The organism is Streptomyces sp. NPDC043854 (genome assembly GCF_056436005.1).
This window is the reverse complement of record NZ_JBWKDK010000022.1, coordinates 38,015-95,274: the sequence shown is the minus strand read 5'-3', so window position 1 is coordinate 95,274 and position 57,260 is coordinate 38,015. Positions and strand designations below refer to the sequence as shown.

General features: G+C 70.5%; 53 protein-coding genes, 1 tRNA gene and 2 pseudogenes (1 of these 56 cut by a window edge). 33 read left to right on the top strand and 23 right to left on the bottom strand.

From position 1 onward, the window contains the following. The 5 genes from topA to AC068A_RS21100 all read left to right on the top strand — a co-directional run. A protein-coding gene (gene topA / locus AC068A_RS21120) for a type I DNA topoisomerase (protein ID WP_478587006.1) crosses the window boundary here: on the top strand, nt 1-156 show its final stretch. Its footprint begins 2,694 nt before the window's first position; the window shows 156 of its 2,850 coding nt (coding positions 2,695-2,850); the start codon falls outside the window, past its left edge; it ends in the stop codon at nt 154-156. 143 nt (nt 157-299) lie between these two features. Further along, on the top strand, nt 300-3,611 hold the full coding sequence (gene tmk / locus AC068A_RS21115; RefSeq protein ID WP_478587004.1) for a dTMP kinase: 3,312 nt from the start codon (nt 300-302) through the stop codon (nt 3,609-3,611). A gap of 93 nt (nt 3,612-3,704) precedes the next feature. Continuing rightward, a complete protein-coding gene (locus AC068A_RS21110; RefSeq protein ID WP_478587002.1) occupies nt 3,705-4,916 on the top strand; it encodes a DNA polymerase III subunit delta' in 1,212 nt (403 codons plus the stop codon). 226 nt (nt 4,917-5,142) lie between these two features. Beyond that, nucleotides 5,143-6,711 carry an alpha/beta hydrolase gene (locus AC068A_RS21105; protein WP_478587000.1) on the top strand — a complete coding sequence of 523 codons (1,569 nt, stop codon included), beginning with the start codon at nt 5,143-5,145 and terminating at the stop codon, nt 6,709-6,711. A gap of 95 nt (nt 6,712-6,806) precedes the next feature. After that, nucleotides 6,807-6,883, top strand: a tRNA-Thr gene (locus AC068A_RS21100). 81 nt (nt 6,884-6,964) lie between these two features. Here AC068A_RS21100 and AC068A_RS21095 read toward each other — a convergent pair. Further along, on the bottom strand, nt 6,965-8,278 hold the full coding sequence (locus AC068A_RS21095) for a tyrosine-type recombinase/integrase (RefSeq protein ID WP_478586998.1): 1,314 nt from the start codon (nt 8,276-8,278) through the stop codon (nt 6,965-6,967). Then, nucleotides 8,275-8,958, bottom strand: coding sequence for a hypothetical protein (locus AC068A_RS21090; protein ID WP_478586997.1), 684 nt, complete (start codon nt 8,956-8,958; stop codon nt 8,275-8,277). Before AC068A_RS21090 ends, AC068A_RS21095 begins: the two co-directional genes overlap by 4 nt. Nucleotides 8,959-9,062: 104 nt before the next feature. On the opposite strand from AC068A_RS21090, the gene AC068A_RS21085 reads away from it, so the two are divergent. The 8 genes from AC068A_RS21085 (at nt 9,063) to AC068A_RS21050 (ending at nt 13,882) form a co-directional block, all read left to right on the top strand. Continuing rightward, nucleotides 9,063-9,299, top strand: a complete 237-nt coding sequence (locus tag AC068A_RS21085; RefSeq protein WP_478586995.1) for a helix-turn-helix domain-containing protein — start codon at nt 9,063-9,065, stop codon at nt 9,297-9,299. 47 nt (nt 9,300-9,346) lie between these two features. Next, complete coding sequence (locus AC068A_RS21080; RefSeq protein WP_478586993.1) at nt 9,347-9,706, top strand: hypothetical protein; 360 nt, start codon at nt 9,347-9,349, stop codon at nt 9,704-9,706. Further along, nucleotides 9,703-9,984 (top strand): hypothetical protein, encoded by a 282-nt coding sequence (locus AC068A_RS21075; RefSeq protein ID WP_478586991.1) that lies wholly within the window; start codon nt 9,703-9,705, stop codon nt 9,982-9,984. Before AC068A_RS21080 ends, AC068A_RS21075 begins: the two co-directional genes overlap by 4 nt. Next, nucleotides 9,981-12,020: an AAA family ATPase gene (locus AC068A_RS21070; RefSeq protein WP_478586989.1), complete on the top strand. Its 2,040-nt coding sequence runs from the start codon at nt 9,981-9,983 to the stop codon at nt 12,018-12,020. Before AC068A_RS21075 ends, AC068A_RS21070 begins: the two co-directional genes overlap by 4 nt. Before the next feature lie 72 nt (nt 12,021-12,092). Continuing rightward, nucleotides 12,093-12,329, top strand: coding sequence for a hypothetical protein (locus AC068A_RS21065; protein ID WP_478586988.1), 237 nt, complete (start codon nt 12,093-12,095; stop codon nt 12,327-12,329). A gap of 65 nt (nt 12,330-12,394) precedes the next feature. Beyond that, complete coding sequence (locus AC068A_RS21060; RefSeq protein WP_478586987.1) at nt 12,395-12,775, top strand: hypothetical protein; 381 nt, start codon at nt 12,395-12,397, stop codon at nt 12,773-12,775. After that, nucleotides 12,759-13,163: a hypothetical protein gene (locus AC068A_RS21055; protein WP_478586985.1), complete on the top strand. Its 405-nt coding sequence runs from the start codon at nt 12,759-12,761 to the stop codon at nt 13,161-13,163. The genes AC068A_RS21060 and AC068A_RS21055 overlap by 17 nt, the downstream gene beginning before the upstream one ends. Beyond that, nucleotides 13,163-13,882 carry a hypothetical protein gene (locus AC068A_RS21050; protein ID WP_478586983.1) on the top strand — a complete coding sequence of 240 codons (720 nt, stop codon included), beginning with the start codon at nt 13,163-13,165 and terminating at the stop codon, nt 13,880-13,882. The genes AC068A_RS21055 and AC068A_RS21050 overlap by 1 nt, the downstream gene beginning before the upstream one ends. Nucleotides 13,883-13,944: 62 nt before the next feature. Here AC068A_RS21050 and AC068A_RS21045 read toward each other — a convergent pair whose 3' ends face one another. After that, nucleotides 13,945-14,235 carry a hypothetical protein gene (locus AC068A_RS21045; protein WP_478586981.1) on the bottom strand — a complete coding sequence of 97 codons (291 nt, stop codon included), beginning with the start codon at nt 14,233-14,235 and terminating at the stop codon, nt 13,945-13,947. A gap of 167 nt (nt 14,236-14,402) precedes the next feature. On the opposite strand from AC068A_RS21045, the gene AC068A_RS21040 reads away from it, so the two are divergent. Both AC068A_RS21040 and AC068A_RS21035 read left to right on the top strand, forming a co-directional pair. Continuing rightward, entirely contained in the window at nt 14,403-15,143 is a 741-nt protein-coding gene (locus tag AC068A_RS21040; protein WP_478586979.1) for a DUF6879 family protein, read from the top strand. Next, nucleotides 15,140-15,982, top strand: a complete 843-nt coding sequence (locus AC068A_RS21035; protein WP_478586977.1) for a helix-turn-helix domain-containing protein — start codon at nt 15,140-15,142, stop codon at nt 15,980-15,982. The genes AC068A_RS21040 and AC068A_RS21035 overlap by 4 nt, the downstream gene beginning before the upstream one ends. A gap of 635 nt (nt 15,983-16,617) precedes the next feature. On the opposite strand, the gene AC068A_RS21030 is transcribed toward AC068A_RS21035, so the two are convergent. From AC068A_RS21030 to AC068A_RS20995, 8 genes are all read right to left on the bottom strand, one after another. Continuing rightward, nucleotides 16,618-17,046, bottom strand: a complete 429-nt coding sequence (locus AC068A_RS21030; protein ID WP_478586976.1) for a hypothetical protein — start codon at nt 17,044-17,046, stop codon at nt 16,618-16,620. Then, nucleotides 17,043-17,570 (bottom strand): hypothetical protein, encoded by a 528-nt coding sequence (locus tag AC068A_RS21025; RefSeq protein WP_478586974.1) that lies wholly within the window; start codon nt 17,568-17,570, stop codon nt 17,043-17,045. The genes AC068A_RS21030 and AC068A_RS21025 overlap by 4 nt, the downstream gene beginning before the upstream one ends. Then, nucleotides 17,567-17,740, bottom strand: a complete 174-nt coding sequence (locus AC068A_RS21020; protein ID WP_478586972.1) for a hypothetical protein — start codon at nt 17,738-17,740, stop codon at nt 17,567-17,569. The genes AC068A_RS21025 and AC068A_RS21020 overlap by 4 nt, the downstream gene beginning before the upstream one ends. Next, nucleotides 17,725-18,093 (bottom strand): helix-turn-helix domain-containing protein, encoded by a 369-nt coding sequence (locus AC068A_RS21015; protein ID WP_478586970.1) that lies wholly within the window; start codon nt 18,091-18,093, stop codon nt 17,725-17,727. The genes AC068A_RS21020 and AC068A_RS21015 overlap by 16 nt, the downstream gene beginning before the upstream one ends. Continuing rightward, nucleotides 18,090-18,452, bottom strand: a complete 363-nt coding sequence (locus AC068A_RS21010; RefSeq protein ID WP_478586968.1) for a DUF6907 domain-containing protein — start codon at nt 18,450-18,452, stop codon at nt 18,090-18,092. The genes AC068A_RS21015 and AC068A_RS21010 overlap by 4 nt, the downstream gene beginning before the upstream one ends. After that, nucleotides 18,449-18,721, bottom strand: a complete 273-nt coding sequence (locus tag AC068A_RS21005) for a hypothetical protein (protein WP_478586966.1) — start codon at nt 18,719-18,721, stop codon at nt 18,449-18,451. Before AC068A_RS21005 ends, AC068A_RS21010 begins: the two co-directional genes overlap by 4 nt. A 406-nt stretch (nt 18,722-19,127) precedes the next feature. After that, a complete protein-coding gene (locus AC068A_RS21000; RefSeq protein WP_478586964.1) occupies nt 19,128-20,738 on the bottom strand; it encodes a tyrosine-type recombinase/integrase in 1,611 nt (536 codons plus the stop codon). Then, nucleotides 20,735-21,415 carry a helix-turn-helix domain-containing protein gene (locus AC068A_RS20995; RefSeq protein WP_478586962.1) on the bottom strand — a complete coding sequence of 227 codons (681 nt, stop codon included), beginning with the start codon at nt 21,413-21,415 and terminating at the stop codon, nt 20,735-20,737. The genes AC068A_RS21000 and AC068A_RS20995 overlap by 4 nt, the downstream gene beginning before the upstream one ends. Nucleotides 21,416-21,544: 129 nt before the next feature. Between AC068A_RS20995 and AC068A_RS20990 the strand changes: the two are divergent. From AC068A_RS20990 to AC068A_RS20965, 6 genes and pseudogenes are all read left to right on the top strand, one after another. Beyond that, nucleotides 21,545-21,740 (top strand): annotated as a pseudogene (locus tag AC068A_RS20990) (hypothetical protein). Between the two features lie 230 nt (nt 21,741-21,970). Then, nucleotides 21,971-23,256: pseudogene (locus tag AC068A_RS20985) on the top strand (DUF3631 domain-containing protein). Between the two features lie 194 nt (nt 23,257-23,450). Then, the gene (locus tag AC068A_RS20980; protein ID WP_478586960.1) at nt 23,451-24,323 is read left to right on the top strand and encodes a DUF2637 domain-containing protein; all 873 of its coding nucleotides are present in this window, start codon (nt 23,451-23,453) and stop codon (nt 24,321-24,323) included. Further along, complete coding sequence (locus AC068A_RS20975) at nt 24,308-24,694, top strand: hypothetical protein (protein WP_478586958.1); 387 nt, start codon at nt 24,308-24,310, stop codon at nt 24,692-24,694. Before AC068A_RS20980 ends, AC068A_RS20975 begins: the two co-directional genes overlap by 16 nt. A 601-nt stretch (nt 24,695-25,295) precedes the next feature. Next, a complete protein-coding gene (locus tag AC068A_RS20970; RefSeq protein ID WP_478586956.1) occupies nt 25,296-25,952 on the top strand; it encodes a class I SAM-dependent methyltransferase in 657 nt (218 codons plus the stop codon). Nucleotides 25,953-26,138: 186 nt separating this feature from the next. Next, nucleotides 26,139-26,369, top strand: coding sequence for a hypothetical protein (locus AC068A_RS20965; RefSeq protein WP_478586954.1), 231 nt, complete (start codon nt 26,139-26,141; stop codon nt 26,367-26,369). Nucleotides 26,370-26,618: 249 nt separating this feature from the next. Here AC068A_RS20965 and AC068A_RS20960 read toward each other — a convergent pair whose 3' ends face one another. The 6 genes from AC068A_RS20960 to AC068A_RS20935 form a co-directional block, all read right to left on the bottom strand. After that, nucleotides 26,619-27,911, bottom strand: a complete 1,293-nt coding sequence (locus AC068A_RS20960; protein ID WP_478586952.1) for a DNA sulfur modification protein DndB — start codon at nt 27,909-27,911, stop codon at nt 26,619-26,621. A gap of 32 nt (nt 27,912-27,943) precedes the next feature. Then, nucleotides 27,944-28,546, bottom strand: a complete 603-nt coding sequence (locus AC068A_RS20955) for a hypothetical protein (RefSeq protein ID WP_478586950.1) — start codon at nt 28,544-28,546, stop codon at nt 27,944-27,946. A 141-nt stretch (nt 28,547-28,687) separates the two neighbouring features. Then, nucleotides 28,688-29,521 carry a phosphoadenosine phosphosulfate reductase domain-containing protein gene (locus AC068A_RS20950; RefSeq protein ID WP_478586948.1) on the bottom strand — a complete coding sequence of 278 codons (834 nt, stop codon included), beginning with the start codon at nt 29,519-29,521 and terminating at the stop codon, nt 28,688-28,690. Nucleotides 29,522-29,523: 2 nt separating this feature from the next. Further along, nucleotides 29,524-33,081 carry an ATP-binding protein gene (locus AC068A_RS20945; RefSeq protein WP_478586946.1) on the bottom strand — a complete coding sequence of 1,186 codons (3,558 nt, stop codon included), beginning with the start codon at nt 33,079-33,081 and terminating at the stop codon, nt 29,524-29,526. Further along, nucleotides 33,078-34,181 (bottom strand): DUF4007 family protein, encoded by a 1,104-nt coding sequence (locus tag AC068A_RS20940; protein ID WP_478586944.1) that lies wholly within the window; start codon nt 34,179-34,181, stop codon nt 33,078-33,080. Before AC068A_RS20940 ends, AC068A_RS20945 begins: the two co-directional genes overlap by 4 nt. A 52-nt stretch (nt 34,182-34,233) precedes the next feature. Next, a complete protein-coding gene (locus AC068A_RS20935) occupies nt 34,234-35,403 on the bottom strand; it encodes a cysteine desulfurase family protein (RefSeq protein WP_478586942.1) in 1,170 nt (389 codons plus the stop codon). Between the two features lie 436 nt (nt 35,404-35,839). Here AC068A_RS20935 and AC068A_RS20930 point away from each other — a divergent pair, with 436 nt between their 5' ends. From AC068A_RS20930 to AC068A_RS20910, 5 genes are all read left to right on the top strand, one after another. Next, nucleotides 35,840-37,453, top strand: coding sequence for a DEAD/DEAH box helicase (locus AC068A_RS20930; RefSeq protein ID WP_478586940.1), 1,614 nt, complete (start codon nt 35,840-35,842; stop codon nt 37,451-37,453). Further along, nucleotides 37,450-39,318, top strand: coding sequence for an ATP-binding protein (locus tag AC068A_RS20925; RefSeq protein WP_478586938.1), 1,869 nt, complete (start codon nt 37,450-37,452; stop codon nt 39,316-39,318). Before AC068A_RS20930 ends, AC068A_RS20925 begins: the two co-directional genes overlap by 4 nt. Beyond that, the gene (locus AC068A_RS20920; protein WP_478586936.1) at nt 39,315-40,226 is read left to right on the top strand and encodes a phospholipase D family protein; all 912 of its coding nucleotides are present in this window, start codon (nt 39,315-39,317) and stop codon (nt 40,224-40,226) included. The genes AC068A_RS20925 and AC068A_RS20920 overlap by 4 nt, the downstream gene beginning before the upstream one ends. A gap of 172 nt (nt 40,227-40,398) precedes the next feature. Next, nucleotides 40,399-41,034 (top strand): hypothetical protein, encoded by a 636-nt coding sequence (locus AC068A_RS20915; protein WP_478586934.1) that lies wholly within the window; start codon nt 40,399-40,401, stop codon nt 41,032-41,034. Nucleotides 41,035-41,251: 217 nt separating this feature from the next. After that, nucleotides 41,252-42,049 carry a phosphoadenosine phosphosulfate reductase gene (locus tag AC068A_RS20910; protein ID WP_478586932.1) on the top strand — a complete coding sequence of 266 codons (798 nt, stop codon included), beginning with the start codon at nt 41,252-41,254 and terminating at the stop codon, nt 42,047-42,049. A 301-nt stretch (nt 42,050-42,350) separates the two neighbouring features. Here the strand turns inward: AC068A_RS20910 and AC068A_RS20905 are convergent, their stop codons facing one another. The 6 genes from AC068A_RS20905 to AC068A_RS20880 all read right to left on the bottom strand — a co-directional run bounded on the left by AC068A_RS20905 (nt 42,351) and on the right by AC068A_RS20880 (nt 48,078). After that, complete coding sequence (locus AC068A_RS20905; RefSeq protein WP_478586930.1) at nt 42,351-42,869, bottom strand: hypothetical protein; 519 nt, start codon at nt 42,867-42,869, stop codon at nt 42,351-42,353. A gap of 429 nt (nt 42,870-43,298) precedes the next feature. After that, nucleotides 43,299-45,068, bottom strand: coding sequence for a carbamoyltransferase family protein (locus tag AC068A_RS20900; RefSeq protein WP_478586928.1), 1,770 nt, complete (start codon nt 45,066-45,068; stop codon nt 43,299-43,301). Between the two features lie 9 nt (nt 45,069-45,077). Then, nucleotides 45,078-45,869 (bottom strand): 4'-phosphopantetheinyl transferase family protein, encoded by a 792-nt coding sequence (locus AC068A_RS20895; RefSeq protein WP_478586926.1) that lies wholly within the window; start codon nt 45,867-45,869, stop codon nt 45,078-45,080. Beyond that, the gene (locus AC068A_RS20890) at nt 45,866-47,092 is read right to left on the bottom strand and encodes an acyl-CoA dehydrogenase family protein (RefSeq protein ID WP_478586924.1); all 1,227 of its coding nucleotides are present in this window, start codon (nt 47,090-47,092) and stop codon (nt 45,866-45,868) included. Before AC068A_RS20890 ends, AC068A_RS20895 begins: the two co-directional genes overlap by 4 nt. Beyond that, on the bottom strand, nt 47,089-47,796 hold the full coding sequence (locus AC068A_RS20885) for a hypothetical protein (RefSeq protein ID WP_478586922.1): 708 nt from the start codon (nt 47,794-47,796) through the stop codon (nt 47,089-47,091). The genes AC068A_RS20890 and AC068A_RS20885 overlap by 4 nt, the downstream gene beginning before the upstream one ends. Nucleotides 47,797-47,805: 9 nt before the next feature. Then, a complete protein-coding gene (locus AC068A_RS20880; RefSeq protein ID WP_478586920.1) occupies nt 47,806-48,078 on the bottom strand; it encodes an acyl carrier protein in 273 nt (90 codons plus the stop codon). A 285-nt stretch (nt 48,079-48,363) separates the two neighbouring features. Between AC068A_RS20880 and AC068A_RS20875 the strand changes: the two genes are divergently transcribed. The 7 genes from AC068A_RS20875 (at nt 48,364) to AC068A_RS20845 (ending at nt 57,184) form a co-directional block, all read left to right on the top strand. Next, nucleotides 48,364-49,683, top strand: a complete 1,320-nt coding sequence (locus tag AC068A_RS20875; protein WP_478586918.1) for a lysine N(6)-hydroxylase/L-ornithine N(5)-oxygenase family protein — start codon at nt 48,364-48,366, stop codon at nt 49,681-49,683. Then, nucleotides 49,683-50,831, top strand: coding sequence for an NAD(P)/FAD-dependent oxidoreductase (locus AC068A_RS20870; protein WP_478586916.1), 1,149 nt, complete (start codon nt 49,683-49,685; stop codon nt 50,829-50,831). Before AC068A_RS20875 ends, AC068A_RS20870 begins: the two co-directional genes overlap by 1 nt. Next, nucleotides 50,828-52,843, top strand: coding sequence for a class I tRNA ligase family protein (locus tag AC068A_RS20865; RefSeq protein ID WP_478586914.1), 2,016 nt, complete (start codon nt 50,828-50,830; stop codon nt 52,841-52,843). The genes AC068A_RS20870 and AC068A_RS20865 overlap by 4 nt, the downstream gene beginning before the upstream one ends. Next, complete coding sequence (locus AC068A_RS20860) at nt 52,840-54,552, top strand: AMP-binding protein (RefSeq protein WP_478586912.1); 1,713 nt, start codon at nt 52,840-52,842, stop codon at nt 54,550-54,552. Before AC068A_RS20865 ends, AC068A_RS20860 begins: the two co-directional genes overlap by 4 nt. Nucleotides 54,553-54,561: 9 nt before the next feature. Next, entirely contained in the window at nt 54,562-55,206 is a 645-nt protein-coding gene (locus tag AC068A_RS20855; protein WP_478586910.1) for a GNAT family N-acetyltransferase, read from the top strand. After that, a complete protein-coding gene (locus tag AC068A_RS20850) occupies nt 55,203-56,270 on the top strand; it encodes a C45 family autoproteolytic acyltransferase/hydolase (RefSeq protein ID WP_478586909.1) in 1,068 nt (355 codons plus the stop codon). The genes AC068A_RS20855 and AC068A_RS20850 overlap by 4 nt, the downstream gene beginning before the upstream one ends. Before the next feature lie 272 nt (nt 56,271-56,542). After that, nucleotides 56,543-57,184: a helix-turn-helix transcriptional regulator gene (locus tag AC068A_RS20845; RefSeq protein ID WP_478586907.1), complete on the top strand. Its 642-nt coding sequence runs from the start codon at nt 56,543-56,545 to the stop codon at nt 57,182-57,184. Nucleotides 57,185-57,260: the final 76 nt, after the last annotated feature.

The window sequence follows — 57,260 nt, the reverse complement described above, 5'->3', positions numbered from 1 at the left end:
AAGACGACGACGGCGGCGGCAGCGAAGAAGACGGCCGCCAAGAAGACGGCGGCCAAGACGACGGCGGCGGCCAAGACGACGGCGGCGAAGAAGACGGCGGCGGCGAAGAAGACGGCGGCGAAGAAGACGGCCGCCACCCCGCCCACGGAGTCCTGACCCAGCTCCCGCGCCCCGGCAGGGGCGCGGGAGCTGCCCGAGCAACCCGGGCGGCCCGCATCCGGCCCACAACGGTGCGGCCCCCGCCCCGGGGTTGTCCACAGCCTTCCGCACCCGCCGAGCGCAGCGGATAGGCTGGGCGGATGACGCGAGCCGAGCAGCCGACTGGCGTGACCGCCCCCCCGAACCCCTCCTACGACGAAGCCCTCGCCGCGGATTCCCGCGAGCGGGCGCTGCGTGCCCTGCTGCGCACCCCCAGGCTGCGCCGTCTGTGGAGCGCCCAGCTCGTCAGCGGCATCGGCGATGCCCTCGCCCTGCTGGTCCTGGTCGTGCTCGCCTTCCAGGCGGCCGTCTCCCAGGGCACCTTCGGCACCGGTACCGGCTACCGGGGCTGGGCCCTGGCCGTCGCCGCCGTCTTCGGGGTCCGGATCCTCGCCACCCTGCTGTTCGGCGCGGTCCTGCTCGGCCCGCTCGCCAAGCTCACCGCCGCCGGCGGCAGGCTGGACCGCCGCTGGACGATGGCCGCGGCGGACGGGATCCGGATCGCCCTGTTCGTCGTCGCCCCGCTCTGGCTCGACTGGATCCCGGCGCACGCGCTGACCGCGCTGCTGGCCACCGTCTTCGTGGCCGGCGCCGCCGAGCGGCTGTGGACCCTGGCCAAGGAGAGTGCCGCTCCCGCCCTGCTGCCCGAGCCGCCGCCGGAGGGGGCGACCGTACGGCCGCTGCCCGACCACCTCGACGCCCTGCGCCGGCTGACGCTGCGCACGACGTTCGCCGTGATGCCCGCCGCCGCGGGCGCGCTGCTCGCCGCGACGCTGATCGGCAAGGTCCTCGGCCTCGGCGTGGACTGGTTCGCCGCCAACCAGGCCGCGCTCGGTTCGTACGTGGCCGCCGGCCTGTTCGCCGCGTCGCTGTCGCTGCTGCTGCCCCTGGTCCTGCCCGCCGAGAAGACGCCGCGCCCGCGGTCCCCGCTGGAGGGCCTGCGGGCCCCGAAGGCGGGGGACCGGCCCGACAAGGGCCGCACCGGGGCGATCCCGCTGCTCGTCCTGGCCTGCGCCGCGGTCGCCGGGGCGGTGGCCTGCGCCGCCGCCGTGGCCGTGCTGCACGCCTTCGACCTGGGCGGCGGCCCGGCCACCTTCGCCCTGCTCGTGCTGGCCCTGCTCGGCGGCACCGGCGCCGGCATCCGCGCCACCCAGGCCGGCAAGGTGCTGCCCACCCTGTCCCGCCGCCGGCTGCTGGCCCTCGCGATCGCCGTGGCCGGCACCGCGCTCCTGCTGACCGGCCTGGTCACGGACATGGCGACCGTGGTGTTCCTGTCGCTGCTCGCCGGCCTCGCCGCGGGCGTGGCCGCCAACACCGGGCACACCCTGCTCGACCAGGAGAGCGAGGAGTTCCGCCGGGCCCGGGTCGCCGAGCACCTTCAGGCCGTCGTCCGGGTGGCGGTGGCGCTCGGCGCCGTCCTCGGCCCCGTCGTGGCCGCCGGGATCGGCCCGCACCGACTGGCCTTCGCGGGCCTCGTCTTCGCGTACGGCGGCGCCGCGTACACCCTGATGATCGTCGGCGCCCTGCTGCTGCCGGCCGCCGTCGTGGTGCTCGCCAAGGCCGACGACCGCGCCGGCGTACCGCTGCGCCGCGACCTGCGCGAGGCGCTGCGCGGCGGGGAGCCCGACCAGGCGCCGGCCGGCACCGGCTTCTTCATCGCCCTGGAGGGCGGCGACGGCGCCGGCAAGTCCACGCAGGTCCAGGCCCTGGCCGAGTGGATCCGCGGCAAGGGCCACGAGGTCGTCGTGACGCGCGAGCCGGGCGCCACCCCGATCGGCAAGCGGCTGCGCGCGATCCTCCTCGACGTCTCCTCGGCCGGGCTGTCCCACCGCGCCGAGGCCCTGCTGTACGCCGCGGACCGGGCCGAGCACGTGGACTCGGTGGTCCGCCCCGCCCTGGCGCGCGGCGCGGTCGTCATCTCCGACCGCTACATCGACTCCTCGGTCGCCTACCAGGGCGCCGGCCGCGACCTGTCGCCGACCGAGATCGCCCGGATCTCGCGCTGGGCGACCGACGGGCTCGTACCGAACCTGACCGTGCTGCTCGACGTGTCGCCGGAGACCGCGCGGGAGCGGTTCACGGAGGCGCCCGACCGGCTGGAGTCGGAGCCCGCGGAGTTCCACCAGCGGGTCCGCTCCGGCTTCCTGACCCTCGCCGCCGCCGACCCCGGTCGCTACCTGGTGGTCGACGCCGGGCAGGATCCGGAGTCGGTCGCCACCGTCGTCCGGCACCGGCTGGACCGCATGCTGCCGCTGTCGGAGGCCGAGCGGGCCGCCCGGGCCGAGGCCCGGCGCCGGGCCGAGGAGGAGGCCCGCCGCAAGGCCGAGGAAGAGGCGGCGCGCAAGGCGGAGGAGGAGCGGCTGCGGGCCGAGGAGGAGGCCCGCAGGGCCCGGGAGGCCGAGGAGGCCCGGCGCAAGGCCGAGGCCGAGGCCGCAGAGGCCCGCCGGATCGCCGAGGAGGAGGCCGCCCGCCGGGCGGAGGAGGAGCGGCTGCGCGCCGAGGAGGAGGCCCGTGCCCGGGCCGAGGCCGAGCGGCGCCGCGCGGAGGCCGAGGAGAAGGCCCGCGCGGCGGAGCAGGAGCGGCTGCGCCGGGAGGCGGAGGAGGAGGCCCGGCTGCGCGCCGAGGCCGAGGAACGGCGCCGGGAGAAGCAGCGGCGGGCCGAGGAGGCCCTGCTGAAGGCCGAGGAGGCGCGCCGGCAGGCGGAGGCCCAGGCGGCGGCAGCCGCCGCGGCCGCAGCCGCCCGGGCTCCGCAGTCCCCGGCCGCGCCCGGCCCCAAGGTGTCCATGAGCAAGGAGCCGCACCCGGACGACGCGGTGACGGTCGAGACCCCGATGGTCGGGACCCCGCCGGTCGGGACCCCGCCGGTCGGGACCCCGCACGTCAGGCCCCCGGTGGACAAGCGGGTGGTCCGGCCGGACGACGTGACCCAGACCGTGCCGGTGCCGAAGGCCGACCCGGCGGCGGAGACCTCCGTGCTGCCCGCCGTCGACGCGTCCGGAGCCGCGGACCAGACGGCCGTACTGCCGCCCGTACGCCCGTCCGGTACATCCGGCACGTCCGGCTCGGACTCCCGCAAGGGCGGGCAGGGCGGGTCGGACGACCAGGCGTCCGCGTCCTCCGGGCAGCAGGCGTACTCCGCCGTGCGGCCCACGGCCCGGCGCCCCCAGGAGGACCCGGCCGACCGGGTGCCGCCGGGCATCTTCCGGGACTCCGGCGACGACGTGACCCGCGAGCTCCCGCTCCTCGACGACGGGGGCCGCCCGGACGGGGGCCGCACGGGCCGGCCGCGCCCCTCCTGGGCCGAGGAGACCCCGCTGGACGACCTGCCGACCCTGGCGGACGAACTGCTGGGCCCCCACCGGGACGGCGAGGACGGCGAGGACGGCGAGGACGGCCCGCGCCGCCGCCCCTGACGGGGATGCCGCCGGCGACGGGGATTGTCGGCGGCAGGCCCCACACTGGGTACGCGGTACGAGCAGGACGGCACGTGGAAGGCGGTGGGCGGGATGCCCGTGTGGGACGAGCTGGTGGGCCAGGAGCGGGTGCAGGCGCAGCTGGCCGCCGCGGCCCGTGACGCCGACGCCCTGGTGACCGCGGTCGACGCCGGGCAGGAGCCGCCCCCCGCGTCGAAGATGACCCATGCGTGGCTGTTCACCGGCCCGCCCGGCTCCGGGCGGGCCACCGCCGCCCGCGCCTTCGCGGCCGCCCTGCAGTGCACCAGCCCCGACCGCGCCCTCGGCGGCGAGCCGGGCTGCGGGTTCTGCGACGGCTGCCACACCACCATGGTCGGCACGCACGCCGATGTGGAGGCCGTCCGTACGGATCTGCTGTCCATCGGCGTCAAGGAGACCCGCGACCTGGTCCGCCGGGCGCAGCTGTCCCCGGCCGTGGGCCGCTGGCAGGTCATCGTCCTGGAGGACGCCGACCGGCTGACCGAGGGTGCGGCCAACGTGCTCCTCAAGGCCGTGGAGGAGCCCGCCCCGCGCACGGTGTGGCTGCTGTGCGCGCCCTCGATGGAGGACGTGCTGCCCACCATCCGCTCCCGCTGCCGACTGCTGACCCTGCGTACCCCGTCCGTGACCGCCGTCGCCGACCTGCTGGTACGGCGCGACGGCATCGAGCCCGCCGTCGCCGCGTTCGCCGCGCGCGCCACGCAGGGGCACATCGACCGGGCCCGCCGGCTCGCCCAGGACGAGGGTGCCCGGGCCCGGCGCGCCACCGTGCTGAAGCTCCCGCTCCGGGTGGACGACGTGGGGGGCTGCCTCAAGGCCGCCCAGGAACTCGTCGACGCCGCCGCCGAGGACGCCAAGCTGCTCGCGGAGGAGGTCGACGCCAAGGAGACCGAGGAGCTGAAGGCCGCGCTCGGCGCCGGGGCCGGCACGAGCGGGCGGCTGCCGCGCGGCACGGCGGGCGTGATGAAGGAGCTGGAGGACCGGCAGAAGCGCCGCCGCACCCGTACCCAGCGTGACAGCCTCGACCTGGCGCTGACCGACCTCACCGGCTTCTACCGGGACGTGCTGGCCCTTCAGCTCGGCTCCGCGCTGGCCATCGCGAACGAGGACCTCCGCGCGGACCTCGACCGGGTCGCGCGCGTCGGCGGCCCCGAGCGCACCCTGCGCCGGATCGAGGCGATCAGCGCCTGCCGCGAGGCCCTCGACCGCAACGTGGCCCCGCTCCTCGCGGTCGAGGCGATGACGATGGCCCTCCGCGCCGGCTGACACCCCGGTGGACACCCCGGCGGACACACCGGGCCTCGCCGGGGACCACCCTGGCGGACACACCCGTTGACCGTTCACCCGTACGGGCGACTCGGCGGGGCCGGGGCACGCACGGCCGGGCCTGCCGGGCCGGGGCGGCAGCGGCGGCGCACGGCGAGCCGCCTCCCAGGCCGCCCGCCCCCGGGCCCGCCCGGCCGACGGCCCTCACACGACGTAGGCTCCGGGGATGGACACCAGTCGCCTGCTGCGCACCACCGGAACCGTGATCGCAGCCGCCGGGCTGCTGCTCTCCGGGTGCACCTCGGACGGTTCGGCGGGCTCCCGGGCCGCCGCGTCCGCCACCCGGGGCGCCGTGGCGTCGGCCCAGCCGTCCGCCGTGCCGGCCGCCCTGCACCCGTACTACGAGCAGAAGCTGAGCTGGCGCGACTGCGGTGTCCCCGGCTTCCAGTGCGCCACCATGAAGGCCCCGCTGGACTACGCCCGCCCCGACTCCGGCCAGGACGTCGAGATCGCGGTGGCCCGCCGCCCCGCCACCGGGCCGGGCAAGCGGCTCGGCTCGCTCGTGGTCAACCCCGGCGGCCCCGGCGGCTCCGGCATCGGCTACCTCCAGGCGTACGCGGGCATCGGCTACCCGGCGGCGGTCCGCGCCCGGTACGACATGGTCTCCTTCGACCCGCGCGGGGTGGACCGCAGCAGCCCGGTCGAATGCCTGACCGGCCCGGCCATGGACGCGTACACGCAGGTCGACCAGACCCCCGACGACGCCGCGGAGCAGGCCGCGCTGGTGGCGTCGTTCAAGGAGTTCGCGGCCGGCTGCCAGGAGCGCTCGCGGCGGATCCTGCCCCACGTCTCCACCGTCGACGCCGCCCGCGACATGGACATGCTCCGCGCGGTGCTGGGCGACGAGAAGCTGGCGTACGTCGGCGCCTCGTACGGCACCTTCCTCGGGGCGACGTACGCGGACCTCTTCCCCGGCCGGGTCGGCCGGCTGGTCCTGGACGGCGCCATGGACCCCTCCCGCTCCGCCCTCGACATGAACCGGGACCAGACCGAGGGCTTCGAGACGGCGTTCCGCTCCTTCGCCAAGGACTGCGCCAAGCAGCCCGACTGCCGGCTCGGAAAGGGCAGCCCAGAGGCGATCGCCGAACGCCTTGCCGCCTTCTTCCGGACGCTCGACGCCAAGCCGGTGCCCAGCGGCGACCCGGACCGCCCGCTGGGCGAGTCCCTCGCCACGACCGGGGTGATCGCCGCGCTGTACGACGAGAGCGCCTGGCCGCAGCTGCGCGAGGCGCTCGCGAAGGCGATGGACGGCGACGGCGCCGGCCTCCTCGGCCTCGCCGACAGCTACTACGAGCGCGAGGCGGACGGCAAGTACGCCAACCTGATGTACGCCAACGCCGCCGTGAACTGCCTCGACCAGCCTGCGGCCTTCTCCGGCCCCGACGCGGTCGTCGCGGCCCTCCCCTCCTTCCGGAAGGCGTCCCCGGTCTTCGGCACGGGCCTGGCCTGGGCCTCGCTGAACTGCACGTACTGGCCGGTCAAGGCCACCGGCGCGGCCCGGCCGCTGACGGCGAAGGGGGCCCCGCCGATCGTCGTGGTCGGCACTGTCCGCGACCCGGCCACCCCGTACAAGTGGGCGCAGTCCCTGGCGGGCCAGCTCGACTCGGGCGTCCTCCTCACGTACGACGGCGACGGCCACACGGCCTACGGCCGCGGCAGCACCTGCATCGACAACGCCGTGAACGCCTACCTCCTGGAGGGCAAGCCCCCCGCGAACGGCAAAAAGTGCACCTGACGATCACGTGGTTCGGGGCACCCTGTTCGAGCCTGTAGACTAGGCGCCGCTGCTGATGAGCGAACCCCTCCGGGGAACACTTGTCTACCAGCGGTGCCGCCTTAGCTCAGTTGGCCAGAGCAACGCACTCGTAATGCGTAGGTCTCGGGTTCGAATCCCGAAGGCGGCTCCACTTGTGACCAGCGGTTTCCTTTGGGAAGCCGCTGGTCTGCGTTTGGGGCAGTTGCAGTCCCCGTTGCGATAGAACGGATGTTCACCCCCACAAGGCGTCCCCCATCCGCTTCGCGGCGTCATTCGCGAGCGCCGACCCAACGTGCGTGTACCGCTGGGTCATTCGCATGGAGGAGTGCCCGAGGATCTCCATCACGACCCTGGGACTGACGCCCGACTCGATCAGCAACGTTCCCGCCGTGTGGCGTCCGTCGTGCACGCGGGCGTCCCGGATCCCGGCTGTCTGAAGGATGTCCTTCCACTCCTCCCAGTCCATCCGCGGGTCGATCGGCCGGCCGTTCTCCTGGCAGAACACGAGGTCGTGCTCCTCCCAGAGCTGGCCGGCACCGAGGCGCTCCTCGAGCTGTGCCTTGCGGTGCGCCCGCAGGATCGGTACCAACGGCGGCGGGATCGGGGCGAGGCGCTTGTTCTTCCCCTTCGGCTCCCGGAAGACGAGACCGCCCCCCGTACGCTGCGGGCAGACCTTGGCGTGAGCCTTGCAGTCCTTCGGGCAGGGCCGCGGGCACCCGTTCTTCAGCTTCGCGTGCTGCTTGCAGCTGGCCTTGCACCCCTTGCGGTGGTGGTTGGCGCCGCAGGCGTGGGCGTCCTCGCAGCCGTGCTGCCAGGTGAGGCGCTGGAGCTGCCACCAGATCTTCATTACGCCCCGGTCGAGGTCCACGTACTTCCAGCGCAGCCCTAGAGCCTCGCCCTGACGCAGCCCCTCGGCCAATGCGACCGACCAGCGGGCGCCGTTCCGCCGGCGGCCAGCCTCGGCGAGCACGGCTTTCGCCTCGGTCTGGTTGAGCGGGTCGATCTCGACCTCAGCGGCGGACGGTGGTTCCACGAGGGTGGCGACGTTGCGGTGAACGAGGTCCCGTTGCATCGCCACCTTCAGCGCGCGGGCGATGATCCGGTGCGTCTTCAGTACGGTCCCGGACGACAGGTCACGTCGGAGCATGTCCAGGTACATGGCGTCCAGGTGCTCCGGGGCGAGCTTGTCAACGCGGTGTTTTCCGATCCCGGGGAACAGGTACAGCCGGCACTTCGACCGGTAGTCGTCCAGCGTCCGTGGGGCCATCGTCCCGTCGGCGACCTTCCGCGCGCACGCAGTGTCCATCCACGTGGTGAGCCACTGCTCGACGGTCGGCGGCCGGCCGGCCTTGCGGGTCTTCCCGGCGTCCCGGAGCTTCTCCAGCTCCTTCACCTTCGCCCGCACGCCCGCCTCATCCGGACCCTGGCGGTGGCGACGGTCCGGGGCGCCGTTCGGCTTCACTCCGACGGTTACCCATCCGTGCCACTTCCCGTCGGCCTCGGAGAAGTAGACCGAGGACTCGCCGTTACTCCGGCGGCCGCTCATCCGGCCCGTCCGGGGCGGCCGGGCGCCAAGTGTCCACGCTGGCGGGCGTTGACGATCCAGCGACGGACGGTGGCCACCGGGGCGCCCGTCTCTTGCGCGATCGAGGCGGCGGGGGCCGTTTCACCGGACGCCACGAGCCATCGGTACGTGTCTGCGAGTTGGCGAAGGAAGTCGTCCGTGATTCGGCCGTCGGGACGAGTCAGCGCCGGAGGCTTGGCGCCAGGGTCGGGCCGGTCGTCCTGAAGAATCACCATGTGGTTCTCCAGCGTGGGGTGTTCGGAATCGAGCGCGGCCAGTTGTTCGGCGGTGCCGAAGTGTTCTTCCAGGGCGCGAAGGTCGATCAGATCACGCTCCGCCGGGGCGCGCAGTGCGTCGCGAACCGGATTCCACTGGCTTACCCCGCCGAGGAGCCCGCGGGTGTTATTGGCGATCCGCTCGACATCCTGGAAAGGAACCTCGCGCCACACGTGGGTGCTCACCGGTGCGGCGCTGTCCATTAGAACGGTGTGCACGTTCAAGCGCTGCTGAGGGCCGGTTTCGGTGCCCTGTAGGCGCATGTAGACCGTGGTCGAGTCTGCCGGCCGTGATGCGCGCACCCATCCGCCGGGGGCGAAGGCGAGGCGCCAGTCAGTGAGCTCCTGCATGCGCCCCAGCATGGCAGTGAACAGGGTGGTGCGCAACCGGGCTGAACAACCTGGACGCCCTTGCATGGCCTCGGGTGGCCCTGTACGGTGAGGTGAACAGCCTGGACGGTTGGTCGTCCAGGTCTCTCATGGGAGCACGCATGACTCGGATCCTGTATCCGGTCGCGGAGGTGGCCCAGCAACTGGGCATCGGCCTCACGACCGCCAAGGCGCTCATCGCCTCCGGCCAGCTGCGCAGCATCAAGATCGGCCACTCGCGCCGCGTCCCGGCGGAGGCCCTGCACGCCTTCGTCCGTCGGCTCGACGCCGAGCAGAACGGCGACAGCGCCGGGGTTGCCGCCCCGGCGCTGTCCGAGAACACCCCTGTCACGTCCTGAAACGCCAAAGGCCGGGGTTGCCGCCCCGGCCATCGGATGGAGTCCTCATGACCCACGTTACCGCTGCGCTCCCCGTCCTCGCGAGCACGGAACTGGACATCTTCGACGCCGACCAACGCACCCGGATTCCGGCCGCCAGCGGAATCGCCGCAACAACGCCGGCCGCGGTTGCGAATCCCTTCACGGATGAGGTCGGCGTCCAGGCGTGCCGCAGGGCCGACCTGCCGCCCCTCACCTCTCGCGCGGTCCGTGTCCTCGGAGAGCTCCACGAGCTGAAGAAGGGCATGCCGCCGAACTTCTGCGAGTTCCTCAACATCGCCGCTGCGGAGATCTGGCAGGCGGGTGACTCCGCCGCCGTCCTGGACGAAGTCCTTCGCATCATGACCACGGCCAAGGCCGGCCAGTGACCACCCGCACCCCCGACCGGACCCCTGGCGCCCACGCGGCGCCGGGGGCACCCGGCGCGTCCCGCGGCCGCTGGCCGGCCTGCCCGTACTCCGACGCTGTCCTCATCCGAGCGCGTGCCGAGCGGGCCCGCCGCGTACTGACCCTCGGCTCCATCCGAGCCGACCTCGAAGACCAGCCGTCCGCGTACGCCGTCCGCGCCGCCGCACGCCGCTGGGTCGCCGATCTCCTCGCTCTGGCCGAGGACATCGCGGCGAAGAAGACGGAGAATGCACGTTGACCACGCACGTCCCCGCGCCGCCGGAGGTGGCAGACACCCCGCTCGCCGGGGCGCTCTGGCTCGCTGAGCGACAGTTCACGGTGTTCGCCGCCGATCACCCCGGGCTCAGTCGGTGCGCCGGCATCGGCCGCGGACACGACCCGACCACCTGCACCGACCGCGGCAAGCACCCGGCAGAGCAATTCACCAGGACCACCCTGCGCGACGCACAGCAACTGCACCGCCTGTTCGGCGCTGCCCCGCGCAACGTCGGCGTCTACGTCGGCGGCTGCACGGGCCCCAACGGCGAACAGCTCCTCGTCATGGACAGCGACCGGCCCGGCGCCCTGGAGGACACCGCCACCACCCTCGGGCATCCTCACACGCCCACGATGCGGGTCCACACGGCCAAGGGCCACCACGACTACTACTGGGCGCCGGCCGGGGTGCGCCTCGGCAACGGACTCGGCGCGCTGAAGGGCCAGTTTGACGGCGACGTACGCGCCGGACACGCCTACGTCATCGGCCCCGGGTCGGTCCACGCCACCGGCGTGGTCTACGCCCTGGAGAACCCCGAGCAGGCGCCAGCAGCCGCGCCCACGTGGCTGCTGGAGGCACTCGCCGCGCGAACCTCGGCTCCAGTCGCCCCAGCCACGCATCTCGTCATCCCGGGTGACCGCCACGACGCGTACACCCGACGGGTGGTGGAGGCGGAGTGCGACGCGATCACCCGGGCGCCGAACGGCGCGCAGAACAACGCAATCAACACGGCCGCGTTCAGTCTCGGCACCCTCGTCGGCACCGGGGCGCTCAGCGAGGACGAGGCGCGCGAGCATCTTCTCTCCGCAGCCCGCGCAGGCAACCACCCCGAGGGCCGCGCACTCGCCACCATCGAATCCGGCCTCCGCGCCGGCATGGCGCAGCCGCGGCATCCGTGGCCGCCCGTGGCCCGCGCGGACACCCGCAACGACTTCTCGCACCTGCTCGTGCCTGAGCCCCGTGGGACAGCCGTTGTCAAACCGGCAGAGAAGCCGGAGGAGCCGCCGAGCGCGAACCCCATGCAGGCACGCCTGGCAGAGCTGCGGGCCGCACTCGTGGACTCGGCAGGTCTCGACAATATCGCCGACCCCGTACCGCTCATCGACGGCGTCCTCTACATGGACTCCCTCGCCTGGCTCTACGGGAAGCCCGGCTCAGCCAAGTCGTTCGTCGCTCTCGACTGGGCCGGCTGCATCGGAAGCGGCCTGCCATGGCAGCTCCGAGGCGTCTCGCAGGGGCCCGTGCTCTACCTCGTCGCCGAGGGCGCTTCGGGCATCAGGAAGCGCGTCCGGGCGTGGGAGGAGGCGTTCCGCGTGCCCATGAAGGGCGTCAGGTTCCTGCCGATGGCCGTGCAGCTCCTCAACGGCATCGACCGCCAGGCCCTCGTCGCCCTCATCGCCGACATGAGGCCGGCCCTGGTCATCATCGACACGCAGGCCCGCGTGACCGTGGGTGCGGACGAAAACAGCAACGGCGAGATGTCCAAGGTCGTGGACGCCGCGGACCAGATCCGGCAGGCATGTGGAGCCTGCGTGCTGATGGTCCACCACTCCGGCAAGAACGGTCTGGACATGCGAGGCGCCAGCGCCTTCGAGGGCGCCGCCACCAGCATCATCAAGGTCACCAAGGACGGCGAGTACGTCGAGGTTCACAGCGACAAGCAGAAGGACGAGGACGCCTTCGAGACGGTGTGGCTACGGCTCACCCCGGTCGGGCAATCGGTCGTCCTCGTCGCCCGCAACACGACGCCCGGCGCGGCTGAGATGAACCGCACTGAGGAAGCCGTTCTCGGCGCGCTTCGGGACTCATTTGGGACTACGAGCGCCACCGGCCCCCAGATCTTCGAGATCGCAGGAGTCCCGAAGACAAGCTTCTACCGGGCTCTTAACGCGCTGGTCGCGCGCGGCGCAGTGCAGAACATCGGCACCCAGAACCGTCCCCGCTATGCCCTGCCGACGTCGTCAGCAGAAAACGCAGTCCCACTCAGTTCCAGCCGGTCCCACGGGACCGCCAGTTAGTCCCGTCCCGTCCCACCCCCCTATGGGGTGGGACGTGGAACTGGACCCGGAACACGAGACTCGGAGATCTGGATGAACATCACGCGCAGCACCTTCGTCGCCGGTGACCGCAACCTCATCGCCCGCATGGTCAGCACCTACCAATGCGGCCACTGCACCGGAGAAGTCGCCTACCTCGCCACCAACGGCGACACCGTGCACGCCGGTATCGAGCACGACGACGGATGCCCCGTCCTCACCAGCACCCTCCCCGCCGCACCCGACCTCATCCGCGCCGCTGGCATCCCCGACACCTTCCGCGCCCGCTGACCCGCGGTATCCGGTTCCCCGCCTCTCGCGCACAACGCGCGCGTACATGTACGAGGAGAGACGCCGTGCCCAACACCCCCGACAAACCCGGCCCGTACCCCGGCCGCGCCGAACTCGACTCGGCGAACGCCCGCTTCCGCCGCGCCGTGACCCGACTCCTGAAAGAGACCGTGCGCCACGACCCCGACCTCATGCCGGCCCTGTCCGGCATCGTCTCGGAGGCCGCCGAGCACCTGAACCGGCTGGCCGGTGACGCCGAGGCCGCGGAGTCCAGCAGCACCCGGAATCGCCGCGAGCTGGCCGCCGCCGAGGAGAAGCAGCGGCGCATCCTGCGAACTGCCGCACGGCGGGGAGATCCGCGCGCGGTGGCCCTGCTCGCCCGTCTGGAGGAGCGGCAGCGGCGCCGCGAGCAGCAGCAGGGGCAGCGCGGTGACGGCGCAGCCTAGACCGGCCGTCATCGCCGCCGGAGGGGTGTTCCTGCCCGCCGAGGTCTGCCACCCCCTATGGCTGGCCCTCCGCGCCCACCTGAACCGACACCGGGCGGACGGCGGCCAGGTCCGCCCCGAGGTGGCCGCCGCCCTGGATGCCCTCCGCGCGGCCGGCCTCGCCCACCTCATGTCCACCACAGGACAGCACGAACGGACACCTGCGGACATCCCTGCACCCTCGGAGCGTGGCCTGATCACTACCGAGGAGCTTGCCGGCCGCCTCGGGGTGACCGGCCGCCACGCCCGGCGCTTGGCCGCGGCCGAAGGAGTCACCTCCGCCGGCCGCGGCCTGTGGCACCCGGACGACGCCGAACACCTCGCCCGCTCCCGACGAAAGGCCGCCTGATGCCCCCCGAGCCGATGCCCACGCACGACCAGGACCCCGACATCGCCGCCGCGCGCCAGGCACAGACCGCCTACCTGGAGGCAGTCCAGGCAGCACGCTCCGACTGGCGCCTGTCCGACCTCGCCAAAGCCGAGGCCGTAGACACCGCGTACACCGCATACCTGGCCGACCTCCAAGGCGCATGGGACCGGATTCAGGACCGGCGCCGGAAGCGCCTGGAGTACCTGGAGACCCTCGTTCCCGTCGGTCCGGGCATCCCCGCCGACACCACCCCGGCCGACCGTGCCGTCCTCATGACCGCCTTCCGAGCCGCGTACGAGAAGGCCAGGGAGGCCGACCGTACGGCCAGGATCCGTATGCTTCAGGACGCTGAGCGGTTCGATGACGACGCCGCCCGCCGCGGAGCGCTCACCGCGATCCTGGAGAGCTCGGACTGGCACACCATTCGCCAGTGGGCGAACCAGCATCTGACCACGGCCGGCTACGTGGACGAAGTCGTATTTCTCCGCGCTGCCCTGGCGGGGATGTCGACAGATCCCACGGCGCGGATCGCCCAGCAGGCGTGCAGCCCGGTTCGGGCACCCGACGAGGTACGCCAGCTGCCCCGACTCCTGGCCCTGAGGGACACACAGCAGACCGGCGGCCAGGGGCCTTCCTCCGCTGTGCTGGCGCAACAGTTGAAGCGCGCACAGTTCGCGCAACTCGGCCGCCTAGCCTGACCAAGTGCCGATGCCCGGCCGCCTTCCTAGAGGCGACCGGGTATTTCGTGTTCGGCCAGAGCTCAAAATGGCTCGTCACCGCTGCCCTGGATCGTGATCTGGAAGGTGTGCGGCGGTGATCCGAGCCAGTCGCTGACGTCAGGCCGGATGAACGTCCCTGCGCGATCGTTGTCAAGCCGCAGCCGCCCCCCGTCAAGATTCGCAAGCTCGGCCGGCTGTTGGCTGGTAGGCACGGAGAGGGTGCCTGCCCACCCGGTCCGGAGTCCGTGGGGTGCACTGTGAAGGTTGGCGGTGACCCGGTGTTCCCGGCCGTCATTGGTGATCAAGGTGGCAGGGCCGTGGTAGGTACTCATGCCCGCGAAGGGTAGCCAGCCGGGCCTGCGCTGGAGAGGATTCGCTCGGTTCGAGTTGCGCGCAACCTCCTGGTCCCAGGTCCGGGCGGCAATCTGTAGCAATTAACCCCCGTGCCCACCCAAGCGCCCGCATCCTGTAGCCCCAACCAGTAACGACGGAGGGCACCATGACGCTGCGGTTCCTCGGCACCACCAGTGATGACGGCGACTGCCCCACCCTGTACGAGGTCGAGGCCACGGGCAACATCCTCGTCCAGGGCGACCGGGTCACCGACCCCGCACAGCTCGCCCGGCTTCGTGACGTCAAGGAGAGCGAGACGTTCGTGATCGTGCCGCGCGACCTCCTCGTCCGCTTCGCCCCGCGCACGACGGCGGCCGAGATGATCCCGTTCGGTGAGATCCGGGACATGTTCAGCCAGTTCAAGCACACCGCCTGGCGCCTGGAGACCCGCCGCGGCTATGCCACCGACCGCCGCAGCGCGAAGTGGGAGCGCTGGAAGGCCGGCGCCGACATCGCCGCCGAACCTCTCGACGCCTGGCGCGAGAACGTCCAGCGGCAGACCGCCGCCGGGAAGCGCTTCGAACGCGTGCGCCTGGTCGACGAGCCGCCGACCGAGGGGCAGGCGTTCCTCCTGGCCTCGGGGCTCGGGAACGTCGCCGCCGGCGAGGACATCCGCAACCTGACCCGGGCCGAGGCCACCGGGCTTGGCCTGCCCGATTACGACTTCTGGCTCTTCGACTCCCGCACCCTCGTCCGGTTCGTCTTCGACGAGGACGACACCACCCTCGGCGTCGTCGTCTCCGAGGATCCGGCTGAGGTCGCCGCGGCCTGCCAGGCCCGGGACGCCGCATGGCACCACGCCCTCCCCACGGCCGAGTACGCGGAGCGGGTACGTTCCTCGGCGTGAGCACGGACTTCCAGAGCGGCCGGGAAGCCCTCGGTGCGCGGCTGCGCGAGCTGCGTGCCGAGGTCGGCTTGAACGGCAAGGAGTTCGCTGCCCGGCTCGGCTGGCAGCCCTCGAAGGTGTCGAGGCTCCAGGCCGGGAAGCAGACCCCCACCTTGGCCGACCTCGAAGCGTGGGCGGCGGCCGCGGGCCGCCCGGACACCCTGGCCGAGTTGAAGGGCCGCCTGAACGGCCTGGAAACCACCTACCGGTCGTGGCGCCGCCAGGTAGCCGCCGGGCACCGCGCGCGGCAGGAGCAGGCCATCGCCGAGACCGACGCCACGCAGGTCATCCGCGGTGTCGAGGTCGTCAGGATCCCCGGCCTGTTCCAGACGCCGGACTACGCCCGCAACACCTTCGCGGCGGCGGCCGACTTCCGCCAGGTCGCCCGCGACGTCGATGACGCCGTGCGGGCCCGCATGCGCCGCCAACAGGCCCTGTACGAGCCGGACAGGACGTTTCGGTTCCTGGTGTGGGAGGGCGCCTTGCACGCCCGCACCGGGCCGCGGGCGATGCACTCCGCTCAGCTGGACAGGCTCATGGGCTTGATCGGCCTCGACACCGTAGAGCTGGGCATCATCCCCTTCAGCGCCGAGCTCCGCCGAGCCCCGTCGCACGGCTTCTGGATCTACGATCGGCGGCTCGTGATCGTCGAGACGATCAGCACAGAGATGTGGCTTGAGGACGCCGAGTCGATCGCCCTGTACGAGCGGGCGTGGAAGTGGCTCGCCGAGTCCGCGGTGTACGGGGTGCAGGCGCAGCGGCTGATCGCCCGCGTCCGGCACACGATTGCGTCGCCGTGAGCAACCGGCGCCAACCCTCCGGCCCGCCCGCGCAATCCTGCGCAACCAGCCGGACGGCGCGCTGCCGCGTTCCCTACCGTCCTGGCCATGGCGACAGAAGCGGGCGCCGCCGGCGCCGATACCCGAAGCCCTGTCCAAGTAACCGCACCCCCGTGTGCCGATGCGCCCTTGCCGGAGCTGTCCGCCCTGTCGTGGGGCCGACGGGCCGGGCGGGCCTGCGTGGTGTGTGGCCGCCGGTTGTCGGCCGACGCTGTGTCCCGCGGCTGGCTGAGCGACCAGTACGGCGCCCACGGTGTCCAGGTGGAGGTCTGGGCCTGCCCGCGGCCGGGCAGAGGGGGCGCTCGGTGAGTGTGCAGCACGCGACGTACCCGACCGGCGGCCGGACTGCCCTGCCTCGGCGGTGCCCGGGGTGTGGTGCCCGGCCGTTGCCGCTCGGCGGGCCCGAGGGCGGCGCGCTCGTCCACGAAGTCGGCTGCGAGCGGGTGCGGCCCGGCGAGGTGGTGCTCCAGCCGAAGCCTTGGAAGTGATCTCCCTGCCGGTCCGCGACGGCGGCGAATCGGGGCGGTCCGGCAGGGCAGCGAAGGCCCCCGGGAAGTATCCCGGGGGGCCTTTATGCACCCTGTTGCAGAACCCCGTCAGCGGGGGTCGCGGCCCTGTCCTGCGGAGGGCCGCCGCTTTGGGTGCAGGATGCACACGACCCCTTCTGGGCCTCTCTCGATGCGCCCGATCTCCAGGCTCTCATCTGCATATTCGTCGCCGATGGTGGGTTCCGGTAGCGGTGGGGGAGTGGCGGACGAATCGGACATGCTGTAGGCGGCCACGGCCCACACGACCGGGACCACGTAGATCAGGTGCGGGCCGCGCTCCAAGAGCTTCCCCACGAACCCGAGGGCCGGTACGGGTACGGCCAGGCGCGCCAGGAGCGCGCCCGCGGTGTCCACGTCGAACCATCGGCCCGGCGCTTCCAGAAGTCGGCCGTTGCCTTGCGCCATGCGCCGGCCGAACTCGGCGGCGGCCACGTGGACCTGCCGAACGGCGTCCCGGAAAGAGAGGTGGGTGGTCACAGCAGACCGGCCACGTAGTCGCCCGCCGTCGAGACCACGGGAGACAGCACGTAAGCCGCGGCGCCAGCGACTCCGGAGGCGAGGCCGAGGCAGATCCCTGACAGGATCGCCCGCAGGATCCGCCAGCTGGCCATGCGGCGCTTCACAGATACGGCGACCAGGGCCACGGTCGCGATGACGACGACCGCGTGCCCGCCCGGGGTGAGTGCGAGGTGCGAGGAGCGGGTGACGTCCGGGGTATCGCCGCCGACGCCGTATTCGAGGACGGCGTCGCCGATGGCGGAGGTGCCCCATAGGGACCAGTCCGCGGCGCCCCCGAGGATTCCGCCGGCGGACAGGATGAGCAGCATCCCGTATGACCAGGCGCACAAGAACGGCAGGAGCAGGAACAGGTTCTTCGGCTTCAGGACCTGCTTGCGGCCGGGCCACCACTGGATGATCTCCCAGACGAGCAGGCACACGCCGACAGTGACGCCGCCGAGGGACACGGCTGTGTAGGTGGGGATGTTCACGAGGGGCCTCACGGGAGGAGGGCCGCGCAGAGCGCGGCGAGAAGGATGAGGAGCGCGCAAGTGCCGAGGGCGGGTGCGGCGTAGATGTCGCGGGCGCGGGGCGGGCCCGCGAGGCAGAGCCCCGCGAACCCGCCGACCGCCGCCGCGGCGAAGAACACGGCGAGCATCAGGCGGTGGCGCACGGGTAGTAGTCCGCGAACGCCTCCGCCTGCGCCAGCAGCAGATCGGCTGCGGCGCGCAGCTCGGCGCACCAGCGCTCCGCCGTCTCGTCGGCCGCGAGCGTGTACGCCGGCTGAGCATCGGCAACGGCCTGAGCTGCGGCGCATGCCTGGCGCACCGCTGCTTCGGACTGCGCCAGGCGGGCCGCGCGCCGCTGCGCCGGCGTCCCAACCGGAGCGTCGGGCCGGGCGAGGTCCCGGCGGACCGTGTCCTTGGACACGCCGAGCTGCGCTGCGATCTGCCGGGTCGATGCGCCACCCTGAGCCAGCTGGCGCACCTTGGCGCACCGGTCAGCGATCTCTGCGGGTGTGGTCACCGGTCGCCCCCGTCCTGGAGGGCAGCCAGGTCTGCGGCGAGGGCCTGCAAGCGGCTCGCCTGGACCGCGTACGCGGCGGCCAACTGCCGCAGCCCGTCCGGGTCGAGCGGGCGGGCGAACTCCTGCTGCTCGACGTACAGCGCCGTGCCCCGACGCCAGGGCGGACCGAAAGGGTCCGCGGACAGCATCACTACGAGGAGCGGCGTCCCCCCGAAGGAGAACGACTCCGCGGGCCCGGTGTGGGAGATGTCCGCCCGGTACTCGGGGGTGGTGTGCGACTCGACGCACCACGGCGGGCAGGTGAGGGTGATCGGGCCGTGGTCGAGGGTGGGCACCGTGATGGTGCGGGCCCCGGTCATCCCTCACCGCCGGCGGCGAGGCGGAGCAGGCGCGCGTACTGGCTGCGGCTGGCGCCGGTCGGGACGGCCGGGGCGTGGTCGAGGAGCAGGGCCTCGGCGCGGTCGGCGCGGTGAGTCTGGCCGTGCCGGCGGACGGCGAAGGTGAGGGCGAGTGCGGCGAGGACGCTGCGGCGCATGGGCTCGGCGGGCCGCTCTGCGTTGAGCCTGGCGGCGAGGGCGAGGAGGAGAACGCGGGTGTCAGCGTCGGGCAGACGTGTAGCGTCACGCATGGGTCTGGACTCCTTGATGCAGAAGGATCTGGATCAAGGCGCCGTCGTGATGTTGGAGCATCCGGCGGCGCCGCCGTGTCCACAGGGTGTGGACGCGTGGCGGAGTGGTGGACCGCGCGCCAGACGCGTTGCAGTTGCCGTTGCAGTTCGCTCCGGACCGGAGGCGGTCAGAGCGGGTCGGAACGCCTTCTGATCAGCGGATATGACCTGCTGTGACCTTGCTCGGCTGTGCGGTACGAAAACTCGTAATGCGTAGGTCTCGGGTTCGAATCCCGAAGGCGGCTCAGAGAAAGGCCAGGTCAGATACCAGCTGACCTGGCCTTTTCTGTTGCTCGGGGCATGACGCGTCACACGGCCGGGGTGCCGTGACTTTGCCTGCGTGAGCGATGCGTGAGCGGAGGGGCCGTCAGCCCTTCTTGGCGGCCTTCTTGGCCTTGCCCTTCTTCTTCCCCTTGGCCTTCGCCTTCGCGGCGCGCTTGGCCTCCTTGGCGGCCTTGCGGACCTGCTCTCCCTGCTCGGCCTTGCGCTGGAGGGGGACCAGCTTGGCGGTGGCCTCGGCGGCGCTCTTCCCGACGTGGGGCAGCACGCTCTGGTAGATGTCGCGCGTGATCCGGGTGTCGCTGTGCCCGAGCGTGTCCGACGCGATCTTGATGTCGATGTCGGCGGCCAGCATGAGCGTGGCCGCCCCGTGCCGGAGGTCGTGCAGCCGGATGGGCGGCAGGCCGGAGGCCGCCACGAGTCGCTCGAAGAGATCAGTCACCTTGCCCGGGTGCAGCCAGGAGCCGTCCTCCTGGGTGAAGACGAGCCCGGTGTTCACCCAGGCTGACCCCCACTCGGCGCGGTCGGCCTCCTGCTGCTTGCGGTGCCGCATCAGGACGCCGACGGTGTCGTCATCGAGCGCGACCACGCGGAAGCCGCTGTCCGTCTTCGGCTCGGACGCTTCGACCTCCCAGCCGTCCTGGACCAGCTGACCCGTCACGGTGAGGGAGTGCCGATCGAGGTTGGTCTCCGACCAGGGCTGCCCGCACGCCTCGCCACGGCGCAGACCGCGGAACGCGATCAAGTGCCACATCGCGTACAGCCGGTCGCCGGCGACGAAGTCGAGGAAGGCGCCCGTCTGTTCCGGCGTCCAGACCATCACCGGCGAGGGCTTCTCGCCGGTCTGCTCCCACTTGGCGACCCGCTCGTCCGTCCACACCAGCGCCTTCGGCTTGCGGACCGGGTCGATCTCGACGTGGGCCGCCGGGTTGAACGTGATGATCTGCTGCCCGATCGCGTCGTTCAGGGACGCGCGGAGCGTGGCCTTCACGTGCTGGCGCGTGGCAGGACCGGTCACCCGGCGGAAGGCTGGCATCGCGTCGATCGCCGCCTTCAGCGCCTTCCGGCGAGCGCGGTTCTCGGCCCCCTTCCACGGGATGGTCGCCAACTCCTCCACGGCCGCCCGCCGCTGGGCGTTCTGCTCCAGGACCTCGGCATTGCCGTCGGCGATGGCCGTGAACATCTCGCTCAGGTGGCTCACGCGCAGACGGTCCAGTCGGCGATGCCCGATGTGCGGCTTGAGGTGCACGCGGATATCGGTCTCGTACCGGCTGATGCCCGACTTCCGGATCCGCTTGCCCGCCAGCCACCGGTCCAGCCACTCGGCGACCGTCAGGCTCCCGACGAGGTCCTGGCCGGCCTTCAGCCGCCGCCGGGTCTCCTCCACGTCGGGCAGGGGCAGCTTCTCGCTGCTGACCTCGGCCAGCATTTCGGCGAGCACTTGGATGCCTTCGGGGTCGTCGGTTTCGGCGAGCCCGAGGAGGGCGCGTACGTGGTCGAGGTCGGCTTGCGCCGCCTTGGCGTTGGTGTACCCGCCACGGGCGAACGATCGTCGGCTGCCGTCCTCGCGAGGCGGCAGCTCCTGGCGTATGGAGTAGGTGCAGTGGTTCCTGCTGTTGCGCTTGGGGCAGGAAGTGCCGAGTTCCTTACCGGACTTGGGATCTCGACAGGAGCAGCGGCGGTAGGTGGAGCCCTTCAAACGGTGTTCTTTTCGTAGCCTTCGTCGGGGTCGACGTCGGTGAGTGTGGTCGGCAGGTCGGGGAGGAACCCGCCCTCCGCGTAGATCTCCCTGCGAACCCTGCGGAGTTGGTACTTCGCGCGCGCGGCCTGCTCGGCGAAGTCGGCCTGGGCGCGTAGGGCTTGAGCGCGTTCGGTGTCATCGGCAGCCTGGGCGGCAACCTCTCGCTGGCGAGCCTCGCCCTTTAGCGCGGTCAAAGCTTCGGCCAGGGCCTCGCGATGGGCGAGGTGGTCGTGAAGCATGGAGTGGTTGGCCGGGCCGGCGGTGAATGTCTGGTCGAGGTCGGCGAACCAGCGCATGGCGTCTGCGGTATCCACCGGGTAGGTGAGTGGGAGTTTCTGGACCTCTTCCACGTATCCGACGGGGTAGATCAGGTGGATCGGGTGGGTGTACAGGGCCTTGGCCAGCACCATCACCTCGACCAGCGGCAGCACCGCCCGCCGCCCGGACTCCATGTTGGCGATGACGTTGCGGGGGATCGGATACCCGATCTCCTCGCACCGGTCGGCCAGCTTCTGCGCGGTCCACTTCATCTCCTTCCTCCGACGTCGGACTTCACGTGCCACGTCGGCCATGACCCGGTCCGCCCATTCGGGAACGTCGTCCTCATCTCCATCATCGAAACGAATTTGTGTCATGGAGACACATTAGCTTTTTCACACTAGGTACTCGAGGCCTGGAGACGGGCGCGATGACGTGTTCGCCGTGGGCTGTGAAGAGAGGAGTGCCGAGTACGCGATCGCGAGAGCGTCGGGCAGGTGAAGGGGATGAGCCGCGAGGAGGTGCTGGCTTTGCCGGCGGCCATTGACCTGGACACCAGCAACCGTGCGCTGGGTCTGGGGCGGAGCAAGGGCTATGAGGCTGGCCAAGCGGGGCGAGTACCCGTGCAAGGTCCTGCGGTTGGGTAAGGCGTACCGCGTGGTTACCGCGGACCTGGTGAACCTGCTGGGACTGGCCGCTTGAGGGCGAGAGAAGGTAGCAGGCCATTCTGCGCGGAGCTGACACAGAAGCGCGGGACTGTGCCAGGGGCCGGACGTACTGTTCGTCGTCGCCCGGCTCCTGCCAGGGCTCACGGGAAACGAGTGAGCCCCCGACGCGCCAACGTCGGAGGCCCCGGCAACATCCCCACCCGCAATCACACGGTCAACCCGAGTGGCCAGCACGCACGCGGCCACACGAGAAGGAGCTGCCTCTTGAAACCTACGACATCCACGCCCCCCACCGCACCCGCCAAGACCGTCTCGCCCGCGGTCGCGATCCCCGGCCAGCCCGGCGCCCATCTCCACGACGCACAAGACGAGGACCTCGACACGGCCGCCGAGGGCCCCGCTGCGGCGGACGCACCCCCAGCCGCGCCGTCTACCCCCGCATCGGAGGGGGAGCACTTCCTGGACGAACTGCGCGCCACGATCCGCCGCTACGTGGTCATGCCCAGCGAGGAGGCCCTGACCGCTGCCACGCTGTGGGCGGCGGCCACACACCTCCAGACCGTGTGGCAGCACGCCCCGCGCCTGGCGGTGGTCGGGCCGGCGAAGAAGTGTGGGAAGTCGCGGCTGCTGGAGGTCCTGATCGAGGCGGTCCACGAGCCGCTGATCACGGTCAACGCGTCCGCGGCGGCGATCTTCCGCTCGATCAGCGACGGCAACCCGCCCACCCTGCTGGTGGACGAGGTCGACACGATCTTCGGGTCGGCGAAGGTCGCCGAGAAGAACGAGGAGATGTGCGGCCTGCTCAACGCCGGTCATCAGCGTAACCGGCCCACCCTGCGGGTATCCGGCCCCAACCACGAGGTGCAGAAGTTCCCCACCTTCGCCATAGCCGCTCTCGCGGGCATCGGGGACCTGCCTGACACGATCATGGACCGGTCCGTGGTCATCCGCATGCGCCGACGCGCGAGCGGCGAGAAGGTCACCTTCTGGCGCTACGGCCGCGACGACCTGGCGGTCAGGGCGCTGCGTGAGCGGCTGGTGGCCTGGCTGGCCAGCATGAAGGAGGAAGCAATAGCGCTGGAGCCGAAGCTGCCGGTAGAAGACCGCGCCGCCGACACGTGGGAGCCGCTGACAGCGTCGCCGACCTCGCGGGCGGACGCTGGCCGTTGATGGCCCGCACGGCATGCAAGGCGATGACGGACTACGAGTCCGGGCGCGACGAGGAAGGAGGCTTGAAGATCCGCATCCTCGTCGACATCCGCCGGGCCTTCACCGGCGAGGGCAACCCGCCGGTCCTGCGGACCAGCCGCCTGCTGGACATCCTCAACGCGGATGCCGAGGCGCCGTGGGCCGAGCACAGCGCCAACGGGCTCACCCCGCGCGGCCTGCAGATCCTGCTTCAAGACTACGGCATCAGCTCGGGCAACCGCCGCTTCCCCGACGGCAACCAGGCCAAGGGCTTCACCCGCGCGCAGTTCACCGACGCCTGGACCCGGTACTGCCCGCCGGAGAATCCCGCCGCAGAGGCCCCGCTCGCCACCGGCGCCTGACCCTCCACAACTCGCCCCACCCGTCCCCGTGCAGGTCAGCGCGGGGATGGGTGGGGGAGGCGCAACGAGTCGACTCGACATCAGCCGACCACCCGTACCTGCCCTGACCAGCCACAGGACGAGTGGGACGAGTCCCTACCCTCTCCAGCCACCACAGCCAGGTGGCCACACCCCAACCCTTGGAGTGCACCCGCTTGACCACACCCACCCCCTCGCTCAGTACCGCCCCGACCGCCGAGCGGTACGCTCTGGCCGCCGCTGGATGCGTGATCGTCGCGCTGACCGCCGCGGGGTTCTGGCTCTCCTACGCTCACCTGGCCGAGGTCGCCGGACGCCACGGCCTGGGCAACGCCCCGGAACGCCAGTGGGCCTGGCCCGCCACCCTGGACGCGTTCATCGTTTCCGGCGAGCTCCTGATGCTCCGCGCCAGCCTGCGCCGGGTGACCGACTGGTGGGCGATCACCCTGACCGCCACCGGCTCCCTCGGCTCCATCGCCCTGAACGTGGCTGGCGTCTACGGCACGCGCGGCACCACCCAGGTCCCGCTCCTGGACTACGTGATCGCCGCCATCCCCCCAGCCGTCGCCCTCATGGCCTTCGGCGCCCTGATGCGGCAGATCCACCAGCACGTCGCCGAACCCGCAACCCCACGCCCCACGGACGACCGCCTCCACCCTGCGGCAATCGCCGCCCAGCCCCCGTACAACGATGGGCAAGCCTTCGGACGCCAGCCTGCACCCGCAGGCGACGAGCCGGATGATTCCGGTGACAACGGCCTTGAGGCCGCCGAGGAGTCGGACCTGGATGCCGGTCCCCGCAAGGCCGCCCCCTCCCGGAAGGTCGGCCGACCGACAACCGGTGACGTTGACGAGTTCCTCCTGATCGTGGAGAAGCTGGAAGGGAAGCAGACGCTGAAGCAGATGCGGGAGGCCATCGAGGGCGAGGGGCACACGATCAGCAACGAGCGCCTTGGGACGGTGAAGAACTGGCGAACCTGTCACCTGAGATGCCCATGCCAGACCGTCCGAGGCGTCGGGCCTACCGTGACTTCATGGATGATCTGCTAGTCGAGCTCGCCTCCATCAAGACGCGGCGCCGCGCACTGCGCTCTGCCGAGTATGACTTGACCAAGAGGGCCCGAGCGGTGGCCTCACGAGCCTTCATGAAAGGCATGCCAGCCGAGCTGGTTGCAGAGCGGCTCGGCTACAACCTCAAGGTTGTCTTGAAATGGCAGAAGTCGGCTGCCTCCCCAAAGGAACAACGGGCGGAACTGATCGAGTGGCGGCGCCGGCTGACCATCGCGGTCCGAGATCGGGATGCGAAGTCGGCCCGTCGACGCCTGCGCCTTCTGCGGGCTCACGTCAGAGGGGCCAGAGACGGCTGGAAGGTGCGTGGCCGTATCGATCACGACGATCGACAGGGGGACTGCAACTTGTGACAAGCATCACAAACTGAATGATGGATTCCATGGTACGCGCGAACACGCGCCCGGGCGCGACCAGGAGCTCTATTGCGGAGACAACTCGGTCCTTGAGGGGCGCAGTTGGCCTCTGGTCGTGTGCCTAGACTCGGAATGCACTGAGGGCCCCTCCCGGCCGGCGCCTCCTACAGCAGACGGTCGAGGGGAGCCCTCTCGCGAGTCACCGTCCATCACAAGACTTGGGAGACCCGTATGCCTCGCAAGCGTAAGCGACCTGCCTCTAAGCAGTCGCGCGCTCTGGCCATCAGCCCGCGAACCAGCCTCACCACCGAGCAGGCAGGACGCTTCTTTGCACGACACGCAACGGCCGGACTCTTGACGGGAGCGGCCAGCGCGATCGGCGCGGTGGTGGTCAAGTTCTGGCTCGAATGATCTGAGCCTTTGACCTTCAGCTGCTCAGAGGTCCGATTCTGATGAGGCGGCCCGGCCACGGTCGGGCTGCCTCCCCTTTTGGCTCATGGCGCTCGTCCTCCAGGCCCAAGAGGATCCATGTCCGATTGCCCCGTCGGCGGGCAATGCGGGGAAGGGAGCACCGCAGCTTGGCCAGTAGCCTTGGGCTATGAGTGGTGATAGCGCCCCCACCAGCGACGGCGCCACTGCGGTCAAGGGAACTGCTGGCTATGCCGAGGCAGCTGACGCGTTGGCTGTGCGGTACGAGGCAGTCACCTTCGATGAAGTCCATTGCGACGTGCTTACGCTGATTCCTGCAGAGCCCGGCCGCATACTGGATGTCGGCGCCGGCACCGGACGCGATGCAGCTGCGTTGGTAGCCCTTGGACACCGTGTCGTGGCTGTCGAGCCGACGGCGGAGCTCCGGGCTCACGGACAACGGATCCATGCCGATAGCGAGATTGATTGGGTCGACGACGTTCTCCCCGACCTGACGCTGCGCCATCACGGAGGCCAATTCGAAGCGGTCTTCGCCACGGCGGTCTGGATGCATTTGAACGCTGAGGAACGTTGCCGCGGGATGGCCAGGATCGCCACGTTGCTGGTGCCTGGCGGCCGGTTCTTCGTGAACCTACGCCACGGCCCCGTCCCCAACGGGCGTCTCATGTTCGACGTGTCGGCTGCTGAGACGGTTGAACTGGGCGGCATGCACGGCCTGCGGGCGGTCCACTGCAGTGATCGTCCCGACCTCCACGGCCGCGGCAGCGTCTGGTGGAGCTGCTTGGTACTGCAGCTGGCTGATGCCGATATCGCACTCGGCTCGTGAGGGGCTGCTGCACGGTTGGGTGACACCTGACCAGGCTTGCTGAAGCGGCCTGGAGGATGGTGCATTGCCCAAGTTGTCTCCGAAGGAGTTCCGGGAGGAGGTTGTGAGGGTCGCGCGAAACCCGAGCTGGCCGCCGCCGCTACCCCTCACCGGGTGCCGGTGCCGGTGACGTGCCGGGTGCTCGAATTGGCCCGCCAGCCCTCCTGCCGGTGGCTGGGCCGGCCGGTCACCGACACCGAGCTCGCCGAGGCATACCGGGCGGACACGCTGTTCGGCGCTCACCGCGACGACCCGGAGTTCGGTCACCGCTTCCCGGCCGACGAGGCCGGGGCGGCCGGTGCGGCCGGCGAGATGATGGCGGAGCGGGCCGCTTGGTGGATCTGCCGGGGGCAGCCGATGGTGGAGCGCGTTCGGTAAGCGCCAGGGCCACGGCAAGAACACGAAGGCCGTGCCGCCGACCCACGATCACCGGGTGCGGCGCGACTTCACCACAGACGGGCCGAAGCGATTGTGGCTCGCCGACATCACCGAATACACCACCGGCAAGGGCAAGCTCTGTGCGCGGTCAAGGACGTCAGACGGGCTTGCCCGTGCACCCGCACAGGGGGCCGCGATGTCCACAGGTTGTGGATATCGCGGCCCCTGACACGCCTCCTGGAGCCGGACTCAGTCGGCATCGACGGGGAGGAGGGCGAACAGCTCCTCGGCCGCGATGGGGTACTTGGTCTTCATGACGTCGGAGTAGGCGCGCAGCGCCCTGCTGATCTGGGCTTTGGAACGCGGCGCGAGGTGCACCTGCAGGAGGTCGTACAGGAGTGGCGTGTTGCCGCTGGCCATCTTGCCCTTTGCCTTCGTCCCCTCGGGGGTCTCGATCCACATGGACGAGAACGGGGCGGCGGTCATCTTCCACTCGAGCGCGGAGAGTCGCTTCATGATCTCCGGCCACTCCAGGGCTCCCTGCTCAAGGATGTGTCGTACGACCTTGGCGACCTGGTTCTGAACGGCGGGGCGCATGAACGGGTGGCCAGCGCCATCCCGGCCCTTGGGGGCCCGGAGATCCTTCCCTGACAGAGCGGCGAGGTATCGCTCACGGAGGTTTCCGCATGCGTCGAGGAGCTCGTGAAGGCGGGCGGTCAGGAGCTCGAAGCTCTGGTCGAGGAGCTCATCAGTCGCTCGCTGCTTGGCCTCGCCCGTGGTGCAGGGCAGGTCGTAGCCGATCTCCTTGACGATGTCGTAGAGGACCGCGATGGTGCTCCATGCGGGGCTGGCCTGGTTGATGGAGCGCTGAGCAAGGACAAGTTCGCCGTCCTGGCCGACCTTGCTGAAGACGAGAACGACCTTGTCACGCCTGAGGAAGTCGTCCTCGTCCAGCAGGCGGCGGGTGAGGATGGCGAAGCTGTCATCCTCGTCGAGGGCGATGTTCTCCTGCAGGTTGGTGCTCTTGGCGTTCCTGTTGATGTTGGTGAAGAGGCGGCGGGTCCTTCGACGGCCGTCCGCGGTGTCGAAGTGCGGCACCACGATGACGTTGATGTCCTCGTTGCCCAACTCCGGATTCTGCTTGATCGCATCCTTGATGGCCTTGAGCCTGTGCTGACCATCGAGCGCGAAGAACTGCTGCGTACCGTCGAAGGTCAGGACGCCGAAGTTGCGGTCCAGTCCCTGGAGGACGGCCTGGTTCTCAGCGTCCATCGTCACGGCCAGGTAGTTCGGATCGCCGCCCCAGACCGCGATGATGAGGGCACCGAGGAACCGATTCTCGTTGGTGAGCAGGTACTCCGTGATCTCCTGCGTCCGGGTACCGACGCCACGTTGGATCATCGTGCCGAGGTCGCGATTGCCGCCGAGCTCGTGCGCGAAGTTGATCTCACGCGCCACCTGGGCGTAGCTCATCAGGCAGGAGTAGTAGGTCCAGTTGCCCACCTTGGCCTCGAAGGCGGGAACGAACGTCTTGGACGGCATCAAGTACCTCGTTGTCAGGGAGCGGGTGCGAGCTAAGAGCGGAGTGCCGGCTTGGGGACGGTGCTGAGCCGACCTCGAAGAGTGGGGCCGCCCTGGATGTTGAGCGGCGGGTTGTACAGGTGCAGAAGGCGGTCCTCCAGATTCTTGATCGCCGACCGGTCCTCGACCGTCGCGAACCAGTACTCCAGAGGGCGCAGCGCGAGGAAGTGAGTGAGCAGGTCGTCCCGGTTGGTAGGTGGCTCGCGGGTCCAAAGGCTTTCGGGGTTACCGCGCAGGTGCTTGCGGTAGTCCCGGTACCTGTTCCTGAGCGTGTTGCCTAGTTGGCCGGCGCCGCCGGCATGCCCGATGTAGAGGACCTGATGGAATCGGCCCTCGGTCCGGTCGGCCATGGCGAGCTTGATGGAAGGGCGCCAGACGAACATATAGAGGCCCGGCTCGTCGGGTATCGCGTTGACGATGCTCTCGGTCGCGGACAGCCGCTCCCAGGGGGAGGCGAGTCGACTGAGATCGTCCTGCAGGACCTGATGCGCCGGCACGTCCATCATGGGTGTGATGCCGAGTTGGAACTCGAGAGCGGGACTGGCGTCCAGCCGATGGCGGATGACTGCACGCGCAGCGGTGTCCGGTGTCGCCATTCCCCCTGTGCTCCGATTGGGTGGCCGTGTGTGATGAGCTGACACATCCTTACATGCAGCACCGACAACGGGAGCTCCGAACGGAAAAGGGCCTACTTGATGATGACTTGTCATCAAGTAGGCCCTTTTTCGCGGTTTTCGCTAGAGGTGGCAGACAGAGCAGCCGGCCTCGTCGTCGTCGGCGTCGAGAGCGTCTGAGAGGACTTCCAGCAGCGGCCGGTTGGGCTTGATCCGCTTCGCGGCTCGGGCGACGTTGGCCTCGTGCTTGGCCTGGATCTCCTCGCGGCGCTCTATGAGCTCGTGCAGGGACTCGCCCTGGGACCAGGTGTAGTCGCGGCCCTGCATAGCGGTGTCCTGGTGGCGGACCTTCTCCTCGTAGGCGACGGCCTTGTCGAAGAGTTCGGGGTGGCGGTCCTTGAGGCCGAGCCACTCGTGCTTGCGCTGGAAGAAGCAGAAGTAGCAGCCGGACCGGGTGCGCCACTCGTAGTAGGCGGGCAGGCCGGTGCCGGCCTCATCGAGGATGCGGTTGACGCCGTCACGGTCGATGCCGTCCTCACGGAAGGGGAAGACCGCGGTGATGTTGGGCTTGGTGCTGACGTAGCCGAGGCGGTTCTCGTCGGCGCGGATGGCGACGTAAGAGATCACCTCGTCGTCACCCACCCACTCCTCCAGCGGCTTGATCTTGAGGTTCTTGGTGCACCAGCGCATCTGGGGGCTCGGCAGGGTGCCCTGGTAGACCTCGAGCCAGTGGTCGAAGTCTCGATCGGTGTTCAGGCGCACGATGGGCTTGCCGACGGCGGCTTCGAGCTTGTTGAGGTACTCGTACGTCTCAGGCAGCTCGGCGCCGGTGTCGCAGAAGAAGTACTCCATCTCCGGCACGCGGTCGCGCATGTAGATCGCCAGGGCTGAGGAGTCCTTGCCCCCAGACAGGCCCAGGACGTGCCGGACCTTCTTCCCGGAAGCAGTGTCGGTCATGATCACTCCGCCCTCTCGGCTGTGGTGGTGGGCTCGCTGACGCGCTGGGCCAGGGCGGCGAGCAGGATTCGGGCGCCGTCGGGGCCGAGCACCTTTTCAGCTTGCACCAGGACACTGACAGCGAGGTTCTCGGCTTCCCGCTGGGCCTGCTTGGGCAGGTAGATCAGCGTCCGCTGCTCGGCGCCGTCCTTGTCAGTCAGGGTGAGCAGCCGGGCGTCGAGTTCCTCCTCGGCATCACCCCTCGGCGCGTCGTTCTTGTATAGGTGGCTGACCCGGTCCAGCGCGCTGGCCATCTCGCGTACCCGGCGGGCGAAGACGGCGACGTCGTTGTCCGACCAGTCGCCGAGGGCGGCGTGGGACAGTCGAACGATCACCGGGTCCAGCCAGTCCTCGTCTGCCAGGTACTCGTTGAGCGCTATGGCGACGAATCCGCGCAGCTCCAGGTTGAGGGAGACTCCAACAAACCCCTTCAACCGAGCGGCCAGGGCCCGGCGCAGCTCGGGCAGTGAGGACGGCAGGCGGAACTCGCGGCTGATCGTCTCGACGACCTCGGCGCGCAGCGCGCGGTCGGCGCCGGAGATCTCATCGGCCGCGGCGGCGAGCCGATCGACGTAGCCCTTGTTGCTGGATGTGCTCTTACGCTGCTCCGGCGTAATTGGATCCAGACCGAGGGCCTTGGGCAGGGCGTGGAAGAGCAGGTCGTCCGGGTCCTGCGCCGTGGACAGGGTGGAGCGGACGGCAATGGCGTCCTTGCTGATTCGCTTGGTGCGCCGGGCGTAGGGGGTGAGCACCATGACCCGTTCCATCAGAGCGCGGGTCACTGCCAGCAGGGCCGGGTTGCGCAGCGCCTGGGACCGGGGCTGCTCCACCTTGAGGGCCACGGACAGGTTCTTAACCACGGTGTGGCGCAGGCCGTCACCGACCGGCGTGGCCTTCACGGAGAAGCGGCTGGGAGCCTTCACCATGCGCTCGACCACGTCAGGCGTCAGCCGGGGCAGGTAGGAGCCGTCCTCGAACAGGGCAACGTCCTGGCGGCGGACGATGAGTGCGGTTACCACGAGCAGCGGAACGACACCGGCCTTGACGCCGTACGGGGGCACCATGAGGGCCCGGAAGACCCGTTCGAGGCTGGTGCGCTCATGGGCTTCGGTCAGAGCCGTCTCGAGCGCGTTCCAGACCTCTTGGGTGTGCGGGTGGGCCGGGCCGGGTCGAGAGAAGCCGTAGGGGAGGAAGGAGGCTGAGGACTCGTCGGCAGCCTCGGTGTTCTCTCGGTGCAGCCCCATGTATGCCAGTGCGCCGCTGTACATGGCGCGCTCGGCGGGGTACTTGACGATACCGAGGTACTGCTCGCCGGACTTCTGCAGCATCGCTGTCAGCAGTTCGCGGCGTGCCTTGGCGCCCTGGCTGGTCAGTTCGTGCCGGCCGAGCATTTCGTTGCGGATGTGCGGAGTCGCCGGGAAGACCCGGTCGCAGGCGATGGACGCAAGGCCGCTGAGGCTGCGGCTCCCGATCACCTCCCCGGTGTTGGCGTCGGCTGCGATGCCGGAGCGCCACAGTCGCCAGGTCGCTCGCTGGGTGGGGGGGAAGAACGCGGCGCTGAGCAGCTCCAGCAGCTCGCGCTTCGCACCGGATGTCCGCTCGCTGATCTCCCGCCGCGCGACGGGGTCGAGGGTCTTGTCGCGCTGCAGCTCCTCCAGCGCGACGAGGTTGTACGCAGCTCGAAGGACCAGATCGGGCTGTTCGGTGACTCCGAGGACCACGGGCAGGGAAGACTCGACGACAGGGCGGTCCTCGATGCCACCGAGGTGGAAGACCAGGAGGCCGTCGGCGTGGTCTGCGAGTTCGTCAGGCCCCTTGAGAACCTTCGTCTGCGCAGTGGTGACCTGGACGAACAGGGCACGGAGCATGCCCGTCACCTGGCTGTGCCGGCCGGCGGCCACTGCCAAAGGCAGGTAGTCGCCGAGGCGCTCGGCGACGGCGGTGTCGTCGAGGTGGCTGCGTGCCTCCTTCAGACGTCCGTCGATGTCGATGTCGGTTCCGCGCCATGCCCGGTACTCGCCATTGAAGTGCCGATACACCAGGAACCCGCGCGCCACCAGGCTCTTGAGCTGGTCCTCGAGAGTCGCGAACGCCCTAGTGTCAGTGGCCTCCCCAGGCTCGTGGAGCGCGTAGTAGACCATCGCGGCGGTCGCCCGTAGGGCACCGTCCTCGTCGATCAGGTTAAGCATGCCGACGGTGCGTAGCAGGCTCTGATCTTCGGTGGACAGGCCGTTGGCCTGGGTCACTCGCGACTCGATCTCGATCCACTTGCTCGCGTTGCTTGAAGCCAGGAGCGAGGTTCGGCCGGAGTCGAGGAAGAAGTCGTACAGCTGCGGAAGTTTGACCGTGCTGGCACAGCGCGGCTTGTCGCTGGAGAACGTCACAAGCGAGCGGCGGACGGTATTGGGCTCGTCGTTGTTGAGGAACCCGGACAGGCTGCGGTCGTTCTGGCCGATCTGCGCGGCGAGGAACGGCGCTGCGACAGCGGTCAGGGGGTGGAGTGGGTAAAGGTCTGCGAAGTCCTGCGTCTTGAGGACGACGACATCGTTGAGGCCGTGGTCACGCCATGTCTCCTGGGCAGCCTCGGCGTAGGCAGAAATCAGGTTCCTGCCGGCCGTGGAGACCCTGGACTGGTCGAGGCGGCGGCGCATCAGCTGTACTGCATCGCCGAGGTGGGGAGCGAAGGTGATGTTCTCGAATCGGCCCTGGATCTTCGCCCACTCGCGGGTCTGCAGCTCGCTGGACTGCGCCGCGTAGTCGAGGAAGGACGAGTGCTGGAGAGTCATCATGAACAGCGGTAGGCCCCTCGGGCCGGCGCTTTTCTCAGCGAGTTCCTGCAACAGGAACAGATCTGCCTTGGCAGTGGCGAACTGACTGTGTCCGGCGAGGTGTTCGAGGGTCTTGCCGAATTCGTCGATCACCAGTAGCAGCGGCTGCTGCGTACACAGGGCGGTGACTGCGGCGATGACGTCTTCAGGCTCGACGGCGGGGTCGGAGCACCGTGCCAGGGCTGTAGAGATTGCCTTGGGCATGCGGGTCGGCCAACGGCGCTCGGCCGCGAGCTGCAAGGCCCGGGCCAGGGTGGTGATGAGCGGTTCGCGACGGGCGGTCGCCACGGCGCCGAGGAAGCCTGCCGGGGACAGCTGTGCGCGGGCTGCCTCTAGCCGGTGGGCCAGACCCATACTGGTGCCGGCCAGGACTTCCTGTGCTTCGGTCCGGCGTCCCTCGTCGTGCCCGAGGAGCGCGTCGATGAGGTTGACGAGCGTGGACTTGCCCGAGCCGTAGGCGCCGGTGAGCGACCACGAGCGGGGGCGGCGCAGATCATCAAGGGCGTTGGCCAGACGGTCGAGGACGTCGAGGGCTCGGGCGCCCACGTAAGGCGAGTGCAGCTCGTCCAGCACGTCTCGTTCCACGTTGGTGGAACGCATCCGGGAGCCGACGAGCTCGATGCCAGCGGGGAACTCGGTGCCACCGGAAGTCTTGCGGACGGCCTTGGGCCGCGATGGGGTCTCGGTGGTCACTGGGAGATCTCCTCGATCAGGGGGAGCTGCTGCTCAACGGTGTTGCGGAGCTCTCGGGCCTCGGCGACGGCGAGCTTGGGGTAGGTACGCGCCCAGTCCTGCCGGGTCGGGAACCCCGGCCGCTTTCGAACATGGTCGTACTGGCCGTCCAGGACCTCCCAGGCGAGGTCGTAGGGATCGGAGTTGAAGACGAGGCTGCGCTGCCCAACGGCTTCGATGAGCTGCAAGTCGGCTGTGGTGGCTGCGACGCGCTCGATCGCCGCCGCGATGTCGGGCTCACGGATGCGGAAGGCCCGCCCGGGAGCGCCGTGCTCGTTGGCGAGCCGAGCGAGAGAGATCGACCCGGAGTTGCGCGTCATGGTGGCGGCGTAGTCCAGGCATGCGTAGGCGACGATCCGGTCCGGGAGGGTGATGCGCGTGCCCGTGGTGAACTCCCACTCCTGCCTGCCGGAAACCGAGTGCTCCACGGTCTCGATCAGACCCAGCTCGCGGAAGGGGCAGGCGAGCAAGTCTTCGAGCGCGCCGGGTGCGCCGCCCTTGGCCCGCTTTGCGGGGACGTACATCTTCGTGATGCAGTCGACGTCCTTCGCGATCGATCCCTTGACCGGCGCCTCCTCGTAAGAGAGGTTCACGTGACGCACGATCAGCTCCGTGAGATCAGGTGCTGAGAAGCGAGCGAACGGGGCGAGCTGGAAGGCGACGTACCAGGAGGGCGCCCAGCTCTTGGCGCCCGGCCGGTTGCTCAGGAGCCACCAGTGCAGCAGCCACAGGCTGCCCTGCTCCTCGAGGTAAGGGTCGGCGCCGTCCTCGTCAAGGAGCCAGCGCGCCTCCCACGTGGGGTACGACAAGTTGGCGCGGGAGTTCGCTTCGTCGCTGTTCCTGACCTCACGCGTCAGCTTGAAGGCCCGAGACCAGTAACGCATGGCGTTGGCCATGTTCTTGCCGACGCCGAGGAGGAGCGGGGCATCGTCCCCGAGGAAGACCTCAGGGTTCTCCTTTACCTGCATGTACGCCTTATGAAGCCACCCGAAGCGCGGCGCGAAGGTCTCGTGCCGTGCGAAGGAGGGATGGGCGGCTTCCGCGAGCCGGCTGTCTGACATGCGAGGCGTTCTCCGTGTCCGTTCGGGCTTGAGTGATCTTTGGGCAGGCTGGTTATATCGCGGGTGTCAGAGTCGCCCGTACGTGTCGGACGGCTCGGACTGTGGAGGACACGGCTCGCTCGATGTCATGGGAGGTCGTTGCGTACCCGAGGGAGAACCGGATGGTGCTGTCCGCCTCTTCCCGAGTGCGCCCCATGGCCAGGAGGACGTGGCTCGGGCTAGGCGCTCCGGAGGAGCACGCGCTCCCTTCCGAAGCCGCCACATCCGGCATCGAGGCGAGTACCGCGTCCGCTGGAGCGCCGCGGAACGTGATGCTGGTCACGCCGGGCAGGCGCCGGTCCACCGCGCCGTTGATCTGGCAGTCGCCGATCTGTGCAACGAGTCCTTCCTCCAGGGCGTCACGCAGTCGCGCGATCCGGGGCGCTTCGTCGGCCAGGGCAAGGCGAGCGGCCTCGGCCGCCGCCCCGGCGCCGGCAATGCCTGCCACGTTCAGGGTGCCGGCCCGCCAGCCGCGCTCCTGGCCTCCGCCGAAGATCAGAGGGCGGTAGGGCAGACGGATGCCCCGGCGAACGAACAGGGCTCCGACCCCCTGCGGGCCGCCGAACTTGTGCGCGGCCAGTGACAGCAGGTCGACATCCGTCTCGGCGAGGTCGATCGGCAGGCGGCCGACCAGCTGTGTCGCATCGGAGTGGACGAGGGCTCCAGCTTCGTGGGCGGCTTGCACAATCGGCGCAAGGTGCGTCAGCACGCCCGTTTCGTTGTTGGCTGCCATGAGCGACACGACGGCGACTCCCCCCGCAGCGAGTGCCGCGTGGAGGGCGGGCAGGTTCACGAGGCCGTCGGCAGTGACCGGCAGCACCAGGAGCGATCCGGGCGCATCGGCGGTTAGGGCCTTCGACGTCTCAAGCACCGCCGGATGTTCTACCGCGCTCGTTACCAGGCGGCCCCCCTTCGCGAACGCCGCCCGCAGGGCGAGATTATTCGCCTCCGTGGCACCGGAAGTGAAGATGATCTCCCCGGGTGAGCAGTTCAGGAGGCCGGCCACCTGACGGCGCGCCAGATCAACGCGATTGGCGGCCTCGCGTCCCGACCTGTGAGTACTGGATGCGTTACCGACGGTGTGCATCGCGGCGAGAGTGGCTTTCAGCGCTTCGGGGCGGGCAGGTGCCGTCGCGTTGTAGTCGAGGTAGGTCGGACCCGCATTAGGTGACTCGAATGTCACGCTCCACCCCACTTCGTTCTGCTCTGGTCGATCAACTGGTGGAGCTTCTCGTCAGGCGCGAGCCACTCCACCAGCAGTACCCCGCGATCCTAGCCGGAGCGAGGGACAGGTGGGGGTGAAGGCCTTGATTCCCGCGCCTCCGAAACCGTGCATCAGCACTCAAGCGAACAAATGTTCCCATAGGTTGGCTCCGGCATACAGGGAGGTGAAAGCCCTTGCCTGCCAGCGAAGTTCGGCTGCGGTCGACGCCTGCGCCGCTGTCGGCGGCCGGATTCCCGGGACCGACCGCGGCGTGTCAGTGCGCAGGGCTAGGGTTTGATCACCGGCCGGGTAGCGGGGAAGGTCACACCGCATCCCGGCGACGTGACCGGGTCGGGTAAAGGAGAGACACCGCGGTGTACGGCGACGGCGGAATGCGAACAGACCTGGCCGCGGCATGATTGGGTCCCCCGGTATCTCGTTCGAGTCGGTCCTTGGTGGCGCACCTCTGCCCTACATCCGCTCTCTCCTGGGCGAGCATGCATGTGACCTCCTGGGCCTCCTGCACCAGGGGCAGGACATCGAAGCCGCGCTCCGGAAGGTCGCGGCATCAGCCGTCTCCCCGGAACGGATCATCGGCGACCCGGCCGGACGAGCCGACTTCCTGCAGCTGCTTCCGGAGAACAAGCGGACCGAGCTCGGTGGCCGCCTCGGCGGGCCCGCTGGTGACGATGACTTCCTCGCGGCCCTGCCCTGGTCCCTAGATCAGCGCCGCACCCTCCTGGGCTTTCTCGGACTTGTCGTGGAGCGGGCGCCCGAGCCGCCGCCGACGTTCAGGGGTGCTAGCACGCCGCAGTACGGGCTCTTTCCTCACCAGCGGCTCGCGGCTGGCCGGGTGCAACGACTGCTGTACTCCGGGGAGCGGCGGGTCGTGCTGCACCTGCCCACCGGTGTCGGCAAGACCCGCACCGGCATGAACATCATCTGTGATCACCTGCGCCGTCACGAACCGACCGTCGTCGTATGGCTGGCCCGTGGACGTGAGCTGCTGGAACAGGCGGCCGTGGAGTTCGAGCACGCCTGGGCCGCCCTCGGTAACCGCGAGGTCTCCGTGGTGCGGATGTGGGGGGACGCACCGATCGACCTCAACGGCATCGAGGACGGCATCGTGATCCTCGGTCTCGACAAGGCCACCGCCGCCGCGGGCACGGACTCGACCTTCCTCGACCGCCTCGGCGTGCGGACTACGCTCACGACCTTCGACGAAGCCCACCAGGCCATCGCCCCGACCTACCGCCGAACCGTCGACGCACTCACCCTGCGCAGCGACTCCAGCCTGCTGGGCCTCACAGCGACCCCCGGCCGGACCTGGGCCGACATCACCGAGGACGAAGCGCTGTCGGACTTCTTCGCGCGCCAGAAGGTGATGCTGGAGATCGACGGCTACGAGAACCCCGTCACGGCCCTCATCGAGCAGGGCTACCTCGCCCGCCCGCACTTCCGCACCGTGGCCGCCGAGTCAGGCACCACGCTCAGCAGCAGAGACAAACAGGCCCTCGCCGCCTCGTTCGACATCCCAGACACGCTGATGGCTCGGCTCGCTGGCAACGTGCAGTGGAATCTGCAGGTTCTCCGCACTGTGCTCGATCTCAGCCAGCACCACCGGCGGATCCTTCTCTTCGCGGCCTCCGTCGAGCACAGCCGCCTACTGGTGGCGATCTTGTCTGCGCTCGGCCTCGACGCGGACCAGGTGACGGCCGAATCCTCTCCACGCCACCGCGATCGGGCCATCGCCCGGTTCAAGGGACCGAGCACCAGACCGATGATCCTCTCCAACTACGGAGTCCTGACCACCGGATTCGACGCGCCAGCCGCGAGCGCAGCCGTGATCGCCCGCCCGACCCGGTCCCTCGTCCTCTACAGCCAGATGGTCGGACGGGTCATCCGCGGCCCGAAAGCCGGCGGCACCCCAACCTGCGACATCATCACCGTGATCGATCCCGCTCTCCCGGGCTTCGGAGACGTAGCGGAAGCATTCACCAACTGGGAGGACGTGTGGAAGGCCCGATGACATCGAAATACTCGATCGTCACCTCCGACCTGACGGTCAAGGCGCTGCAGGACAGCGGTTACAAGTCCACTGCCCACGCCATCGCCGAGCTCATCGACAACGGCCTCGAAGCCGAGGCCGATCTCGTCGAGCTGTTCGTCGTGGAGGGCAACGAACACACCGGGCGGCGCGCACGGTACCGCGTTGAGAAGATCGCCGTCCTCGACAACGGCACCGGCATGGACCCCGAGACCCTCCGGCAATCCCTTCGCTTCGGCGCCGGCACCCGGCAGCAGCGCAAGGGCATCGGCCGCTTCGGAGTCGGCCTGCCCAACTCGAGCATCTCGCAGTGCAACCGCGTGGACGTTTGGTCTTGGACGAACGGACCCGAGAATGCCCTGCACACGTACCTCGACCTCGCCGAGATCGCCCAGGGCCTCGAGGAGGTCCCGGAACCCAAGCTCGACGCCGTGCCGGACGAGTGGCAAGCCCTGTCCGAGGGACTCGGCCGCTCCGGCACTCTCGTGCAGTGGACGGAGCTCGAGCGCGTCCAGTGGCGTGGTGCCCAGACCACCATCACGAACACCGAGAACCTGATCGGCCGGATCTACCGGCGCCTGCTTGCGAAGGGCAAGCGGATCAAGCTCGTCCCCGTGCGCGGGTGGGCGCAGCTGTCCGGGGCCGGCGATACCCGCCCGAACGACCCGCTGTACATGATGACGCCCAGCTCCACGCCCGCGCCGTTCGACAAGAAGCCGATGTTCCGCGCTTACGGCGCGAGCAACACCGGCGAGATCGGCGTTGAGAAGTTCATGGTCCGTGTGGCGGATGGGCAGGAGTACCCCGTCTTGGTGCGCTCCTCCATCGCAGTGGACGCGGCACGCCGCACCGACATCGAGGGAGAGCCCTGGCCGGCGAACGTTGCGCCGAGCCTCAAGCCAGGTGAAACGCCCTGGGGCAAGCACGCCGCGAGGAACCTCGGAATCTCCCTCATCCGGGCGGATCGAGAACTCGATCTCGACACCGGATGGATCAACTCCTATGACCCGGTTGAGCGGTGGTGGGGCGTGGAGATCGACTTCCCCCCGGCCCTCGACGAGGTCTTCGGCGTCACCAACAACAAACAGTCCGCGACGATCTTCTCTAGCCTCGCTCACTTCAACTGGCGGGAGGAGGCCGCAGGGTTGTCGTGGGATGAGTACCGAGAGGAGCTGCGTGACGAGGGAGACCCTCGTCTTCCGCTCATCGAGATCGTCTACCACATCCGCGAGAAGCTCCTCGGTCGATTGCGCACCGAACTCACGCACCAGACCGAGGGGACGCGGTCCAGCCGCAGGCGGCACGAGACGGCGGAGGTTCAGGCCGAGGTAGCGGTGCAGCGTCGGCGCACGGAGACCCGGCCGAGCCTGACCGATCAGCTCGCGGAAGAGACCACCGAAGAGGTCAGCAAGCAGCTCCAGTACGAGAGCCTGGTCGAGACGCATCGCTACAGCCCGGCCGACGCCCAGCGCATCATCGAAGAGACGATGTCGCAGGGCAAGCACGTGCGGCTTCTGACCAGCCGCAACCCAGATTCGCCAGCCTTCTTCAACGTCGAGTACATCCCCGGCATGCTCCAGGTCGCCCTCAACATAGACCACCCGGTCTACAGTGACCTGATCGCCGTCCTTGACGGGGACATCGACGGGGCGAGCCGGGAGGAGCTCGCCGGACGTCTCACCTCCGCGGCCAACGCCTTCAAGCTCCTCCTGATCTCCTGGGCGAGGTTCGAAGACGAGCAGCCAGAGAAGCCGCGCGAGCGTGCGAAGCGGATGCGCCAGGATTGGGGCCGCCTCGCCAGCGAGTTTCTCGGTGCCAGCGACGCCGACGACGAGGACGATGAGTGACGGTCGACCACGTCTGGCGCCAGATCGAGCAGCTCCTCGCCGCCGCGACCAACCGCGTCGTCGTGGTGGCCCCCTTCATTAAGAAGGAGGTCTTCCAGGCGGTGCTCGACGCTGTGCCTGCGGACGTCGAGGAGATCACCTGCGTCACCCGCTGGTCCGTGCCCGAGGTGGCCGCAGGGGTCTCCGATCCGGAGATCGCCGAGCTGGCACAGCGGGACGGACGTGCCACCATCAGGCTGTGCCACAACCTGCACGCGAAGCTGTACGTGGCCGATGACCGCTGCCTCGTCGGGTCCGCCAACCTCACGGGCAAGGCCACCGGCCGCGTGCCCGCGGCGAACATCGAACTCCTCATCGAAACCGGTGTGACGCATTCGGAGGTTCAGCGGGTGCTGGCCGCTCTTCAGGCCAACACGGTCCCGGGGACAGTGGAGCTGGCCGAACAGATGCGTGAGCAGGCGTCCCTCATGCGCGATGACGAAGACAGCCCCCGCGTCGTCGTACCCGGTCAGGACGAGCAAGCGGCACGCTGGCTGCCGGAGACGCGCAACCCTGACCGGCTCTACCGTGTCTACAACGGGCGACACCGCCACATCGGGAGCGACGTGCTCGCCGGTGTGCTCCGAGACTTGGGGCACCTGGACATCGGCCCTGGTCTCGACGAGCAGGCCTTCGGCTCCGAGGTCCTGGCCCGTCTTCACGCCATCCCCGAACTGCGCGCATTGACGGCAGCCGGTCGGATGAGCCTCGCCGACGCACAGGCGGAGCTGCTGGCCGCAGGAGATCTCTCGGCTGAGCAGGCCCAGCGCACGGTCGAGACGATCGCGGCCTGGCTTCACTACTTCGACGACGTCCACTTCGTACCCACTGGCCCTTGGGAGATCCGGCAGGGTAAGGAACTCGCGTAGCGGTGCCGCCGGGGGCTGGGTGGCGCGGCCGATGCTGCGCCACCCGCCTTCAGCGACCGACTCGGCCCCGGCCTCGACGGCAACGTCCAGCACGAACCGGAGCAGCGCGGTATTTTGATGGTGCCCACAACAGGGCTCGATCGTGGTGCGTACGGCGGAGAAGGCACGGGACATGGCAGCAGCACGGATCCCGTATCTGCTGGGGCATGCCGAAATCGCCGCCCTCTTCGGCATCGAACGCCAGACCTCAGCAAAGTGGCGCGTCGATCGCACGCTGCCCGAGCCGGATCTCGTCGCCTCGGGTAACCCGTACTGGCTGCTGGACACAGTCCTCGCCCTTGCTGGCAGGCCCGTCGCCGAAGATCGCCTGCGAGAGTACGAAGCGAAGATCCCCAACGGATACCGCGTCGAGAGCCGAGAACTCCTGCCCGTCATCGTGGGGATCCAGGAAGTCGCCCTCATCCTCGGCACCGACCAGCAGACAGTATCCCGGTGGCGACACCGCAAGCGGATCGCCACCGCCGACCTAGTGATCTCCCGTTCCCCGCTCTGGCTGCTCGACACCATCACCGCGGACGCGACCGAGCGCGGGCGCACCCTCGTGATGGAGGAGATCGAGCGGCTGCAGGCCGGCTTGCGCGTCCCCCAGAAGCCACGGGGCCGCAGAGTGATGACCGAGTCTCGGCCGCCCAAGAAGCCGCTGCCGGATCCGCAGAGCTTCACCAGCTCCGAGCAGGAGGAAGCGGTCGCTTTCGTCACCGAGATACTGGCCGAGGGACACACCACGGTCATCCGGCCAAAGCGATAAGCGCCCCCTGCCCAGCAGACCCTCGACATGTCCCCACGCACTTGCACTCACACGCCCTCCGATGAGAGAAACAGTTGATGTGGGAGATTCTATCCATAGAATCTCCCACACGGTCCATTCTCACAGGGGGATTCATGGCATACGACACCTGTGCCGCCACGGCACCAACCGGCATGAGCGACGCGCTATCCACACCATCTGGATGGGAGGTCAGCCCATGAAGGTGATCTCCTACGGCGGTGGAGTCCAGTCCACAGCGCTCCTCGTCCTCGCGGCTAGGCGCGACATCAGCTACGCAACCTTCCTGTTTGCCAACGTCGGCGACGACAGCGAACACCCGGCGACCCTCGCCTACATCCGAGACATCGCCGCGCCCTACGCAGCCAATGCGGGTCTCGAGCTGCACCAGCTTCGGCGGACGCGGCGGGATGGCACGACCGAGACGCTCATGGAGCGACTGAACCGGCCGGGTATCCGCTCGATCCCCATCCCTGTTCGGATGGCTAACGGAGCACCCGGACGCCGGTCCTGCACCGCGGACTTCAAGATCAAGGTAGTCGGGCGGTGGCTCCGGCAGCACGGAGCCACCGCCGACGCTCCAGCGACCGTTGGGATCGGCATCTCCGTCGACGAAATCCACCGGGCGAACCGTCGTCGGAGCGAACCCCACGAGCAGGTCGAGTACCCGTTGCTCGACCTGCGTCTACGGCGCGACGACTGTGAGCAGATCATCAAGGACGCCGGCCTCCCCGTACCTCCGAAGAGCTCCTGCTTCTTCTGCCCCTTCCGCACTGTCGATGCCTGGCGCCAGCAGCGACAGACGGAGCCAGAACTTTTCGCACAGGCGGTAGCACTCGAGAAGACCGTGAACGGCCGTCGCGCCGCCCTCGGCCGCGACCCGGTCTACCTCACCCGCTTCGGTAGGCCTCTCTCCGAGGCCATCCCCGACCGGCGCGAAACCCAGTCCGAAGAGACGGAGGACGGCGGCTGTGACTCCGGCTGGTGCATGACCTGACCCCCGGTGAGCAGCCGGAGGACCGCTCGGCAACCTGGACCGCGGCCCGATAGGGCGCACCCAGACCAACCGCGCTCCCAGACCGTGGCCTGAGCCATCACCCAGGAGATCGTGGAGGACCTCGCCGAGTTTGAGGCTATCGCCGAGGCGCTGGGCGGCGAGGTTAAGCATGACGTTGCCGCCGAGGAAGTCATCGCGGAGGCGTACGGACCGGGAATCTCTCGCCGATGCCGGTGTCGCCCTGGGTGCGAGGCCGGCACCTCGGCGTGGGAGCGCGCGTCGTGTGGGGTCCCGTCCTTCCTCAGGGGCCTCCCCAGCCGCGGTGCGCTTCGGGGCCGTGCGGGCTCCAGCCGTTCAGGTACGGCGCCAGCTCCTCGGGCTTCGGTTCGCGGGCGGTGGGCATGGCGGGGAGATGGGTCAGTGGGTCGAGGCTCTGAATGTGATGGCGGGCCCATGCTAGCCACCCTCGTGCCGAGGCCACCGCCGCCTCGTCTTCCCCGTTCGCCTCTTCCAGCCGACGCTCCAAGGCGTTGCAGTACGCGCTCAGGTTTGCCGCTTCCTGCCACTGGCCGACTTGCGCACGGAGTACCTCGGCAAACTGCTCCTGCGCGGCCAGGTCCTTCGCCTTCTCCATGGCCGCCTGCCAGCGAACCTCGCGCTCGGCCTTCGCCCGCTCCTCGTCCGCCTTGCGCTGCGTGTCCTCTACGGCGCGGGTCTCGGTCTCCCGGAGCACTGCGCCCAGGATGTCCTCCAGCACCCAGCGCTTGCGATCGGCCCAGCGGGACTGCCGGCTGGATCGGCTGTAGCCGAGTTCGATCACGAGGTTCTTCGAGCCTGCTTGCGTGAGCGCTGCGTGAGCGGACTGGGTGGCACTAGGGTGGACCCAGCGTCATAGCGATCACAGTTAGGGGTCTCTGACCTGGGGAAACGGGATTCTGTGGCATCATCCGGCACCAGTCGGGATGATCTTGCGGGCCCTCGTAATGCGTAGGTCTCGGGTTCGAATCCCGAAGGCGGCTCCAGAGAAACCCCAGGTCACATTGCCCGGCCTGGGGTTTTCTGCTGCTCGGGGTACAGCCGCGCATGCGGCCGAGGTGCCGCGAGAAGGCCTGCGTGAGCGATGCGTGACCGGAGGGGCCGTCAGCCCCTCTTCGCGGCCTTCTTGCCCTTGACCTACGCCTTCGCGGCCCGCTTGGCCTTGTGGCGGCCTTGCGGGCCTGCGCCTCCTGCTCGGCCCCTTCCCGCCCGCCTACCGCTCCAGCGGCTCCGTCTTCTCCACCACGAACCCCTCGATGTACAGCCGGTCCATCGATGTCCTCAGGAACGTCTCGACGGCCACGTCCGGGGCCATGATGAGCGGCTGGCCCTTCACGTTGAACGAGGTGTTCACCGCACAGCCGAACCCGGTGAGCTCCTTCACCCGGGTCAACAGGGTCCAGAAGGCGTCGTTGGCCTGGCGGCGCACCACCTGGACGCGCGCCGAGCCGTCCGCGTGGACGATGCCGGAGACCGCGTCGCGGTGTTCGTCCCGCACCTGGGCGGTACAGAGCATGTACTCGGTCGGGGCGAGCCCGCGCGTCTCGAAGAGGACGTCGCGGTCCTCCTCCAGTACGGCCGGGGCGAACGGCCGGAACGGCTCGCGGAACTTCACCATGCTGTTGATGCGCTCCTTGATCCGCTCGCCCTTCGGCAGCCCCAGGATCGAGCGGTTGCCCAGCGCGCGCGGCCCGAACTCCATCCGGCCGTGGAACCAGCCGATGATCCGGTCAGCCGCGAGGTCGGCGGCCGCCGCGGCGAAGTAGGCGTCCGTGAGGCCCATGTGCCGCCAGGTGAGGGCGGCGCCCGCGGCGGACGAGCGCTCCAGCTCGCGGCGTACCTCATCCTGGCTGTACGACGGTCCGGTGTAGGGGACGAAGCCGGTCTCCGGGCCGGTGTACGCGTCGCCGCCCTGGTGCGCGGCGTACAGCGCGGCCCCCAGGGACGTGCCGTCGTCGCCGGAGGCGGGCTGCACGAACGCCCGCTCCACGCCCGGCAGATCGCACAGCGACTGGTTGGCCTTGCAGTTGAGGAACGTCCCGCCCGCCAGGCACAGCGAGGTCTCGCCCGTCTCCGCGAGCCAGTGCGCCACGAGCTCGGTCAGCACCTCGGTCAGCCTCGCCTGGAGCGACGCGGCGAAGTCGGCGTGCTCGGGGAGGTGGCCGTTCTCCTGACTGCCCCGGGGGAAGGCGGCCGCCTCCTCCAGGAAGGCCATCGCCCGGGGGTAGCCCAGTTCGGGCGAGCGCAGGCTGCCGCGCGGCCAGCCGAGCCGCAGTCCACCGGACGCGGGGTCGAACCGGACGAGGTCGGCGAAGAAGGGGCGGAACGGCTCGGGGTTCCCGTACGCCGCCAGGCCCATCACCTTGTACTCGTCGGAGTTGGAGGCGAAGCCGAGGAAACGGGTGCACCGGGAGTAGAGGAAGCCGAGGGAGGCGGAGATCGGCTGGGAGAGCAGCTTGTCGAACTTGCCGTCCCGCGCCCGGTACACGGAGAGCGACTCCGTCTCTCCCATGCCGTCGGAGACCACGACCAGCGCGGAGTCGAAACCGCTCGGCAGGTAGGCGGAGGCGGCATGCGCCAGGTGGTGGTCCACCTGCCGGAACCGGTCGGCGACGCCGGCCCAGCCATGCGCGGTCAGCGCGTCGACGACCGTACGGCCGCTCAGTACCCGGTCGAAGTGGTCCAGGGAGCCGGCGAACACCCGCCGGTGCCGGTCGTAGTCGAAGCCGTGCGCGATGACCTGGACGTCCTCCGGGGCGATGCCGCCGGCCGTCAGGCAGTACTCGATCGCGTGCACCGGCAGCCGTCCGGTGCCCTTGTCGCCCGAGAACCGCTCCTCTGCCGCGGCGGCCACCACCCTGCCGTCCACGACCAGACAGGCCGCGCTGTCCAGGCCCTGGCAGTTGCGCGCGTCGAGGGGGTGCAGCCCCGGAGTGTCCGCGGCAAGCTGGTCCTGCGCGTTCGGAAGGCCACTGATGCCCATGACGATCATTCAGTCCATCACCCTTCTGTGTTCCTGAGGCCCGGGGGGTTCCGGCTGCCAGTGGTGGTGCACGACCCGGAAGGGGGACGCTCCCGTCAGCGCCACCGCGGCGGCGTGGCCATGCGGGGCGGGTACATCGCGGACGCGGACCGGCACGGGGCCGGGGCCGGTACAGGACCGGCGCGACGGCTCGCGGTCCGCCGCGGGCAGCGGGACCGGGACCACCAGGGAGCGGCCCCGGCCCGCGACCGGCAGGCGCAGGCCGTCGGCGAGCCGGGCCCCGACGGCCTTGGCGCACGCCTCCTTGCGGGTCCACAGGCGCAGGAAGGCGGCGGCTCGCGCGTCCGGCGGCGCGACCGCCAGCCAGCGCGCCTCCCGGGTCGCGAAATGCCGTGCCGCGACCGCGCGCACGAAGCCGTCGTCCCGGCGGCGCTCGATGTCGACGCCGGCCGCACGGGTCCTGGCGACCGCGAGCAGCGCGTGCCCGTCCACGTGGGACAGGCCGAAGCGCAGGCCGGGCGGGTGCCCGTCGGTGTCGATCTCGGGCTTGCCCCACCGGCCCGCGGCGATCCGCACCGTATGCGGCGCCACCCCCAGGTAGCGGGCGAGCACGCAGCGCAGGGCGCCGTGCGCGACCGTGAAGCGGCGACGGCTCACGGCGTGCCCCAGTGCCGCGCGGCGTTCCCGCTCGGCGCCGGACAGCACGGCCGACAGCCGGCCGAGCACGGCGGGCGGCAGGTCGTCGTCCAGCGGGATCCGCCACAGGTGTACGGCGTCGGCGGGTGGCGCGCCGGGACTCATGACGCACCGCCGGGGCCGTCCGGCGGCGGCCCGAAGGCGTCCACTCCGCCCCGCAGCAGGGAGGTACCGAGGTTCAGCAGCTGGATGTTGGCCGTGCCCTCCATGAACTCGATCCCGCGCGCGTCCCGCGCCCACTTGTCGAGCAGGGGGTGCTCCAGCCGGGCCCCGCAGCCGAGGAAGCCGAGGGCGTCGAGGGTCGTCCGCTCGGCGAGCCGGGCCGCCGCCACCTTGGCGGCGGCCGATAGCCGGCCGTTGTCGGGGTCGGCGTCCACCGCGCGGGCGGCCTGCCGGGTGAGCCGCCGCACCCCGTCGATGTCCCGGCCCATCCGCTCCAGACGGTGCCGTTCCTCCCGGGTCGGCGCCGTGCGGTGCAGCAGGACGTACTCATGGGCGGCCCGGGCGATGCCCACGCCCATGGCCGCGGCGACCGCCCTCAGCAGGTTGAACGACCGCAGCCAGCCCCACATGCCCCGCCGGGTGGGCGGCAGATGGCTTCCGAGTACCTGGTCGGCGCCGATGCGGACGCCGTCCAGGGTGAGCGATCCGAGCGCACCGGCCAGCCCGATGGTGGGCAGGGGCGCGACGGTGAGACCGGGCAGGCCGGTGTCGACGAGCACGGCCCGCAGGTCCAGCGGCCCCGGACCGGTCCGGGCGAACACCACGCCCAGGTCGGCGCGGGCGGCGTTGCCGATGTACTTCTTGGCACCGTCGAGGACGTACCCGTCGGCGCTCTCGGTGAGCGCGCTGCGCATGCCGCCCGCGTCCGAGCCGTGCTCCGCCTCGGTCATGGCGAGGAAACTCCAGGCGGTCCGCTCCATCAGGTGTCCGTAGAACCGGTCCTGCTGGTCGCGGTCGCCCAGCGCCTCCACCACAGGCCCGGAGGTCAGCGCGCCGGGAGCCGCCAGCATCAGGGCCGTGTCGCCCCACGCGCCCTCCTCGAAGAGGACGACCCGCTCCAGCGCCGACGTCAGCCGGTAGCGGTGCCCGTCGACGGTCAGGGGCTCCGCCCCGTACCGCTCGGGGATCTGGAGCGTCGCCAGCGCCGAGTGCATCGCCGTGTGCGGCGGGTACGGATCGGCGCCGGGCAGGCTCTGGGCGCGGTCCCAGTCCAGGGCATGGGACCGCAGCTCCCCGGCCCACTGGGCGGCCTGGTGTCGCAGCGGCAGCAGCCGCTCCTCCAGGCCGTCCGCCGGCCCGCCGTGGTGCGGGGGTCCGCCGTTCACGCGGCCTCCCCCGGCGCGCCCGCGGCGACGTACACATCGCCGAGCAGTTCCGAGGCGTAGGCGAGCGGGCCGGGGCCCCTGAGGGCGAAGCCGTACGCGCCGCACAGGCGCAGCAGCCGCCGCTCGATGCCGGTGATCCGCTCGTGCGCGAGCTCCGGGCCGCCGGGGCCGGAGCCGTCCGGTCCGGCGGCGTCGAGCATGCCCCGCACCTCCAGCCGCTCAACGGCGGCGTCGGCGAGGGAGCCCTTGACCATTTGCTGCTGGAGCAGCGGTGATCCGCCGAAGGTCCGCGCCGACAGATGGGCCAGTACGTCATCGAACAGCCGGTCGCAGAGGCCCAGACGCAGCCAGGTGAGCGCGTGGAGCCACCGCCGGTACTCCGCCGAGGCGGCGGACGGCCGGTGGACCTGGTCGTTCCCGGGGGCGGTGCAGCGCAGTGCGGTCACCCCGACGCCAGTCAGGGCCGCCGAGATGAAGGGCGTCGCCGCCGTCAGAGGCATGGGCGGGCCGTCCGGTGTCATGACCGCGGCCGCGCGGGCGGCGAGGTCCACGGGGACGACGGCATGCCCGCAGGGCCCCGCGACCAGCGTGTCCGCGCCCGCGGCGGCGTGCTGCACGGTCAGCGCCGCGCCGGGGCCCTCGGCCCGCGCCGTCCCGTGGACGAGCCGCACGAGCCCCGGGAGGTCAGCAGAGGTGAGCCGCACGGACGTCCCCTATGCGTCGAGGTGCTGCCGCACGTAGCCGGCAAGGCTCTCGACGGTCTCGAAGGAGCTCGGTCCGAAGGTGTCGGGGTCGAACTCCACGCCCATGTCGTTCTCCACGTGCAAGAGGAGTTCGAGCAGGCTGGTGGAGTCGAAGTCCAGGTCCTGGACGAGTCGGGTCCCCGGCGAGAGCGTGTCGGGCGGGCACCCCAGCATGCGGGCGAGCGACCCGATCACCTCGGCGGTCACATCACGGCTGCCCTTCGGGCCGGCTGCTGCGTTCACCCTCGTGCCTTCCCTGTTCACGGTTCGGTCGGTCGGCTGCGGCCGTCTTCGTGGTCGTGTTCGTGTTCGTGTCGACGGGGGCGCGCCCTCCTCCAACCTCGTTCCGGGGCCCCGGGCGTACAAGGCTCGGACGGACGCGCCAGGGACCTGGCGGAACAGGCATAGCCCAAGGAGGGGCTGCCGATCGACGACGGGGTGCTGAAGGCTGGAGCGGCAGAACCCTCGACTCCCGGTAGCGAGCGGGGAAGCCTGTTGCCGAGCCTGAATGCCGTGGTGGTCAGTCGAATGGAACCTCTTCACTACAGCTGCGTCGGCATAGGTGCCGGGCCCTCCAATCTCAGTCTGGCCTCCCTGATGCACGGCCACGCGTCGCTGCCGAACCTCTTCCTCGATGGCAAGCCGTCCTTCGGCTGGCACGACGGCCAGCAGATTGCCGGCTCCTCGCTTCAGGTGGCGCTGTTCAAGGACCTGGTGACGCTCGCAGATCCGACGAACCCGTTCTCCTTCCTGGCGTACCTCCATGAGCAGGGGCGCATCCACCACTACATCAATGCGCAGTTCAGCGACGTCCCCCGGCAAGAGTTCCGCGACTACCTGGAGTGGGCGAGCCGCAGGAACCCGAACGTCGTGTTCGGCGAGCGGGTGTTGGAGGTGGAGTTCGACGGCAGGTTCGTGGTGCGTTCCACCGGCCGTACCGTCACCGCCGACAACGTCGTCGTGGGCGTCGGCCGCACGCCGTGGGTGCCGCCGCAGGCCCGGATCGATCCGGGCGGCAGCCAGTTCCACGTGGGTGAGTTCCTGGCCCGGTCCAAGGGGCTGGGCGGCAAGCGGGTGTGCGTGGTGGGCGGGGGCCAGTCCGGGGCGGAGGCATTCCTCGACCTGATCTCCCGTCCGGACGGCGAACTGCCCCGACGCGTCACGTGGGTGTCGCGGCGGGCCAACTACTTCCCGATCGACGACTCGCCGTTCACCAACGACTACTACATGCCGTGCCACTCGGACCACTTCTTCGGCATGCCCCGGGAGGCGCGCGAGGCGTTCACCGCCCGGCACGTGCTGACCAGCGACGGGATCTCCGAGTCGACGTTGCGCGCGATCTACCAGCAGGTCTATCTGCGGCGCTTCGTGGCGGGCGCGAAGGACCTGGTGGGGCTCTACCCCAACCGCGCGGTGACCCGGGTGACGGGCGACGACGACCACGGCTGGAACCTGGCGCTCGCGCACAACGACGAGCCGGGCGCCGGCGAGGTCCTTTCGGCCGACACGATCGTCTGGGCCACCGGCTTCCAGCAGGCACCGCTTGACTTCCTCGACCCCCTCGCGCACCGGTTGGAGCGGGAGGGCGGCGAGTTCCGGATCGACGCGGACTTCGCGGTCCGCTGGGACGGCCCCGCCGACCGCAGCATCTTCGTCCAGAACGCGGCACGCCTCCAGCGGGGCCTCGCCGATCCGAACCTCAGCCTGACCGCGTGGCGCAGCCGGCGCATCCTCGACCGGATCCGGGGGGTGCGGGCCGCCAACCAGCTGCCCTCGTTGATCGAGTGGTCGGCGGGCCTGCCGGGCACGGGCCCCGACGCGCGTGCCGGCGGGACGCGGGAGCTGTGATGGGCGTCGGGGAAGCGGACGCCCGAGTGGACGGCGGGCCGGACGGCACGGCCGACGGCCGGGTGGACTTCGCCGTCGTCGGCGGCGGCATCGTGGGCTGTCTGGTGGCCCGGGAGATCGCGGCCCGGGCCCCCGGGGCGTCGCTCGCCCTCGTCGAACGGGACGCCATCGGCAGCGGGGCGAGCAGGCGCTCGGCCGGGCTGCACTTCCCGCGCGGTTCGACCGGGCGGATCCGGTCGATGGCCGCGTACAGCCAGGACTTCTACCGCCGGCTGGCCGCGAGCCGGCCCGGACTGCCCATCCGTCCCGTGCCGATGACCGTGATCGCCTCCGCCGGCCGGGATCCGCTGATGCGGGAGCACTACCTGCCCGGCTCCGGACTGTCCGACGCCGCCGACGTGCCGGTCTGCCTCGGGCCCCTGCCGCCGGGAACCCTCGTCCGGCGGGGCGACGGCTGCCAGTACGCCGATGTCAGCGCGCTCGCCCGGGCCGTCGCCGACACCCTGCCCGGCCGGGTCGCCGTGCACGAGGGCGTACGCGTCGGGACGGTCGAGCCCGGACCGGCCGGTGTGGTGCTGGGCCTGGGCAGCGGTGAGCGGCTGACGGTGGGCCGGGTGGTGCTCGCGCCCGGCCCCTGGCTGGCGGACCCGGCCTGGGCGACCCTGGTGTCACCGCTGGGCGCCCGGGTGAAGAAGGTGGTGGCCCTGCACATCGCCCGCCGCCCCGCGGCGGACGCCCCGGTCATCGTCTTCGAGGACGAAGACGCCTTCCTCCTCCCCCTTCGCGAACGCGGCCAGTGGCTGTTCAGCTACACCTGCCGCCAGTGGGACGTAGACCCCGACGCCTCCCCCGAGGGGCTGTCGGCCCGCGATCTGGGCGAGGCCCGAGCCGTCCTGCGGCGGTACGCCCCGGCGCTCGCCGCCGCCCCCGCCGCGGGCCGGGTCTTCTGCGACGCGTACAGCGGCAGCCGTGAACCCGAGGTGCGCGACCTCGGCGGCGACAGCCGTGTGCTGTTCGCGGGAGCCGCCAACGGCTCGGGCTACCGCCTTGCCCCGGCGATCGCCGCCCAGGCCGCCGATCTGCTGGGCCTGCCTGCCGAACCGTCGCCGGGCCCCGCCCTTCCGTCCGTACCGAGGAGTGACGCGTGATCATCAGCAGCTACAGCCCGGACGGACTGCGGTCCTCGTTCGGCATCGACATGAGCGCGGTGGACGGGCTCGCGGTCGGTGCCGACTGGGCCCGCGTCGCGCCAGGTGGCCGCTCCGACGCGCACCAGCACGACGAGACCGAGGTGTTCGTGGTCGTCGCGGGAGAGGGAGCGGTCCACGTCGACGGGGAGCGCCACCCCGTGGCGGCGGGCACGGTGGTGGCCTTCGACCCGTTCGAGACGCACGTCATCGAGAACACCACCGCCGACACCGACCTGGTCTTCGCGACCCTCTACTGGCGGGACGCCGAGCGGGCCGCGCGGGCGGCGGACGCAAGGACGCGCCGGGGCTTCGGCGACCGCCCGGTCTTCGTGTTCTCCACACCGCCCACCCCCAACGGCGACCTCCACCTGGGGCATCTGTCCGGCCCGTACCTGGGCGCGGACGCGTTCGTACGGTTCCAGCGGATGAACGGCACCGACGCCTGGCACCTCACCGGCAGCGACGACTTCCAGAGCTACGTCGTCGACGTCGCCGAACGCGAGGGCCGCACGCCCGCCGAGGCGGCCGCGCACTACAGCGCGGAGATCGCCGCGACGCTGGCGCTGATGGACATCGAGCCCGACAGGTACACGGTCACCGGCCAGGACCCGGCCTACCCGGACGCCGTACGCGGCTTCTTCTCCCGGCTGGTCGCCTCCGGCACCGTCGCGCCCAAGGAGATCCCCGCCCTCTTCGACGCCGAGGACGGCCGGTACCTGTACGAGGTGGACGTGCACGGCGGCTGTCCCGGCTGCGCGGCCCCGGCGGGCGGCAACATCTGCGAAGAGTGCGGCGAACCGAACTCCCCCGCCGACCTCGTCGGCCCGAAGGCCCGGAACTCGTCCGCGCCCCCGGTACCCGGCACCGCCACCCAGTACTCCCTGCCGCTGCACGAACTGCGCGACGCCGTCGCCGCGCACCACCGCGCGGGCCGCGTGCCCGCCCGGCTGCGAGAGCTGGCCGAGCGGGTTTTCGACCGGCCCGCGGTGGACGTGGCGATGACCCATCCCTCCGACTGGGGGGTGGCACCGGCCGAGACGGGGGCGCCCGGGCAGGTCGTCTGGGTGTGGCCGGAGATGAGTTACGGATTCCTGTACGGGATCGAGGGCCTCGGGCGCACGTTGGGCAAGGACTGGCGCGCCGACGAGCCGCGCAAGGAATGGCAGATCGTCCACTTCTTCGGTTACGACAACAGCTTCTACCACGGCATCCTCTACCCGGCCCTGTACCGGCTGGCGTTCCCCTCGTGGACGCCCAGGATCGACTACCACGTCAACGAGTTCTACCTGCTGGAGGGCGAGAAGTTCTCCACCAGCAGGCGGCACGCGGTGTGGGGCAAGGACATCCTGAACCCGGCCAGTGTGGACGCGGTGCGCTTCTTCCTGTCACTGACGCGTCCCGAGGGGCGGCGCACCGACTTCGGGAGGGCCTCGTACGAAACCGTCCTGCGCGAGACCCTGATCGGCGGCTGGCAGGCGTGGCTGAACGACCTGGGCAGCCGGGTCGGGAAGAACCACGACGGCCGGGCGCCGGACGCCGGGGTGTGGACGCCCGAACACACGGCGTTCCTGGGCCGTCTGCACGACCGGCTCCGGGAGTTGACGACCAGCCTTGGCAAGGACGGGTTCTCGCTCAACGGCGCAGCGGTGGCGCTCGACGGGATCGTCCGGGACACCGTGCGCTTCGCCCGCGCCGAGCACGTGCTGCCCGCGACCGGTGACTGGCGGGCCGAGGCGCGCACGGCGACCGCCCTGGAGCTGGCGGCCGCGCGGCTGCTGGCCCTGGGCGCCGCACCGGTGATGCCGCGCTTCGCCGCCCGGCTGGCCGCCGCCCTGGGCGAGCCCGCGCCGACCCGCTGGCCGGACGGGGTGGAGCTGCTGCCGCCCGGGAACGTAGTGCGGCTCCAGCACGAAGTGTTCTTCGCCGCCCACGACGAGGATGCGGCGCCCGGCACCGGGGAGCCCTCGTGAACCGGCCGGTGAACGGGGTGGACGCGGTGAGCGCGAGGGGCCCGGTGAGCGGGGTGGGCCCGGCGGACCCGGTGAGCGGGGTGGGCCCGGCGGGGTCGGCCGAGGCCGTGGTGTCGGTGATCAACCGGATCGTCTCCGTGCCGCCCGCCCCCGGCCACCGGATCACTCTGCACCGGCCCGGGATGACGCGTTCCGTCGACCTGACCGAGCTGTACCGGCAGGCCGGCCACGTGGCCGGCTTCCTGGCCGGCCTGGGGCTGCGGCGCGGGGACCGGATCGGGGTGCTGGCGGCCAACTGCCTGGAGTGGGTGCTGCTGGATCTGGCTGCGCTGCGGCTCGGGGTGGTCACCGCCGGGTTCGAGCCGGGCAAGTTCGAGGCGCGGCAGGAGCTCCTGGACCGGTACGACCTGCGGTTCCTCTTCACCGATCAGCCCTCGGACGCCCCCGGTGCCCGGTCGATCGCCGACCTCGCGGACCTCGCAGACGGCACGGCGCCCGCGGACGTCACGGACCCCGCCGGGATGGCGGCAGCCCCGGACGCGCCGCCGCCCGTGACGTACCGCCCGCACGACACCACCACGCTCAAGTTCACCTCCGGCAGCACCGGCGAGCCCAAGGCCCTCGCGGCCACCGTCGCCGGCATCGACGGCTCGATCGGCGCCGTGCAGGAGATGTTCTCGCACGGCCGCGGCGACGACGTCTTCGTCTTCCTGCCGCTCTCCCTGCTCCAGCAGCGCTACTGGATCTACTCGGCCCTGTGCTTCGGGCACGACGTGACGCTCACGACGTACGCCGGCGCCTTCCCGGCCCTGCGAAAGGCGCGGCCGACCGTCGTGATGGGCGTCCCCGCCTTCTACCAACTGGCGCGCCGGCAGATCGAGGCGCGGGCCGGGCGGGCGGCGTCCCCGGACACCGACCGCGAGGAAGCGCTCCGGGCGGAGGCCGCTCGGCTGTTCGGCGGGCGGATCCGCTACCTGTGGACCGGCTCGGCCCCGGCCGACGCCGCCATGCTGCGGTTCTTCGCCACGGTCGGGCTGCCCGTGTACGAGGGGTACGGGCTCAACGAGACCTGCATCGTCGCCAAGAACCACCCCGGCGCCCACCGGGAGGGCAGTGTGGGCCGGGTCGTGCCGGGCAAGGAGGTGCTGTTCGACGAGGAGGGCGCCATCCTCGTCCGCAGCACCTACCCCGTGAGCCACGGGTACACCTATGCCGCTCCGGGCGCCTCCGCGCGGGTGTTCGGTGAGGACGGCCTGGTCAGGACCGGTGACCTCGGCCATATCGACGAGGACGGGTTCCTCTGGGTCCGGGGCCGGGCCGACGACGTACTGGTCCTGGAGAACGGCAGGAAGATCGACGTCCGGCCGGTGGAGGAGTTCCTGCGGACGAGTGCGGCCATCGAGGAATGCGTGCTGTTCTGCCCGAACCGCGCTTCCCTCGTCGCCGTCGTGTCCCCGCCGGCCGGAGCCGCCGACGAGCGGGCGGTCGCCGCGCAACTGGCGCTGGCCAACGCGCGGTTCGGCGCCGACGCCCGGATCAAACGGGCGATCATGGCCCGTACGCCGTTCGGCATCGACAACGGCCTGCTCACCTCCCAGTACAAGCCCAGGCGCAACCGGATCCTGGAGGCCTACCGAGCCGAGGTCGAGGACCCCTCGGCCGGTGTCCACGCCCCCCAGGAACCGCCGTACACCCCATCGGAAGGCTGAACACCCACCATGAGCTGGAACGAACTCCTCAAGGCCCCGCTGGAGAACGACCACGTCCTGCTGCGCCCGATCACCGCCGGGGACCGGGAGGCCGTGCGCGCCGTCGCCATGGCACCGCGGATCTGGCGGTATTTCGTCTCCCGGGTGGATTCGGACGCGGACTACGAGCTGTTCTTCGACGCCATGCTCGCGGACCACGAGGCCGGGCGCCGCGCCGTGTACGTGATCACCGACAAGCGCAGCGGGCGCGTCGCGGGCAGCATGAGCTTCGGGAACCTCGCCGAGGCGGACGCCCGCATCGAGATCGGCTGGTCCTGGCTCGGTCTCGACTTCCAGGGCAAGGGCATCAACCGCTGGGCGAAGTACGCGCTGCTGGAGCACGCCTTCGAGCAGCTCGGCGCCGAGCGGGTCGAGTTCAAGACCGACCAGCTGAACGTCCAGGCCCGGAAGGGGCTGGCCAACATCGGCGCCCGTGAGGAAGGCGTGCTGCGCAGCTTCAACTGGATGCCGGACGGCCGCCGCCGTGACGCGGTGTACTACAGCGTGCTGCGCGCCGAGTGGCCCGAGGTGAAGGAGTTGCTGGCTGGCCCGGGGACCACCGCGGCGGTGTCCGGCCCCGGGGCGGCCCCGGCAAGCGTGGATCCGGCGGCATGAGCCGGAGCGGCGGACCGATCCCGTACGTCCGTGCCACCGGCGACCCCTTCGCCCTGGGAGTGCGCCACGGCGAGGACCGGGCCCGAGCCCTGCGGACCTTCCTGGACGACGGCCTCGCGCGGCTGAACCGGATCATGCGGGACGGCACCGACCGGGCGGAGCTGGCGCCGCGCCTCCGGCTCCACCGTACGGCGATCGCGGCGGCCACCCCCGCCCTGCTCGAGGAGATCGACGGCTTGGCGCACGGCGCCGGCATCGACCCGGACGCCGCGCTCCTGCTCCAGGTGCGACGCGAGATCATGGGCTACCGCAAGGTGCCCACCCTCGGCGACTGCACGACCTACGCACGCTCCGGGCCCGGTCACGCCGGGCCGCCGGTGCTGGCGCAGACCATCGACCTCAACGGCGACCTGGACGACCGGATATGCGTGCTTGAGCTGGGCCGGTCGGGCAGCGGGCGGCGCGCCCTGGTGCTCAGCTTCGCCGGTCTGCTCGGCTATCTGGGCATGAACAGCGACGGCCTGGCGGTGGGGCTCAACCTCGTGCTCGGCGGGGCGTGGCGCCCCGGCCTGCCTCCGTACCTGGCGATCCGCCATCTGCTGGACTCCGCCGCCGACGTCGACGAGGCGCTGTCGCAGCTCGCGAAGCTGCTTCCGACGCTGGCGAGTTCACGCTCGCTGACCCTCTGCGACGCGGAGCGTGCCGTGTACGTGGAGATCCTCGGGGATGAGATGCGGGTGGTGTCCGCGGAGCAGACGGTGCACACCAACCACTTCCTCCACCCCGACCTCGCCCCGTACGACGAGCTGAACGTCTTCGCCCGGCGGTCGTCGCTGCGCCGCTTCGACGCGGCCCGGGAGGGATTGCGCTCGCTTGCCCCGGACGCGGGCGTCGAGGAGCACTTCGCGCTGCTGTCCGCCGCGCCCGTCCGTGTGCCGGACCGGGGCGACATCCGGGCCGAACGGACCGTCGCCGCGGTGGTCATGCTGCCGACGCGCGGGGAGTTGCACATACGCCCCGGAGACCCGGCGCTGAATGCCAGTCAGGTCTTTCGGCTGCCCTGACGCAACCGGATTGCAAGGAATCAGAAAGATCATGAAAGGCATTGCGACCCTTTCGACTCGATGCTTGAATCGAAACGCGTCGAGGGGGACGGCCACCGCCTCTGGGCCGCTGTTCCACCCGCTGTCGGCACGACGGCTGGCAGCACGTCAGTAGCCGGTGGCCAGCTGCGGGCGGCGACCGCGGCCGGAGCCAGGGGCAGGCAAGGCGAGCTGTGACGCAGACGAATGACATATCTCCGATATCTGACGCACGACCGTTCGGGACCAAAGGCTTGGCCACCTGCAATGTGGCCCTCCTCGTGGAGAACCACGTGGTGAGAGCCGGGCTGGAAGCCGTGCTCCTGCGGCTGCCCAGAGTGGGCGAAGTGGTCTGCTGCTCGCCCGCCACCTGGCCGGACACCCTGAGACCGGGCGCGTTCCAGGTGCTCGTCGTCACCCTGGAGCAGTGGGAACTGCTCGGGTCCCGCGCCGAGGCGGCCGACCACGACTCACTGCCCGCGGTCCTGGTGCTTGGCGAGGCCCCGTACGACCGTTACAGCGAACTCTTCGTGTCTCTGCCGGCCGACGGCTTCCTGGCCCTGAGCGAGCTCACCGCCGAGTCCCTCGACAGCACGCTGGAGCGCGTACTGGCCGGTGAGATGCCCATGCCGACGTCGCTGGCCCGGCGGCTGCTGTCGGGCAGCGAGACCAGGACCCGGGTGGTGGGCCAGGGCGCCCGTTCCGTATCGCTGACCCCACGCGAGACCGAGACGCTCACCCTGCTCGCCAAGGGGCTGAGCAACAAGCAGGTCGCGCGGGTGCTCGGCATCTCGACGCACGGCGCCAAGCGCCTGGTCGGCTCCATCCTGCTGAAGCTCGGCTCGCCCAACCGGACGGCCGCCGTGATCACGGCGCTGAAGGAAGGGCTGGTCTGACACGACGGCACCGGGGGGGGGGGGGGGGGGGGGGGGGGGGGGGGGGGGGGGGGGGGGGGGGGGGGGGGGGTGGTGT

Bases quoted from the DNA above. Each gene is read 5' to 3' on its own strand.
- AC068A_RS21095 (WP_478586998.1), bottom strand. From the start codon at position 8,278: ATGAGCGGCCGCCGGAGTAACGGCGAGTCCTCGGTCTACTTCTCCGAG.
- AC068A_RS20910 (WP_478586932.1), top strand. From the start codon at position 41,252: ATGAAGGTGATCTCCTACGGCGGTGGAGTCCAGTCCACAGCGCTCCTC.
- AC068A_RS21105 (WP_478587000.1), top strand. From the start codon at position 5,143: ATGGACACCAGTCGCCTGCTGCGCACCACCGGAACCGTGATCGCAGCC.
- AC068A_RS20875 (WP_478586918.1), top strand. From the start codon at position 48,364: ATGGAACCTCTTCACTACAGCTGCGTCGGCATAGGTGCCGGGCCCTCC.
- AC068A_RS21005 (WP_478586966.1), bottom strand. From the start codon at position 18,721: ATGCGTGACGCTACACGTCTGCCCGACGCTGACACCCGCGTTCTCCTC.
- AC068A_RS21010 (WP_478586968.1), bottom strand. From the start codon at position 18,452: ATGACCGGGGCCCGCACCATCACGGTGCCCACCCTCGACCACGGCCCG.
- AC068A_RS20975 (WP_478586958.1), top strand. From the start codon at position 24,308: ATGGATGATCTGCTAGTCGAGCTCGCCTCCATCAAGACGCGGCGCCGC.
- AC068A_RS20850 (WP_478586909.1), top strand. From the start codon at position 55,203: ATGAGCCGGAGCGGCGGACCGATCCCGTACGTCCGTGCCACCGGCGAC.
- AC068A_RS20915 (WP_478586934.1), top strand. From the start codon at position 40,399: ATGGCAGCAGCACGGATCCCGTATCTGCTGGGGCATGCCGAAATCGCC.
- AC068A_RS21045 (WP_478586981.1), bottom strand. From the start codon at position 14,235: ATGAGTACCTACCACGGCCCTGCCACCTTGATCACCAATGACGGCCGG.
- AC068A_RS21065 (WP_478586988.1), top strand. From the start codon at position 12,093: ATGAACATCACGCGCAGCACCTTCGTCGCCGGTGACCGCAACCTCATC.
- AC068A_RS21040 (WP_478586979.1), top strand. From the start codon at position 14,403: ATGACGCTGCGGTTCCTCGGCACCACCAGTGATGACGGCGACTGCCCC.
- AC068A_RS20960 (WP_478586952.1), bottom strand. From the start codon at position 27,911: ATGCCGTCCAAGACGTTCGTTCCCGCCTTCGAGGCCAAGGTGGGCAAC.
- AC068A_RS20900 (WP_478586928.1), bottom strand. From the start codon at position 45,068: ATGGGCATCAGTGGCCTTCCGAACGCGCAGGACCAGCTTGCCGCGGAC.
- AC068A_RS20995 (WP_478586962.1), bottom strand. From the start codon at position 21,415: ATGACACAAATTCGTTTCGATGATGGAGATGAGGACGACGTTCCCGAA.
- tmk (WP_478587004.1), top strand. From the start codon at position 300: ATGACGCGAGCCGAGCAGCCGACTGGCGTGACCGCCCCCCCGAACCCC.
- AC068A_RS20955 (WP_478586950.1), bottom strand. From the start codon at position 28,546: ATGGCGACACCGGACACCGCTGCGCGTGCAGTCATCCGCCATCGGCTG.
- AC068A_RS20970 (WP_478586956.1), top strand. From the start codon at position 25,296: ATGAGTGGTGATAGCGCCCCCACCAGCGACGGCGCCACTGCGGTCAAG.
- AC068A_RS21080 (WP_478586993.1), top strand. From the start codon at position 9,347: ATGACCCACGTTACCGCTGCGCTCCCCGTCCTCGCGAGCACGGAACTG.
- AC068A_RS20940 (WP_478586944.1), bottom strand. From the start codon at position 34,181: ATGTCAGACAGCCGGCTCGCGGAAGCCGCCCATCCCTCCTTCGCACGG.
- AC068A_RS20895 (WP_478586926.1), bottom strand. From the start codon at position 45,869: ATGAGTCCCGGCGCGCCACCCGCCGACGCCGTACACCTGTGGCGGATC.
- AC068A_RS21050 (WP_478586983.1), top strand. From the start codon at position 13,163: ATGCCCCCCGAGCCGATGCCCACGCACGACCAGGACCCCGACATCGCC.
- AC068A_RS21110 (WP_478587002.1), top strand. From the start codon at position 3,705: ATGCCCGTGTGGGACGAGCTGGTGGGCCAGGAGCGGGTGCAGGCGCAG.
- AC068A_RS20950 (WP_478586948.1), bottom strand. From the start codon at position 29,521: ATGACCGACACTGCTTCCGGGAAGAAGGTCCGGCACGTCCTGGGCCTG.
- AC068A_RS20855 (WP_478586910.1), top strand. From the start codon at position 54,562: ATGAGCTGGAACGAACTCCTCAAGGCCCCGCTGGAGAACGACCACGTC.
- AC068A_RS20930 (WP_478586940.1), top strand. From the start codon at position 35,840: ATGATTGGGTCCCCCGGTATCTCGTTCGAGTCGGTCCTTGGTGGCGCA.
- AC068A_RS21085 (WP_478586995.1), top strand. From the start codon at position 9,063: ATGACTCGGATCCTGTATCCGGTCGCGGAGGTGGCCCAGCAACTGGGC.
- AC068A_RS20925 (WP_478586938.1), top strand. From the start codon at position 37,450: ATGACATCGAAATACTCGATCGTCACCTCCGACCTGACGGTCAAGGCG.
- AC068A_RS20870 (WP_478586916.1), top strand. From the start codon at position 49,683: ATGGGCGTCGGGGAAGCGGACGCCCGAGTGGACGGCGGGCCGGACGGC.